The sequence below is a fragment of the Brevibacillus dissolubilis genome (genome assembly GCF_006170445.1).
Taxonomy (GTDB): domain Bacteria; phylum Bacillota; class Bacilli; order Brevibacillales; family Brevibacillaceae; genus Brevibacillus_B; species Brevibacillus_B dissolubilis.
Genome location: NZ_VCNA01000005.1, coordinates 1 through 57,671 on the forward strand (window position 1 = coordinate 1; position 57,671 = coordinate 57,671).

44 protein-coding genes and 1 other annotated feature (1 of these 45 running past the window's edge) are annotated in these 57,671 nt (G+C 50.0%); of the genes, 36 read left to right on the plus strand and 8 right to left on the minus strand.

Going from position 1 to position 57,671, the window contains the following annotated elements; all coding sequences use genetic code 11:
• Positions 1-148: 148 nt before the first annotated feature.
• Complete coding sequence (locus FGI41_RS11075) at positions 149-706, minus strand: CBO0543 family protein (RefSeq protein ID WP_139490212.1); 558 nt, start codon at positions 704-706, stop codon at positions 149-151.
• A 186-nt stretch (positions 707-892) separates the two neighbouring features.
• On the opposite strand from FGI41_RS11075, the gene FGI41_RS11080 reads away from it, so the two are divergent.
• The 12 genes from FGI41_RS11080 (at position 893) to FGI41_RS11135 (ending at position 14,574) form a co-directional block, all read left to right on the plus strand.
• Entirely contained in the window at positions 893-1,405 is a 513-nt protein-coding gene (locus tag FGI41_RS11080) for a CBO0543 family protein (protein WP_139490213.1), read from the plus strand.
• Between the two features lie 90 nt (positions 1,406-1,495).
• Positions 1,496-2,563: a GerMN domain-containing protein gene (locus tag FGI41_RS11085; protein WP_139490214.1), complete on the plus strand. Its 1,068-nt coding sequence runs from the start codon at positions 1,496-1,498 to the stop codon at positions 2,561-2,563.
• Between the two features lie 157 nt (positions 2,564-2,720).
• Positions 2,721-3,518: a ribonuclease PH gene (gene rph, locus FGI41_RS11090; RefSeq protein ID WP_139490215.1), complete on the plus strand. Its 798-nt coding sequence runs from the start codon at positions 2,721-2,723 to the stop codon at positions 3,516-3,518.
• Between the two features lie 15 nt (positions 3,519-3,533).
• Positions 3,534-4,145, plus strand: a complete 612-nt coding sequence (locus FGI41_RS11095) for an XTP/dITP diphosphatase (protein WP_139490216.1) — start codon at positions 3,534-3,536, stop codon at positions 4,143-4,145.
• 4 nt (positions 4,146-4,149) lie between these two features.
• Complete coding sequence (locus tag FGI41_RS11100; protein ID WP_139490217.1) at positions 4,150-4,674, plus strand: metallophosphoesterase family protein; 525 nt, start codon at positions 4,150-4,152, stop codon at positions 4,672-4,674.
• Positions 4,675-4,812: 138 nt separating this feature from the next.
• Positions 4,813-6,093, plus strand: coding sequence for a trigger factor (gene tig, locus FGI41_RS11105; RefSeq protein WP_139490218.1), 1,281 nt, complete (start codon positions 4,813-4,815; stop codon positions 6,091-6,093).
• Positions 6,094-6,204: 111 nt separating this feature from the next.
• On the plus strand, positions 6,205-6,795 hold the full coding sequence (gene clpP / locus FGI41_RS11110; RefSeq protein ID WP_139490219.1) for an ATP-dependent Clp endopeptidase proteolytic subunit ClpP: 591 nt from the start codon (positions 6,205-6,207) through the stop codon (positions 6,793-6,795).
• Positions 6,796-6,819: 24 nt separating this feature from the next.
• Positions 6,820-8,088 carry an ATP-dependent protease ATP-binding subunit ClpX gene (gene clpX / locus FGI41_RS11115; protein WP_139490220.1) on the plus strand — a complete coding sequence of 423 codons (1,269 nt, stop codon included), beginning with the start codon at positions 6,820-6,822 and terminating at the stop codon, positions 8,086-8,088.
• 145 nt (positions 8,089-8,233) lie between these two features.
• The gene (lonB, locus tag FGI41_RS11120) at positions 8,234-9,943 is read left to right on the plus strand and encodes an ATP-dependent protease LonB (protein ID WP_139490221.1); all 1,710 of its coding nucleotides are present in this window, start codon (positions 8,234-8,236) and stop codon (positions 9,941-9,943) included.
• A 189-nt stretch (positions 9,944-10,132) separates the two neighbouring features.
• Complete coding sequence (lon, locus tag FGI41_RS11125; RefSeq protein WP_139490222.1) at positions 10,133-12,469, plus strand: endopeptidase La; 2,337 nt, start codon at positions 10,133-10,135, stop codon at positions 12,467-12,469.
• Positions 12,466-13,182 carry a ribosome biogenesis GTP-binding protein YihA/YsxC gene (gene yihA, locus FGI41_RS11130; RefSeq protein ID WP_139490223.1) on the plus strand — a complete coding sequence of 239 codons (717 nt, stop codon included), beginning with the start codon at positions 12,466-12,468 and terminating at the stop codon, positions 13,180-13,182. Before lon ends, yihA begins: the two co-directional genes overlap by 4 nt.
• A 36-nt stretch (positions 13,183-13,218) precedes the next feature.
• Complete coding sequence (locus FGI41_RS11135) at positions 13,219-14,574, plus strand: protein O-GlcNAcase (protein ID WP_139490224.1); 1,356 nt, start codon at positions 13,219-13,221, stop codon at positions 14,572-14,574.
• A gap of 102 nt (positions 14,575-14,676) precedes the next feature.
• Here FGI41_RS11135 and FGI41_RS11140 read toward each other — a convergent pair whose 3' ends face one another.
• The 4 genes from FGI41_RS11140 to FGI41_RS11155 all read right to left on the minus strand — a co-directional run bounded on the left by FGI41_RS11140 (position 14,677) and on the right by FGI41_RS11155 (position 22,215).
• A complete protein-coding gene (locus FGI41_RS11140) occupies positions 14,677-18,456 on the minus strand; it encodes a LamG-like jellyroll fold domain-containing protein (RefSeq protein WP_139490225.1) in 3,780 nt (1,259 codons plus the stop codon).
• A gap of 166 nt (positions 18,457-18,622) precedes the next feature.
• Positions 18,623-19,549, minus strand: a complete 927-nt coding sequence (locus FGI41_RS11145) for a M23 family metallopeptidase (RefSeq protein WP_139490226.1) — start codon at positions 19,547-19,549, stop codon at positions 18,623-18,625.
• Between the two features lie 18 nt (positions 19,550-19,567).
• The gene (locus FGI41_RS11150) at positions 19,568-20,890 is read right to left on the minus strand and encodes a TolB family protein (RefSeq protein ID WP_139490227.1); all 1,323 of its coding nucleotides are present in this window, start codon (positions 20,888-20,890) and stop codon (positions 19,568-19,570) included.
• A gap of 386 nt (positions 20,891-21,276) precedes the next feature.
• On the minus strand, positions 21,277-22,215 hold the full coding sequence (locus tag FGI41_RS11155) for a DMT family transporter (RefSeq protein WP_368656686.1): 939 nt from the start codon (positions 22,213-22,215) through the stop codon (positions 21,277-21,279).
• A gap of 328 nt (positions 22,216-22,543) precedes the next feature.
• Between FGI41_RS11155 and hemA the strand changes: the two genes are divergently transcribed.
• The 8 genes from hemA (at position 22,544) to hemL (ending at position 31,359) form a co-directional block, all read left to right on the plus strand.
• Positions 22,544-23,914, plus strand: coding sequence for a glutamyl-tRNA reductase (gene hemA, locus FGI41_RS11160; protein WP_139490228.1), 1,371 nt, complete (start codon positions 22,544-22,546; stop codon positions 23,912-23,914).
• A 27-nt stretch (positions 23,915-23,941) separates the two neighbouring features.
• The gene (locus FGI41_RS11165) at positions 23,942-24,760 is read left to right on the plus strand and encodes a cytochrome C assembly family protein (RefSeq protein WP_139490229.1); all 819 of its coding nucleotides are present in this window, start codon (positions 23,942-23,944) and stop codon (positions 24,758-24,760) included.
• 21 nt (positions 24,761-24,781) lie between these two features.
• Positions 24,782-25,435 (plus strand): precorrin-2 dehydrogenase/sirohydrochlorin ferrochelatase family protein, encoded by a 654-nt coding sequence (locus tag FGI41_RS11170; protein WP_139490230.1) that lies wholly within the window; start codon positions 24,782-24,784, stop codon positions 25,433-25,435.
• A 5-nt stretch (positions 25,436-25,440) separates the two neighbouring features.
• Positions 25,441-26,385 (plus strand): hydroxymethylbilane synthase, encoded by a 945-nt coding sequence (gene hemC, locus FGI41_RS11175; protein WP_139490231.1) that lies wholly within the window; start codon positions 25,441-25,443, stop codon positions 26,383-26,385.
• Positions 26,382-27,896, plus strand: a complete 1,515-nt coding sequence (gene cobA / locus FGI41_RS11180) for a uroporphyrinogen-III C-methyltransferase (RefSeq protein WP_139490232.1) — start codon at positions 26,382-26,384, stop codon at positions 27,894-27,896. The genes hemC and cobA overlap by 4 nt, the downstream gene beginning before the upstream one ends.
• 14 nt (positions 27,897-27,910) lie before the next feature.
• Positions 27,911-28,891, plus strand: coding sequence for a porphobilinogen synthase (gene hemB, locus FGI41_RS11185; protein WP_139490233.1), 981 nt, complete (start codon positions 27,911-27,913; stop codon positions 28,889-28,891).
• A gap of 1 nt (position 28,892) precedes the next feature.
• A complete protein-coding gene (gene ahbA, locus FGI41_RS11190; RefSeq protein WP_139490234.1) occupies positions 28,893-29,948 on the plus strand; it encodes a siroheme decarboxylase subunit alpha in 1,056 nt (351 codons plus the stop codon).
• 121 nt (positions 29,949-30,069) lie between these two features.
• Complete coding sequence (hemL, locus tag FGI41_RS11195; RefSeq protein WP_139490235.1) at positions 30,070-31,359, plus strand: glutamate-1-semialdehyde 2,1-aminomutase; 1,290 nt, start codon at positions 30,070-30,072, stop codon at positions 31,357-31,359.
• 182 nt (positions 31,360-31,541) lie between these two features.
• Here hemL and FGI41_RS11200 read toward each other — a convergent pair whose 3' ends face one another.
• Positions 31,542-37,196, minus strand: coding sequence for a discoidin domain-containing protein (locus FGI41_RS11200; protein ID WP_176560234.1), 5,655 nt, complete (start codon positions 37,194-37,196; stop codon positions 31,542-31,544).
• A 188-nt stretch (positions 37,197-37,384) separates the two neighbouring features.
• A complete protein-coding gene (locus tag FGI41_RS11205; RefSeq protein WP_139490237.1) occupies positions 37,385-38,371 on the minus strand; it encodes a zinc-dependent alcohol dehydrogenase family protein in 987 nt (328 codons plus the stop codon).
• A 135-nt stretch (positions 38,372-38,506) separates the two neighbouring features.
• Here FGI41_RS11205 and FGI41_RS11210 point away from each other — a divergent pair, with 135 nt between their 5' ends.
• From FGI41_RS11210 to FGI41_RS11230, 5 genes are all read left to right on the plus strand, one after another.
• The gene (locus FGI41_RS11210) at positions 38,507-39,265 is read left to right on the plus strand and encodes a MerR family transcriptional regulator (RefSeq protein ID WP_139490238.1); all 759 of its coding nucleotides are present in this window, start codon (positions 38,507-38,509) and stop codon (positions 39,263-39,265) included.
• 134 nt (positions 39,266-39,399) lie between these two features.
• Entirely contained in the window at positions 39,400-40,152 is a 753-nt protein-coding gene (locus FGI41_RS11215; RefSeq protein ID WP_139490239.1) for an MOSC domain-containing protein, read from the plus strand.
• 146 nt (positions 40,153-40,298) lie between these two features.
• On the plus strand, positions 40,299-42,047 hold the full coding sequence (locus FGI41_RS11220) for a LysM peptidoglycan-binding domain-containing protein (RefSeq protein ID WP_176560235.1): 1,749 nt from the start codon (positions 40,299-40,301) through the stop codon (positions 42,045-42,047).
• Between the two features lie 30 nt (positions 42,048-42,077).
• The gene (locus tag FGI41_RS11225; RefSeq protein WP_139490241.1) at positions 42,078-43,076 is read left to right on the plus strand and encodes a YutH/CotS family kinase-like spore coat protein; all 999 of its coding nucleotides are present in this window, start codon (positions 42,078-42,080) and stop codon (positions 43,074-43,076) included.
• The gene (locus FGI41_RS11230) at positions 43,073-44,068 is read left to right on the plus strand and encodes a YutH/CotS family kinase-like spore coat protein (protein WP_139490242.1); all 996 of its coding nucleotides are present in this window, start codon (positions 43,073-43,075) and stop codon (positions 44,066-44,068) included. The genes FGI41_RS11225 and FGI41_RS11230 overlap by 4 nt, the downstream gene beginning before the upstream one ends.
• A gap of 72 nt (positions 44,069-44,140) precedes the next feature.
• Here the strand turns inward: FGI41_RS11230 and FGI41_RS11235 are convergent, their stop codons facing one another.
• Positions 44,141-44,326, minus strand: coding sequence for a YszA family small membrane protein (locus FGI41_RS11235; protein WP_139490243.1), 186 nt, complete (start codon positions 44,324-44,326; stop codon positions 44,141-44,143).
• Between the two features lie 440 nt (positions 44,327-44,766).
• Here FGI41_RS11235 and FGI41_RS11240 point away from each other — a divergent pair, with 440 nt between their 5' ends.
• The 11 genes from FGI41_RS11240 (at position 44,767) to FGI41_RS11290 (ending at position 57,542) form a co-directional block, all read left to right on the plus strand.
• Complete coding sequence (locus FGI41_RS11240) at positions 44,767-45,243, plus strand: GrpB family protein (protein WP_368656689.1); 477 nt, start codon at positions 44,767-44,769, stop codon at positions 45,241-45,243.
• Positions 45,244-45,404: 161 nt separating this feature from the next.
• Positions 45,405-46,667: a DNA cytosine methyltransferase gene (locus FGI41_RS11245; RefSeq protein ID WP_139490244.1), complete on the plus strand. Its 1,263-nt coding sequence runs from the start codon at positions 45,405-45,407 to the stop codon at positions 46,665-46,667.
• Between the two features lie 9 nt (positions 46,668-46,676).
• Positions 46,677-48,716 carry a sensor histidine kinase gene (locus FGI41_RS11250; protein ID WP_139490245.1) on the plus strand — a complete coding sequence of 680 codons (2,040 nt, stop codon included), beginning with the start codon at positions 46,677-46,679 and terminating at the stop codon, positions 48,714-48,716.
• A gap of 13 nt (positions 48,717-48,729) precedes the next feature.
• A complete protein-coding gene (locus FGI41_RS11255) occupies positions 48,730-49,392 on the plus strand; it encodes a DNA-binding transcriptional response regulator (protein WP_139490246.1) in 663 nt (220 codons plus the stop codon).
• A gap of 10 nt (positions 49,393-49,402) precedes the next feature.
• Positions 49,403-50,350, plus strand: coding sequence for a hypothetical protein (locus tag FGI41_RS11260; protein ID WP_139490247.1), 948 nt, complete (start codon positions 49,403-49,405; stop codon positions 50,348-50,350).
• Positions 50,351-50,724: 374 nt separating this feature from the next.
• Positions 50,725-51,990 (plus strand): ABC transporter permease, encoded by a 1,266-nt coding sequence (locus FGI41_RS11265; protein WP_139490248.1) that lies wholly within the window; start codon positions 50,725-50,727, stop codon positions 51,988-51,990.
• A 4-nt stretch (positions 51,991-51,994) separates the two neighbouring features.
• Positions 51,995-52,744: an ABC transporter ATP-binding protein gene (locus tag FGI41_RS11270; protein ID WP_139490249.1), complete on the plus strand. Its 750-nt coding sequence runs from the start codon at positions 51,995-51,997 to the stop codon at positions 52,742-52,744.
• A 79-nt stretch (positions 52,745-52,823) separates the two neighbouring features.
• Entirely contained in the window at positions 52,824-53,687 is an 864-nt protein-coding gene (locus FGI41_RS11275; RefSeq protein ID WP_139490250.1) for a YitT family protein, read from the plus strand.
• Between the two features lie 83 nt (positions 53,688-53,770).
• Entirely contained in the window at positions 53,771-55,909 is a 2,139-nt protein-coding gene (locus FGI41_RS11280; RefSeq protein WP_139490251.1) for a PP2C family protein-serine/threonine phosphatase, read from the plus strand.
• Positions 55,881-57,131, plus strand: coding sequence for an ATP-binding protein (locus tag FGI41_RS11285; protein ID WP_176560236.1), 1,251 nt, complete (start codon positions 55,881-55,883; stop codon positions 57,129-57,131). Before FGI41_RS11280 ends, FGI41_RS11285 begins: the two co-directional genes overlap by 29 nt.
• A 108-nt stretch (positions 57,132-57,239) precedes the next feature.
• The gene (locus FGI41_RS11290) at positions 57,240-57,542 is read left to right on the plus strand and encodes an STAS domain-containing protein (protein WP_139490253.1); all 303 of its coding nucleotides are present in this window, start codon (positions 57,240-57,242) and stop codon (positions 57,540-57,542) included.
• A 52-nt stretch (positions 57,543-57,594) separates the two neighbouring features.
• Positions 57,595-57,671: a binding site (T-box leader), on the plus strand; it runs 202 nt beyond the window's last position.

Consider the following 57,671-nt stretch of genomic DNA (forward strand, 5'->3'; position numbering starts at 1 on the left):
CACGTTTAATCGATTCTGGATAGCTTTGAAACTTCTGTCCTTTTACTGCCATAAAAAATGCACCCCCTAAAGTTCATCGGTTAAACCAGGGGGTTTTTCCAATGTCTACTTTAAGGGGTGCACTTCAGTTGTTCCCAGGCGGTCTTTTTCATGCGGCTTTTTTGGAGACTTCATAAATCCGATCGACTAACCAACGGGCAATCGCGTTCGAGCTTAAGTAGAAGAAGAGAGAGTAGACGAGATGCCACTCGTGCAATCGATAAAAATCCAGCCAGATAAACAACGGTTCACCTACGAATGCACTAAACAGACTCATTCCGAGCATCCCGTTGAAATATCCCCGGCCCGTCGGAAAAAAGCTATAGACCAGCATAAACAGGGTGGGAACAAGTGTGAGATCAGCAGGAAGCAGGGGAGGCATCGTCTGAATCAGCTTATCAGGATAGCTCCACCATAATAACTCGGTTCCGATGCTATCCAGTACGATCGCCATCATGGCTAGCAACATCCCATAGATAAGGATTTGAGGCAGTCTTTTTTTATCGACAAGCTTCCACCAGATAAACCATGGGACGATGGCGAGGACGAGCAGCAGCCACCATTTCCAGCTTAAGAATTCGTCGGATATCCAGTGCTGATAAGCGATGTTCTGCAGGATTTCTTTTGTCTGTTGGACCTGTTCATACGACGGATAGCCTTGGTTCATACGAAGCACACCCTTTCCAATTGAACGATTGCTACCTAAACATCAAATATAGGTTTTGCCTTGAAGGTGGGTTTCATGATCTCCTGATTTTTACATATTAGATAGTTGTAAAATGGGCATATTAAAAAAACTAAAGGGGAAAAACAGGTCTCAGGTCTCATACCGTATAAAAAGGGGCTGTTCACCTTGTATGAGGGAATAATCAGTCTGGTCTGGCTGGGGATCACATGGAGGTCAGGAGCGTGGCGCGAATGGAGGAGCTTCTATTCCACCATTCTGTATTACATCATTGGTGATTTGCTGTACAATTTTGTATACTATCAGCACCCATTGTGGACATACGGTTCAAGCATGCCCGTCCCGTCGCATACATGGACCAACCTGTGGTATACCTTTTTTATCGTGCCGCTTCATCTGCTCAATTTTCTTTATTTCTTTCCCAAAAGCAGAGGGAAGGCGATCCTTTATATCCTAGCGTGGGCCTCCTTTTACTTTGCATTGGAGTCTTTGTTCAAGTCACTTGGTTATTTTTATCATGCTCATGGATGGAATGTGGGATGGAGCTTTGCTTTTAATCTGATGCTGTTTTCGATGGTACGTCTGCATTTTGTCAATCCGTTGCTTGCGTGGGGGATTCAAGCCGTGATCATGCTCTTGTTCTGGTCTGTTTTTCCTGTACCGAGAGCGTATATCAAATAGCTCGACCACATTTTTTGGACATCCCAAGCATAAAGTCAAGCCTGGCTCGTATACATAGTACAAAGTGTTAGACGAGGAGGGTATCTTAGGATGAAAAAAATGCAGCAGGTAACCAAATTGACAGCGGTACTCGGATTAAGTGCAATGCTCATGACAGGTTGTGGTCTGTTTGGCCCCGAGCAGGAGACCAGCGCACCGATCGACGCGCCGCCGGGTACGGAGGTAAGCGTGGACGGAATCTCAACTGACCCGAATGCTGCCGCAGGTGATCAGGCCAGCGCAGAAGCAACCCAAGGCTCAGTTGATCGCATGGTCTATCTGCAGGACGCCAACGGTTATGTCGTACCGGTATCCCTGACCCTGCCGAAGTCGGAGGGCGCTGCCAAACAAGTGCTCACCTACATGGTAAAAGGCGGCCCGGTGGAGACTCTGCTCCCAGAAGGCTTTACCCCGATTCTGCCGGAAGGTACCAAGGTGCTTGGCATGACGATCAAGGATGGGACAGCTACCGTAGACTTTTCACCAGAGTTCAAGAAATATGAGGCAAAAGATGAAAAGAAAATCCTCGACGCTGTAACCCGCGCGATGACTGAGTTCACACAAGTCAAAAACGTATCAGTCTGGGTGAATGGTACCCCGCTTACCGAAATGCCAAAAGAGAATACCCCATTGAGTCTGATGAACCGCAACCACGGGATTAACATGGAGCTGGCTGACAATGCGATTCCAGGCCGCACCACTCCGGTGACCGTCTACTTTCAAGGGCAGCTCGATGACAAGCGCAGTTATTTTGTACCTGTCACCCGTCTGATCCCAGAGACCAAGGAGCTGGCCAAAGCGGTCGTCGAAGAACTGATCAAAGGGCCAAAAGAAGGCTCCCCGCTGTTCAGCTCGCTCTTGAATACGACCAAAGTGCTCGGCGTGGAAGAGAAAAACGGAACGCTCGTCGTCAACCTCTCCGAAGATGTGCTGAAGTATGACAGCGGCAAGGAAGCCAATCCAGAAGCGATGGAATCTCTGGTGCTGTCGCTGACTGAGAGCACGGGGCTCAAGCAAGTCCAACTCATGGTAGAGGGTAAACCGCTCACGGCTGCGGGTTCCATGGACTTCTCCAAACCGGTTTCCCGTCCGATGACACTCAATGCCATCCAGTTCTAAACAAGCCCCACGCCCTGTTTGGCGTGGTTTTTCTTTGCAACAGGCGCAAAAGTGGCAGAAGCCGTCCCGCAACTGGTATAATAAGCCGGAGTGCCACAGGGCTTACGTGGGCAACGCTAATCCACATTTGACGAAACAATCACAGGAGGAACATAGCATGAGACCAGATGGACGCGCGCAAGACCAATTGCGCCCCGTTAAAATTACCCGCAATTACATCAAACACGCGGAAGGTTCTTGCTTGATCGAAGTAGGAGACACGAAAGTGATTTGCACCGCTACCTTGGAAGAACGTGTGCCGCCATTCATGCGCGGTGGCGGAAAAGGCTGGATTACCGCTGAGTATTCCATGCTCCCGCGCGCCACAGAGACCCGCAATGCCCGTGAATCTGCCAAAGGCAAAGTAAGCGGCCGCACCATGGAAATCCAACGCCTGATCGGACGCGCGCTCCGTTCCGTGGTCAATCTCGAAGCGATGGGCGAGAAAACGATCTGGCTGGACTGCGATGTCATCCAGGCAGACGGCGGTACCCGCACCGCGTCGATCACAGGTGCTTTTGTCGCGATGGTGGATGCGATGCGCAAGCTGGTCGACAACGGAACATGGAAACAGTTCCCGATCACCGACTACCTCGCCGCTACATCTGTCGGGATCATCGAGGGCAATGCCGTGCTCGACCTCAACTATAAGGAAGATTCCAGCGCGATCGTCGATATGAATATCGTCATGACCGGCGCCGGCAAATATGTCGAGCTGCAGGGTACAGGGGAAGAAGCACCATTCTCTGCTGACCAGCTGCACGAGCTCCTCACCCTGGGCGGCAAAGGCGTCAACAGTCTGATCCAAGCACAAAAAGAAGCACTCGGCGAAGTGGCCCTGTTCCAAGCAGCACAGCCTGAGACCGCAACACCAGAACTGGCAACCGCTTCCGTCAAACCAGAAATCACTACGTAAATGGAGTCAACCATCATGAGTAACGAAACCACAACCAAAAGAGTCGTCCTCGCTACCCGCAACCAAGGCAAGGTGCGCGAATTCAACCGACTGTTCGCTCCGCTCGGCTGGGAGGTAGTCAGCCTCGCCGAATACCCAGATGCACCAGAGGTCGTCGAGGACGGCGACACCTTCGAGGCCAATGCGATCAAGAAGGCCAAAACCATCGCCAATCACTTGGGCATCACCGCCATTGCCGACGATTCCGGCTTGGAAGTAGATGCTCTCCAAGGAGCGCCTGGCGTCTATTCTGCCCGCTATGCGGGTGAGCAGGCGACAGACGAGGACAACTGGCGCAAGCTGCTCGCAGAGCTCAAGGACACCCCACTCGCCCAGCGCACCGCACGCTTCCGCTGCACGCTGGCCTACATCGAGCCGGGAGAGGATTTCACTCCGATCATTGCGACCGGTACATGTGAAGGCGTGATCGCCCACGAGCCGTTCGGCACCAATGGCTTCGGATACGATCCGGTCTTTTTCCTGCCGCAGCGCCTGTGCACGATGGCCCAACTATCCAGCGAAGACAAAAATCAGATCAGCCACCGCGCTCACGCCATGCAAAACCTGCTTGAAAAAATCAGGGGGTAACCGGATGAGCATTCTGATCATGAGCGACACCCACGGCCTCGTTCGCGAGGTCAAACAGGTTGTCGAACGGCACCAAGTCGACATGATTCTGCATTGTGGAGACTTCTGTACCGACAAAAGCAAAGAACCGTTCACCGCGATGAAGCTGGTGCGCGGCAACTGTGATACCGACAGAGATGTGCCCGAGGAGCGGACGACACACCACGGTGCGCTGACCATCTATCAGACCCACGGCCATCTCTACGGCGTCAAAAGCTCTCTGTTGAAGCTTCACTACAGAGGCGAAGAGACGGGAGCCAATGTCGTCATCTTCGGTCACTCGCACTATCCAGTCTGTGCCGAGGAACGCGGCATCCTGTTCCTCAACCCCGGCAGTCTGCAGCTGCCCAGAGGCTTCGAAGTCCCTACATACGCGATCCTGACCGAGACGAAGTCCGACGCGGATTCTGTCGACGTCACAGTGACATTTTACGACCATAACGGACAAGTCAACCCAAAGCGCGGCGGTCAATTTTCACTCCGCCGCTAGGCTTTGGGGTATCTTGATATTTTTATGGTATGTGTTATACTGAAGTGGTTATAATGGCAGGTAAATTGCTCTATTTACATAGGTTCACTGTGTTCTGAAAGCAATGTTCTTGGATTCAATCTAGGAGGGGAAGTTTAAGTGGTAGCAAAATGGGAAAAGTTAGAGAATAACCAAGGTGTGCTGACGGTAGAGGTGGATGCCGCTCAAGTAGACACAGCCTTGGATCAAGCATTTAAAAAGGTTGTTCAAAAAGTTAACGTTCCTGGTTTCCGCAAAGGGAAAATGCCGCGCAAACTGTTTGAAGCGCGTTTTGGTGTAGAATCTCTTTATCAAGAAGCACTTGATATCCTTCTTCCAACTGCTTACGGACAAGCTGTTCAAGAGACTGGCATCGAGCCGGTTGACCGTCCAGAAGTTGACGTAGAAAAAATGGAAAAAGGCCAAAACCTCGTTTTCAAAGCGACCGTTACTGTTAAGCCTGAAGTAAAACTCGGCGACTACAAAGGTCTTGCTATCGAAGAAAAAGACTTCACGGTTGGCGATGAGCAACTCAACGCAGAACTCAAGCGTATGCAAGAGCGTCACGCTGAGCTTGTAGTGGTAGAAGAGGGCGCAGCACAAAACGGTGATATCGTTATTATCGATTTCGAAGGCTTCCAAGACGGCGTTGCGTTCGAAGGCGGTAAAGCAGAGAACTATTCTCTGGAACTCGGTTCCAACACCTTCATCGCAGGCTTCGAAGAGCAACTCGTCGGCCTCGTAAAAGGCGAAGAGAAAGATATCACTGTAACCTTCCCTGAAGAATACCATTCTCCAAGCCTCGCTGGTAAGGAAGCTGTCTTCAAAGTAAAATTGAACGACATCAAGCGCAAAAACCTGCCAGAACTCGATGACGAGTTTGCAAAAGACGTAAGCGAATTCGACACAATCGACGAGCTGAAAGCTGACGTGAAAGCGAAGCTTGAAGAACGTTCCGCTAACGAGAAAGATCAGTACGTTCGTGAACAACTCGTGCTCAAAGCTGGTGACAACGCAGAAGTGGAAATCCCTGCTGTGATGATCGAAAACGAACTCGATACCATGGTTCGTGAATTCGAACAACGTCTCCAAATGCAAGGCATGAGCCTCGACCTGTACTTCCAATTCTCCGGTATGGATGAGAGCGCACTCCGCGATCAAATGCGTACTGATGCTGGCTCCCGCGTGAAAACCGCACTCGTTCTCGATGCGATCGCTCAAGCGGAAGGTATCAAGGTAGAAGAAGAAGATGTCAACGCTGAGCTTGAGAAGCTCGCTGGTATGTACAACCGTCCTGCTGACGAACTTCGTCGTATTTTCGCAGCTCAAGACGGTCTGCGCGGTCTCGTATACGACATCGCTACCCGCAAAACCGTTGATTTCCTCGTTGCAAATCGTTAAGCAACCGCATAAGCTTATGGAAGAGCACAAGGCACGAGCGTATTTCGTGCCTTGTTTTTCCACCAACCACCATCCAATTTTGTACATATTCGGTAGAGGAGGTCAGTCCCTATGCTAATCCCTATGGTCATTGAGCAAACCAGTCGCGGAGAGCGTGCGTACGATATTTACTCTCGTCTTCTCAAAGATCGGATTATCTTTCTGGGTAGCGGCATCGATGATGATGTAGCGAACTTGGTAGTAGCCCAGATGCTTTTCTTGGCTGCGGAAGACCCTGACAAAGACATCAGTCTGTACATAAATTCCCCAGGTGGTTCTGTCACTGCGGGAATGGCTATCTATGATACCATGCAGCACATCAAGCCTGATGTATCCACAATCTGCATCGGGATGGCTGCCAGCATGGGTGCTGTCCTTCTTGCAGCAGGGGCAAAAGGAAAACGCTACGCTCTACCAAACGCAGAAGTGATGATCCATCAGCCGCTCGGCGGTGTGCGTGGTCAGGCGGAGGATATCCGCATCCATGCTGACTGGATTCTCAAAACCAAACGCCAGTTGAATGAGATTCTGGCAGAACGCAGCGGTCAGCCATATGAAGTGGTGGAGCGCGATACCGACCGTGACAACTTCATGTCCGCACAGGAAGCGAAGGAGTACGGTTTGGTGGATGCTGTTATCGACCGTGTAGGTGACCGCAAGTAATCGACCAGATGAGAGGTGAACCCCATGTTTAAATTTAACGATGACAAGGGCCAATTGAAATGCTCTTTCTGCGGTAAATCACAGGAACAAGTGCGTAAGCTTGTAGCTGGTCCTGGAGTTTACATCTGCGACGAATGTATCGAACTTTGCACGGAGATCGTCCAAGAAGAACTCGGTACAGACGACGAAATCGATATGAAAGAAGTACCGAAGCCGCTGGAAATCCGTAAAATCCTCGATGATTATGTCATCGGTCAGGACTTGGCGAAGAAATCCCTGGCGGTTGCGGTCTACAATCACTATAAGCGCATCAACACTAGCTCCAAGATCGAGGACGTGGAACTCTCCAAGTCCAACATCGTGCTCATCGGTCCAACCGGTAGCGGTAAAACGCTTCTGGCGCAGACATTGGCGCGTATCCTGAATGTGCCGTTTGCCATTGCGGATGCGACTTCGCTTACCGAAGCAGGTTATGTTGGTGAAGACGTAGAGAACATCCTGCTCAAGCTGATCCAAGCTGCAGACTACGATGTAGAGAAAGCTGAAAAAGGCATCATCTACATCGACGAGATCGATAAAGTGGCACGCAAATCCGAGAACCCGTCCATCACCCGTGACGTTTCCGGTGAAGGTGTGCAGCAAGCTCTCCTCAAAATCCTCGAAGGTACGGTTGCAAGCGTTCCGCCTCAGGGTGGTCGCAAGCATCCACACCAAGAGTTCATCCAAATCGACACCTCCAACATCCTGTTCATCTGCGGCGGGGCGTTTGACGGTATCGAACAAATCATCAAGCGCCGCATCGGTAAGAAAGTGATCGGCTTTGGTGCGGACATGGTGGAAGGCGCAGTGAAGGGTGACCTCAAACCTGGCGAGTACCTCCGTTATGTACTCCCAGAAGACCTGCTCAAATTCGGTCTGATCCCTGAGTTCGTCGGACGTCTGCCAGTGCATGCGACACTTGAGCCTCTCGATGAAGAGACGCTCGTGCGCATCCTGACTGAGCCGAAGAACGCGCTCATCAAGCAATATCAAAAGCTGCTCAGCCTCGACGGCGTAGAGCTGACATTCGAAGACGGTGCCCTCATGCAGATCGCCAAAGAAGCGATCAAGCGTAACACCGGTGCGCGCGGTCTGCGTGCGATCATCGAACAGATCATGCTCGACATGATGTACGAATTGCCATCCCGTGAAGACGTAGAGAAGTGCGTCATCACGGAAGAAGTGGTTCGTGACAAAGTGAAGCCGCAGCTGACCAACAAGGAAGGCGACGTCATCCGCAGCGAAAGCGCGTAGGATTGACATCTCACGCATTCACACAGATAACCATCTCTCCTGAAAAGGAGAGGTGGTTTTTTTGTTTACTCCCTGCCAGCATCGGTAATACTACACAATATAGTTTTGGGTAGATACCTACAGGTGTGATGGGGAGGGATAGGAAATGAGCGAATATGCAACGTTAATCATCGGCTTACTGGAGTTGATCGTCGGTTTTATCGTTGGTATGTACTTTTGGAATCTGCTCAAAAACCAACGAACGGCCACCGCTTCTGTGGACAAGGAGTCACGCAAAGAGGTGGACCAGCTCCGCAAATTGCGAACCATGGCACTGACGGAGCCCCTGTCTGAGAAGACCAGACCCAGTAAACTCGAAGAGATCGTTGGACAAGAGGATGGTCTGAGGGCTTTGCGGGCTGCTTTGTGCGGTCCCAACCCGCAGCATGTGATTATCTATGGCCCGCCTGGTGTGGGTAAGACAGCAGCAGCTCGCGTTGTTTTGGAGAATGCCAAGCAGAATTCGATGTCACCTTTTACGCAAGAGGCCAAGTTTGTAGAGATAGACGCTACCATCGCCCGTTTTGACGAGCGGGGGATTGCCGATCCGTTGATCGGTTCTGTGCATGACCCGATCTACCAAGGGGCCGGTGCGTTGGGACAGCAGGGAATCCCGCAGCCCAAACCAGGAGCAGTGACCAAAGCACACGGAGGCATCTTGTTCCTCGATGAGATTGGGGAGCTGCACCCTGTACAGATGAACAAGCTGTTAAAAGTATTGGAAGACCGCAAAGTGATGCTCGAGAGTGCTTACTACAGCGAAGAGAACAACCAGATCCCGTCGCACATTCATGAGATTTTTAAATACGGTCTGCCGGCTGACTTCCGTCTGGTCGGAGCGACTACACGTACACCGGAAGAGATACCGCCAGCGCTTCGTTCGCGTTGTCTGGAGATTTTCTTCCGTCCCCTGAAGTCCAAAGAGATCGGCAGTATCGTCGAGACCGCCGTCAAAAAGATGGATATCGACATCGTACCAGAGGCGATCAGCGTGATTCAGCGTTATGCCACCAATGGACGGGAAGCGATCAATACCCTGCAGATTGCCGCAGGGATCAGCATGACAGAAGGACGGATTACAGTCGAAGCCTCTGACGTAGAATGGGTGGTGCACAGCAGCCAGAAATCCCCACGCCACGAGCGTCAGGTACATGAGCAACCACAGGTAGGACTTGTCTCAGGTCTTGCTGTCTATGGCCCGAATATGGGTGCATTGATGGAGATCGAGGTGACAGCTACACTCGCCGCCATGCCGGGCGCTGGACGTGTCACCATGACAGGTCTGGTCGAGGAAGAGGAGCTGGGCAACCGCAGCCGTACCATCCGCCGCAAATCCATGGCCAAAGGCTCGATCGACAACGTCCTGACCGTTCTGCACCGTCTGGGCTCCCAGCCGTATGATTATGATCTGCATATCAATTTTCCTGGCGGTGTACCAGTCGACGGTCCATCTGCCGGTGTGGCGATTGCGACCGCGATCTATTCCGCAATCCATCATAAGCCGATCGACAACCTGCTTGCGATCACTGGGGAGATCAGTATTCACGGTAAAGTCAAGCCAGTCGGTGGTGTCGTCGCCAAGGTAGAGGCAGCCCGTCAAGCGGGAGCGACACGTGTCTTGATTCCACAGGAGAACTGGCAGAGTATCTTTGCCGATATGGAGGGCATCGAGATCATCCCGCTCACCACGATTGATGAAGCATTACGCCTTGCGTTTCTGGATGAAGCCGGGCAGGAAGAATCGGAAGAAACAACCGATCTGTCATTTATTCCGCTTGCGACAGATGGCTTTGCTCCCTCTCCTTTTCAGGTGTAAAACCGTATAGTGAAGGGCTCCCAACTGTCTGATTGCAAGCCGTAAGACACAGGGAGTCCACTTGTTTTGCCATCGTTTTGCCGTATTGGAACAAGAAAGCGCCCGCAAATTAGACATTGACTGTCGTTTACGCTACAATGGAACGAAAACAAGGATACATTTGACAATAGGATTGGGAGGTGCTTGGCCATGAGCGAATCTAATAAAGAGCGTGAAATTCCTTTATTACCGCTGCGTGGATTGCTTGTCTATCCAAGCATGGTGCTGCATCTGGATGTAGGGCGCGAGAAGTCAATCAAAGCGCTGGAACGTGCCATGGTGGACGACAATAAGATCTTACTGGCCACACAAGAAGAGGTACAGATCGAGGAACCGGGAACCGAGCAGATCTATCGTGTCGGTACGGTTGCCCGTGTCAAGCAAATGCTCAAACTGCCCAACGGTACCATCCGTGTGCTGGTTGAGGGATTACAACGTGCCAAGATCGAGGATTACGTACAAGAAGACGACTTTTTCCTCGTGACAATTACATATTTAGAAGAAACCAAAGTGGACGAAAATGAAGTAGAAGCATTGATGCGAACGGTTCTTCAGCATTTTGAACAATACATCAAGCTGTCCAAAAAGGTGTCCCCGGAGACATTCACCTCGGTAAGTGATATCGACGAGCCGGGCCGTCTCGCTGATGTGATCGCTTCCCACCTGCCGCTCAAGATGAAGGATAAGCAAGAGGTGCTCGAAGCCGTCGATGTACTCCAACGTCTGGAAATCCTGCTCAATATCCTCAACAATGAGCGCGAAATCCTGGAGCTGGAGCGCAAAATCAGCACCCGCGTCAAGAAGCAGATGGAAAAAACGCAGAAGGAATACTACCTGCGTGAACAGATGAAAGCCATCCAAAAAGAGCTGGGCGACAAAGAAGGCCGTCAGGGTGAAATCGACGAGCTGCGCAACCAGCTGGAAAAATCGGACGCTCCTGAGCGGATCAAGATCAAGATCGAAAAAGAGATCGACCGTCTGGAAAAAATGCCGGGCAGCTCTGCCGAGAGCGGTGTCATCCGCACCTATATCGACACCCTGCTGGCACTCCCTTGGACGCGTCAGACCGTCGACAACCTCGATATCAGCCACGCTGAGCAAGTGCTGGATGAAGACCACTACGGCTTGGAAAAGCCTAAAGAGCGTATTTTGGAGTATATCGCGGTACAGAAGCTGGTCAACTCCATGCGCGGCCCGATTCTCTGCCTCGTAGGCCCTCCTGGTGTGGGTAAGACCTCTCTGGCCAAATCCATCGCCCGTGCGCTTGGACGTGAATTCGTCCGCATCTCACTTGGTGGCGTGCGTGACGAAGCAGAGATCCGTGGTCACCGCCGTACCTATGTCGGCGCGATGCCAGGCCGCATCATCCAAGGAATGAAAAATGCCGGTACGGTAAATCCAGTCTTCCTGCTCGATGAGATCGACAAGCTGGCTTCCGACTTCCGTGGCGATCCGTCTTCCGCGCTCTTGGAGGTACTCGATCCGAACCAGAACGAGACCTTCAGCGACCACTATATCGAAGAGACCTATGACTTATCCAATGTCATGTTCATCACCACAGCCAACTCTCTGCACACGATCCCAGGCCCGCTCCTCGACCGTATGGAGACCATCTCCATCTCTGGCTACACCGAGGTAGAGAAGCTTCATATCATGCAGGATTACCTGTTGCCAAAGCAGATGGAAGATCACGGCTTGGGTAAGGATAAGCTGCAGGTATCAGAAGATGCCCTGCAGAAGGTGATCCGCCAGTACACCCGTGAAGCAGGCGTGCGCAACCTCAACCGTGAAGCCGCCAACATCTGCCGCAAAGCTGCGAAGATCATCGTCAGCGGCGAAAAGAAAAAGGTCGTCATCACACCAAACACCGTAGAGTCCCTGCTCGGCAAACCACGCTACCGCTATGGTCTGGCTGAGAAGGAAGATCAGGTGGGAGCAGTAACAGGTCTGGCTTGGACCTCTGTCGGCGGTGACACGCTCAACATCGAGGTCAGCGTATTCCCTGGCAAAGGGAAGCTAACCCTGACCGGTCAACTCGGTGACGTGATGAAAGAATCGGCACAGGCGGCATTCAGCTATATCCGTTCCCGTGCCAAAGAACTCAACATCGACCCAGAGTTCAACGATAAGAACGATATCCACATCCATGTGCCAGAAGGTGCCATCCCTAAAGACGGACCATCTGCCGGGATTACCATGGCGACAGCGCTCGTCTCCGCGCTTACAGGTGTGCCTGTACGAAGAGATGTCGGGATGACCGGTGAGATCACCCTGCGCGGCCGTGTACTGCCAATCGGCGGTCTCAAGGAGAAGAGCCTTGCCGCTCACCGTGCCGGACTGACCACTGTCATTTTGCCAGCCGAGAACGAAAAGGATCTCGAGGACATCCCAGAAAGCGTCCGCCAAGAAATAACCTTCCATCCGGTCGAGCATCTGGATGAAGTATTAAAAATTGCATTAGCGAAAGAGACTGTGAAAAGCAAATGAAAATTAACTCAGCAGAATTTATCATAAGTGCAGTAGGACCTGATCAATATCCAAAGACCGGCCTGCCAGAGATTGCTCTGGTAGGTCGCTCCAATGTAGGGAAGTCATCCCTCATCAACCGGATGCTTCAGCGTAAGGCGCTGGCTCGTACCTCACAGAGACCGGGCAAGACGCAGACGCTCAACTATTTTTTGGTCAACAAAGACATGTATTTCGTGGACTTCCCAGGCTACGGGTATGCGAAGGTGGCCAAATCGATCAAATCCCAATGGGGCAAAATGATCGACACTTACCTCACGTCCCGTAAAGAGCTTAAATTCGTCGTTCAGCTGGTCGATATCCGTCATGCGCCGAGCAAAGACGATATCGCGATGTATGACTGGTGCAAAGCGATCGGGCTGCCGACCATCATTGTGGCGACCAAAGGCGACAAAATCGCCCGAGGTAAATACCAGCAGCACCTCAAAATCATCCGTCAGGCGCTGAATTTCCGTCCGGAGGATACCATGATCGTCTTTTCATCTGAGACCGGAGTGGGTAAAGATGAACTGTGGGGCGAAATCCTGCGCCGTCTGAAAATGGCGGACGAAGTGGAGCAAGCGGACGTGGAGCTTGCTCGGGCAGATGTAACAGAACAAGTGGTAGACCGTCCTGATGCTAACGAAAATGAAGTGGAAGCAGAGTCGCCTGCTGCAAGTGCAGAGAGAGGGTAGCGGGAGGATTCCTCTTTTTTGCAGGGAGGAAGAGAGATGAAACGGACAGAGCCTTTTGCGATACGTGGAGTAATCGAGGGATTTTATGGCAAGCCATGGAGTCACGAGGAACGTCTGGATATGCTGGACTTCATGGGACGCCACGGCTTCAATGCGTATTTTTATTCTCCAAAAGATGATCCATATCTACGCGACAATTGGCAAGCACCGCATCCAGCTGATCAATTGGCGCACATCGATGCACTGATCCAGCAGGCCAAGGCGTGCGGGCTGCATTTTTACTATTGCCTAAGCCCTGGGGTCAGCATGGAATACGCCAATGAAGCCCATGTGGATTTGGTGGTGCAGAAGTTCAAGTTCATGTACCTGCGCGGGGTTCGTCATTTCACTCTGTTGTTTGACGATATCCCGCAACAATTGATGCACGAAAAAGACCGGAACCGCTTTGAACACGTGGCAGACGCCCATGCGCAGACCGTCGTGCAGGTGTGGGAGTTGTTGCAGAGCTTCGGCGGGGTGGAGCGGTTCGTCGTCTGTCCTACCGTGTATAACGGAATCGGGCGCGAGCCTTACATCAGTTATCTTGGCGCAAACATTCCGAAAGATATCGCGATTTTCTGGACGGGACGCTTCGTCTGTTCGCCGCACCTGACCGACGGGGATGCGATCCGTTTTGCCGAATACACAGGACACCAACCGCTTTATTGGGATAACTATCCGGTCAACGATCTGGCGATGATCCACGAGCTGCACCTAGGGCCGCTGATGCACCGTGATCCACAGCTTTACCTGCACTCTCACGGCTATGTCTGTAACGCGATGGAGCATGTGGAAAGCTCCAAGATCCCGCTGATCACCATTGCAGACTATCTCAATGACCCAGAAGGCTATGACCCGGACAAATCCTACCGCAGAGCGATTGAAGAAGTGGTGGGCTACGAGGATGCGGAGCCGTTCATGCTGTTTGCTGACAATGTGCGAAGCTCCTTCCTCAATGATCTGGAGTCGCCCAATCTGATGGATGTCCTGCATGATTTCCGCTTTCAGTTCCTGCACGGACAACAGGAAGTGGCTGTGGCTCTGCTCCGGGAGACCTTCGAGGAGATGGAAGAGAGTGCCACCTATCTCTTGACCCGGATGAAAAACCACAAGCTTGCCCGCGAGACACATGCCTGGATCAAGAAGTACAGCTATTGGGCCAAGGTGGGGCAGGCGGCGACCAAGCTGATCGATGCCGGCCGGAAGGGGCGGATGATCAGCGCGGGGATGCAGCTGGTGAAGCTAAAGCACTGGCTGAGAAAAGCAGACCGCATGCCAGAGCGAGTCTGTGGCAGCGTGATGAAGCTGTTTGCCGAAGCGGTGCTCTTGGAAGTGAAGAAGCAGCGGATTTAAGTCTATCTAAGTCTAAGTAATAAAAAACCATGCCAGCCTCCGAATAGGGAGGAAGGGCATGGTTTTTTTTTGGTTTGTCAGAATGTTACGGTGTAGGGGTGTTTACGGATGTTCTGCCGGACTGCTGGCGGCATCGGTATCATCTGTTGCAACGCCTGCCGGGGATGTCACAGGTACGACAGATAAAGGGACATAAACAGTCAGCCCTGCGTAGCTGATTTGGATGATGGTGTTGCCTTCACTGACTCCAGTCAGCAAGCCGTTGGCGCCAACTGTCGCGATCAGGCTGTCATCGCTTGTGTAGACTGCCTGACTGGTCGCATCTTCGGTCGTCCCATCCTGCATGGTGGCGTTTACGGTCAATTGCTGCGTACCGTATACCTCCAGCGTGATGGAAGATGGTTCGGCGGTCAGGAATTCAACAGTTGGTTCGGGTTCAGAGACGGCGATGTCTATGGATTCTCTCACACTTTCCCCAAACTGGTTTTTGGCATAGACAGAATACGTGTACGCGTTGCCAAGACTTACAGTGGAATCGGTGAAGCTGGTATCTGTTCCTTCATAGATAACCTGCCCATCGCGGTAGACTGCATAGCTGTCCGCCTTGGAATGCGGTGTCCATGTCAGGGTAGCAGCAGTTGGTGTCACTTCGGCTGCCTGTGGATTCAAGCCAGAAGCGGCAAAGTTATATCCGGTGGCTTGATTTTGATAGGAGGTATTGTCATAGGCGGTCTGGGTAGAGAGCTCACTTAGTTTCCAGTTGCCAATCAATCCGTTTTCGTTCCCGCTTAATCCGTGTACGAGGTCGGTCATGATCTGGCTTTCGGTGCGTGCGCCTCTCCAGACACGTACATCAGCCAGCCAGCCTTTGAAGTCGTAGTCTGGTCGGTTCACATCCGAGAAGTTTCCGATGACGATCCCTTTGGTCACTGTACGGTTGCTCATAACCGGATTGATATAATGTTGGAGCTGTTGTTTTTGACCATTGACGTAGAGTTCCAGGCGGTCTGCTCCAAGTTGTCCGTTGGTAAACACAGCCGCTACGTGCGCCCAATCATCAAACGTTTTGTTAACAGGAATCCCAAGTAGATTATTTTCACCTGTATTAAATCCGAAGTAGCCATTTACAAACTCAAGGTCATAATAGCCATTCCAGCTAAATGGCATGGCTTTGTTTTTTCGATCCTTCCATTTGACCCAGAACTCTACGGTTGTCTGTGCATTGGCGGTTAGATCGCTGGAGAGGTTATCAGCCAGAAGCTTGTCATCCTCCCCGTCAAAATAGAGTGAGTCTCCATGAGGCGGCTCCTTTGGAATCACCGGGTCTTTAAAATCGATCTCAAACATGTTGGAGGAGACCGCTGTGGTGGCACCGGTGATTTTGGCAGGATCGACCGTCACATAGGCGTTCTTCACGTCATTGCTGTTGGTATGGTATACAGCTTGGCCTGTGAAGGAGACCGTAAACTCCTGATTGCTGATGCGTGTTACCTGATAGCCGATACCTTCTGGAAGGTTATGCACGGTGACACCTGTGCCAAGATCATCGGCGAAGGATGCATTGGTGAGACGGACGTTTTGGACTGTGGTGATGCTGCCATCGTTGGCGTCTGCTTCAGGTACGGTCAAAAGAGAAGTCTGCAGGATCGGAGACAGCTTGGTTTTGATGAATTCGACCTCACCCAGACGGATGGTATTCGTGTTGTTGCCGCCCGGACCTGTGAAGACAACCTTATAGGCTTTGTACGTGACAGGCTGGTCGAGCATGAATTCTTTTTTCACACCAAGTTTCCAGTCAGAAGCGGTCTGATTGCCGCCAATCGCTTGCCAGGAGCTTGGGGTGGCTGGTTCATTGGAGCCGTACAGTTGCCAGGAGGCAGGGGCTTCCTTGGTGGTCGCAGGCATGGAGACATCGGAAAACGGGGTCATCGTGTATTTGAAGATCGTTTCCTGTGCAGGGAAAGTATATTGGAACCAGATGGAGCCCGGTTTGGTACTGTCGTACGTGAACATCAAGCCGGACGAAATGACATCATCAAAAATCTTGTAAAAGAGACCACTGTTCGGGGAAGCAGAAGCGGTTCCAGACGGTGTGGTATCGCCCGTCATTTTCGGCACCAGATCGGCATCCTTTACGGAGAATTTGAAAGGTTTGGTCGTCAGGTCAGAAGTGAGATTGGTGTAATTGATTCCGATGATTTTGTTTTTGTTAACCGTAACAGAGGCATCGTCGATGATGGAACTGCCCACATTGGCTGCATTTCCGGTAAAAGAGATACGTAGGGAACGGTTATCGTTCTCCAGTTTGGCATTGGATACTAAGCCTTCTGGCAGATTGTTGACGATCACATCCGCATTGGTGATATCAGAGGCAAATGTACCACTGGTCAGTGTAATGACTTGGGTTTCGGTGACACTGCCGTTATTGGCATGGGTTTCGTTGATCACTTCAGCGCTGTGCTGAAGGCGGGGATTGAACGCCCCGATCAACTCGACTTCCCCCAGACGGATGGTATTGGTGTTGTTGCCGCCTGGACCTGTAAAGACAACTTTATAAGCTTGATATGTGACAGGTTCATCGAGCATGAATTCTTTTTTCACACCAAAGGTCCAGTCGGAAGCAGTCACATTCCCTCCGATCGCCTGCCAGGAGTTAGGGTTGGCTGGATCATTGGAGCCATACAGTTGCCAGGAGGTAGGAGCTTCCTTAGCAGTTAAAGGCATGGAAGACTCGGTGTATGGGGTAAAGGAGTATTTAAAAATCGTCTCCTGTGCAGGGAACGTATACTGGAACCAAATGGAGCCCGGTTTGGTTTGGTCGTAAGTGAACATCAAGCCGGACGAGATACTGTCATCAAAGATCTTGTAAAAGAGACCGCCGGAAGCGGAAGCAGTGCCAATCGGCTCGGTATCATTCGTCATTTTGGGCACCAAATCATTATCGGTTACAGAGAAGGTAAACGGTTTGCTCGTCAAATCAGAAGGAACCGCAGCAGAAGCGAGTCCGATGATTTTGCTCTGAGGGATGGTGATGGTAGCATGATTGATTACAGAACTCCCTACAAAAGAGGCATTCTTGGTAAAAGCAAGCTTCAATTTGTTGGTACTCCCAGTTGGGACTGTGACAGTGGTCTCCAAGCCCTCCGGCAGATTATTGACGATTACGTCCGAACTGGTCATTCCTGTCACAAAGCTGCCGCTCGACAGCGTGATCGTCTGGGTCTCGGTGACACTGCCGTTATTGGCATGGGCTTCATTGATCGTGTCGGCACTGAGCAGAAGCTGTGGATGGTAGGGTCCGATCAGCTCTACTTCACCAAGACGAATGAGTTTGCTAGTGCTGTTGTAAGCGTTAGGACCAGTGAAGATAACCTTGAAGGCTTGATAGGTGACAGGTTGGGCGAGGACAAATTCTTTCTTTTTCCCATATTCCCAATTGGATGCGGTCATGGTGCCGCCAATTTTTTCCCAAGCACTCTCATCGGCAGGATTGTTGGAGCCATATAACTGCCAAGAGGAAGGGCCTTCCTTGGCGGTCAGAGGAGCGGAAGCATCGGTATAAGGAGTAAAGGAATACTTATAGATCGTCTCTTGTGCAGGGAAGGCATACTTGAACCAAGCTGCTTCCGGTTTGGTGCTGTCGTAGGTAAACGATGTGCCTGTTCCAGTTTTGTCATCAAATAAGTAGTACGAAATCCCGCTGGAAGAAGAAGCAGTCCCAATCGGAGTCGTGTAGTTCGTCATTTTCGGAACCAGGTCGATGAATGAAGCTTCTTCCGCATGGGCTGTCTCTACATCCCCATAAGGAGCAGGCCCGAAAATTGCTGATGCAACCAGCAGGACAGTCAGAAAAGAAGCAAGCCATTTTCTGATGGATAGCATGATGAAAATCCCTCCTAATTCTTTTTATGAATATGTCTATAATTCTCTCAAATCTTACCATGTCGAATTGAGAATAAAAAGAGGATGGTTCGACAATTTATGAAAGAGAAAAAGGCCGCCGAGTGTGTCCGGCAGCCTTTGGAGCCATTGCTCTTTTGCTGTTCGCTTATTGCACGGTATTGGTGAAGAAATCATACTTGTACGCCGTTGCATTCGGATCATAGTCCGGTTGGTAGTACTTCGGTGGGTGGAAGCCCCAGTACATCGAGATGACGCCTTTGACAGAGGAGCGATTCGCACGTGCTGTCCACTCGATGATGGTACCCGCTGGATAACGGCCAGTCATATTGACGGTGAACTGGTGACCGTTCTTAGTTGCAGTCGTGGCTGTCCATGCAGAAGTACCCTGCTTGCGGTGGAAGATCACTACGTCGCCTGAGTTGATCGACTCTTCCCCTGCGGAGTCATGTGCATAGGCATAGACGCTTGCGGTGTTGCTGTTAAATGTGGAATAAGAGATGAAGTCGAGGTCTTTCCCGTTATCCCAGCCTGTTACGTGACGGTAGTACGGCTCGTTGCGAATCCATACGTCGGACACGCCGTCTGTACCGGTATCTCTGCGCAGACCGAAGTGCAGGTGAGCCGGGTACACGCCGTTTTCGCTTCCGGAACGGGCAACCAGCTGTCCTTTGGTTACAGCACCGCTGGATACGACGATCGAGGAGAGGTGGTCGTATTTGACGAAGACGTTGTCATTTTTGATACCGTCGCCGTTGATATCATAGTACAGGAACATTTCGTAAGCACTTGGGCTTGCTGAAGTAACCCAGCCGTTCCATTGGGCGTAGACGTTGGTTCCGTAAGCCGCGCCAAGGTCGGTACCATTGTGCGGATTGGTTCCGTTGACGTTACGCGGCTGATTGAATTTGGAGGTGACTATCAGCACGGAGGCAAGTGGATTCCCGAGCTGTGTGGTGCCAGCACCGGTGGAGGTGTTACCGAACACAACGGAGTAATCGGCTGCCCCTACAGATGTAATCCCCGCGACAACGGTTAAAGCAAGCGCCATGAATGAGGACCAAAACTTTTTCATCTTGTCCGCTCCTTCCTATTATTCTTCGTCGACTGACATCAAGAGGGTTTGCGATGTCAGGTCTTTGAGATTTTCGACAGGCACAACCAGCTTGTCGTCTGCCCATTTCACATTGTCAGAGAGAACGTGGTTTTTCGGCAGATCGAGTACTTTGCTTTGTTTTTGGGCGAGGTCGTAGGTCAGTACCTTCAGCGCCAATTCCTTGTCGGTCAGATCGGTTACGATGCGTTGGTTGTCAGCAGAGAAGTCGAAGGTGTAGGAGCGGAGCGTGTTATTCTCATCGCCTTGGAAGACGAGGCTCTTCTCTTTGCTTGTGAGGTCGAGCGCGTATACCTTGATCGCTTCATGGCTTCCTTGGGTGTAGAGAATGGTCTTGTGATCGTCACTTTGGCCGGCATACTCGAAGTCTTCCACCAGTGTAGCAGCTTCCTTGGTAGCAGGATCGATGGCAGCCAGTGCTGTGCCTTCGTCTGGAGTAGCCATGTTCTCATAGGTCTGGACGAGCACCTGACCATCCTTGGACCACCCGACCAGCTTGAACATGCTGTGGCCGGACGATTCGTAAATTTTGGTCTCTTCGCCGGATTTCAGATCATAGACGAACAGGGAGATGTGGGCTGGGGAATTCTCCACTTGGTCACGGTTGGTGATGTAAGCGATGCTCTTCCCGTCAGCAGACCAGACAGGTACGCTTGCCCAGCGGATTTCTACGTGGGAGTGGTCTTCGCCAGGAGTCGCATCGGCATTATGCTTTTGCTCCAGCTCGTTCAGATGTCCACGGAGTTCCGTGTATTGGCTAAGATCACCGATTGGGGTGACATCTTGTGTTTTTGCGTTAAAGAGGTAAAGCACATAGTTATGTTCAAAGACGAACAGGTCTTTCTGTTTTGGATTGGGAATCAGCAATGGGTAAGCAGTAGCCTTGTCTTGCACGTATGTAGTCCCACTGTCTGTCTCAACCGAGTACAGGTCAAAGCTGAACGCTTGCGTATGCTCAGAGCCTTTTACCTTGATGACCTTGTGTTTGAGTGATTTGTTCTGTTTCTCGCCGTCTTTCAGAGAGAGTGCATCGATGCCGAGGATGGCGTCGGTTTTTACTTTGTCCCCGGCTAATTCAGGCTGCGTGTCGAGCATAGCAGCAAAATGATTCATCTGCTTCTGGGTTGGTTTGGTCATGAGAATGGTTTCGCCGTTCGCATCAGCGACAACGGTGACGGGTTGATCCGCGATCACTTTGCCATACGCCTGCGAAGAAGCGCCTTGCTGCCAGACCACGCCAAGAACGGCACTGGTGGCAAGCAGTGACCCAGTCAGAGCCAAAAACGTTTTCTTAGAAAACACAGCAATCCCTCCTAAAAGAATAATTGAGATGGAATATACTGCTAATATAATAGAAAAAATAACATTTTGTCAATTGTGCCTATTTTTGATACTTTGTTTATACGAAAACTATCAACTGGTTAGGGGAATGAACTATATAATCACCGAGTATCTTCCTATTAATAATAGTAATGTGATATGTGTTCATAGAAAAGCATAGAGGAATGGCGGGTCTGTCACGCAACCGTTTGCATGAATCTGCCGATCCGTCTCAGCAGAAGACCTGAACCGATGACCCCGAAAACGTTTTTGTCCCTTGCTATGCTTGAACAAAAAAGTACCTCCTGCTTTTTGGCTGGAGGTACTTTTTACCCATTTTTGTCAGATTGGTGTGAATGTAGGTCAGGTCACGTCAACTTGTCTTCCGGGCTGACCTGGGTTTTGCGCAGGGCTTTGAACCAAGCGGCCACAGGCAATTCGGCGAAAATCATGCCGGAGAAGATCAGGACACATCCTAAGATCTGGCGGATGGTCAGAATTTCATTGGCCCAGAGATAACCGGTCAGAGCAGCAAACACAGGCTCCAGCGCAAAAATCAGTGCCACATGACTCGGTGATGTGTTCTTCTGAAAAGTAGTCTGCGCCAGAAAAGCAAGCGAGGTAGCCGGAATCGAGCAGATGAACAGCGCCCACGCCACATTAGGGCTGGTCAGAACCCCGATGTCAAAGGCCAGCTGCCACTCTTCAAAAAAGAACGAATAGAGGGAGCTGAGCACCGCCACTGTGCTAATCTGCACGATGACCAACGGGAGCGATGCGAACCTCGGAGCGTATTTGCCAGTCAGGACGATCTGCAGGGCAAAACAAAGAGCACAGCCAAACACCAAAATATCGCCTAAGTTAAGCGCGAGCGAGTCACCCAATGTCAACAGATACAGACCGCCTACTGCTGCACCGACACCGACGAGCACAGGCCAGCTGATTTTATCTTTTAATATGAAGAAAGCCGTCAGCGGAACCAGCACGACGGCCAGTCCGGTGATGAATCCTGCCTTGGAGGATGTGGTGTACATCAGCCCTACCGTCTGAAATGCATACCCGCCGAACAGCCACAGTCCAAGGAACGCACCAGCCCCAACGAGCGGGAGGGTGAAGCGGGCCTCACTGTTTTTGCGGTAAAACAGCCACCAGACACCGACTAAGAAGGCAGCGGCAATGGCGAACCGGACCGCGTTGAACGAGTTGGGCGGCAGGGTAGCGATGGCATTCTGCACCACGACAAAGGTAGCTCCCCAGATGAAGACCACCAAGAGCAGGATCAGGTCAGCCATAAATGCTTTTTTCAACAATTGTTTCTCCCCATTTCACAGTATGATGTCTCTTTTTAAGTAAATGTGTGGATGGTTGGTTCCATACCTGTTGTTACTTCTTTCATGAAGCGGGCAATTCCTTTTCCGAAAGTTTGTTTCTTTTTTTAGTGATTATCGTCACACTTCTTGCGTTTTGTTTATGATAAACTAGGGAACAGTAGGAAGAATACCTGACAAATTTCGTCATCATTCTTTTTGAATCAACCTTAATAAATCGTTCACATTTTAAAATGCGCGTTCACGGACATAATGTTATAATAATAGTTGTTTTTAAAGAACGAACATAGAATCTGGGAGGAAGGTTATGGAACTACTAGTACTTGGGCTCAATTATAAAACTGCACCTGTCGAAATTCGCGAAAAGTTTACATTCAGCGACGACAGCACACCGCGGGCTCTGCATCTCCTCTCCCAGACCAAGAGCATTGTCGAGTGTGTCATTTTGGGTACATGCAACCGCACCGAGATTTATGTCGTGTGTGACCAGTTGCATACAGGCCGTTTTTATACACGTAATTTCTTGGCTGAGTGGTTCGGAGTGGACAAGGATGTATTCTCCGAGCATCTATATATCAAAGAAAACGAAGAGATGATCAACCACCTCTTCACCGTCACCTGTGGACTTGATTCCATGGTCGTGGGGGAGACACAGATTCTGGGGCAGGTGCGCAATGCATTCCTGCAGGCACAGCAGTACGAGACGACAGGAACCGTATTTAACACCCTGTTCCGTCAGGCTGTCACCTTGGCGAAGCGCGCACACACCGAGACTTCTATCGGTCAGAATGCGGTGTCTGTCAGCTATGCGGCGATTGAGCTGGGCAAAAAGATCTTCGGCTCCTTCGCAGGAAAAAACGTGCTGATCCTGGGCGCTGGTAAAATGAGCGAACTGACTGCCAAGCACCTGCATGCCAATGGAGCGGCACACGTACAGGTAGCCAACCGTACGCTGGAGCGCGCCCGAACGCTTGCGGACAAGTTCCAGGGAAGCGCCTGTACCATGGAGCAATTGCCAGAGGCGTTGCTCCGTGCGGACATCGTCATCAGCTCTACTGGTGCCGAAGGATATGTGATCAACAAAGAACAGCTCAAGCCAATCATGAAACAGCGCAAGAACCGTCCGATCTTCATGATCGACATCGCGGTTCCGCGTGACTTGGACCCGGCGTTGCATGATCTGGAAAACGTGTATCTGTATGACATCGATGATCTGGAGGGAATCGTGCAGAGCAACGTGGCGGAGCGCTCCAAAGAAGCAGAGCGCATCGAAGTCATGATTGCCGAAGAGATCGTTGCTTTTACGCAATGGTTCCAGACGCTTGGAGTCGTACCGATGATCGCCGCCCTGCGCGAAAAAGCGATGGGCATCCACAGCGACGCGATGAACAAGATCGAAAACAAGCTGCCTAACCTAAGCGACCGCGAGCTACACGTGATCCGCAAGCATACGCGCGGAATCATCAACCAGCTCTTGCATGATCCGATCGTCCGCCTCAAGGAGCTTGCGGCTCAAAAGAGCGGCAGTGAGGTGCTTGAGATCTTTTCAACGATTTTTGCACTGGAAGACATCCTAGAGCGTGAGCAAAAAGAACAAGAGTGGATGGCAGCCAAACAAAAGGCGAAGGAACAGAGCCAACAGGCTGGACTGGCCACCCGCGAGCAGACGATTCGTTAATCACATAGAGACAAAGGGGAGAGGAACATGGCGGACATGAGATGGGTCTATGATTTGACGATCTTTCTCTACGCAGCGAGCGTTCTCTTCTACTTCAACGACTTTTTGCAAAGCAACCCAAAGGCCAATCGACTGGCTTTCGGGTTGCTGTCTTGCGTTTGGGTCATGCAAACGGTGTTTTTCGTCTCTCAAGCGCTGGAGAAGTCTTATTTGCCAATAGTCACGATGTTTGAGACGCTCTTTTTGTATTCATGGGTGTTAGTCACGCTTTCACTTGTGATTAACTATTTTTTTCGCATTGATTTATTGGTGTTTTTTGCCAATGTAATCGGGTTCGCTGTGTTGACCCTGTCGATGTTTCTCTCAGACGGTTCGCCGGTCGGACCGCATGCGACCATCTCTGATATGGTGTTCATCCATATTACGATTGCCATCTTCAGCTATGGGGCTTTTGCAATGTCGATGATTCTGTCCGGGATGTATCTCCTGGCTCAGAAGATGCTGAAGGAAAAGCGCTGGACACCGCTTCTGCGGCGCCTGCCGAGCTTGGATAAGATGGAACTTTTTGCGTACCGGGCCAATATGCTCGGGGTGCCGCTGCTTCTGCTTGCGGTGATTCTCGGAGCGATCTGGGCGCATCTGGTTCTGCCCAACAGCTTCTGGTGGGACACCAAGGTATGGACGTCTCTGTTGGTAGTGGCGCTCTATTCCTTTTCATTCTATAAACAGAGCACAGATGCATGGCATGGACGTAGAGTGGCCTGGTGGAACATCCTGTCCTTTGCCATTTTGATGCTCAATTTTTTATTGGCAGACCCTTACTCCCAATTCCACAAGTGGTCGTAGTCAGAAAGTGAGGAGAAACAAGTGCCGAGTCATTACCCGATCATGCTTGAACTCACGGGACGCGCTTGCCTGGTCGTAGGTGGAGGAGAGGTAGCGACGCGAAAGATCGAATCGCTCTTGCACGCGGGGGCTTATGTGACCGTCATCACACCAGAGGCACAGCCAGCCGTAATACAATGGGCGCAGGAAGGTGTCATCAAGCTGATCCAAGAGCCTTATACCAATCAGGATGTGAGCGATTACACCCTGGTGGTGGCGGCAACCAACATACCTGAGGTCAATTTGACCGTCTATGAGGCGGTCAAGGCGGTAGGGGGCTGGATTAATATCGTGGATCGTCCGGACTTGTGCAATTTTATCGTGCCGTCGACGATTCAGCGCGGCAAGCTGGTGATCTCTGTCTCTACATCAGGGGCGAGTCCGAGCTTGGCCCGCAAGCTTAGAAAGCAGTTAGAAGAGCAGTTCGACGAGGCTTATGAGAGCTACGTTGACTTTCTCGCTGAGATCCGCAGGCAAGTGCTCACCGATGTTGTACAACCAGAGGTGCGCAGACGGATTTTTCGCAAATTATTAGACGATACTTACGTACATGCGACAGAAGAAGAACGCTACCAGATGGCAGCGGCCCTGATCGCCGGATACCAGTCCGGAGACGGGGAGCAAGGGAGGCAATAAGCAGGATGAAACAGTGGAAAGTTGGTTCACGCAGAAGTATGTTGGCGCTCACACAGACCAACCAGGTGATTGATCAGTTGAAAGAATTGGACCCAAACGCTAGCTTTGAAGTTCACGAGATTGTGACCAAGGGTGACCGTATCGTAGACGTGACGCTCTCCAAGGTGGGCGGAAAAGGTCTGTTCGTCAAAGAAATCGAGCAATCCCTGCTTGATAAAGAAACCGATTTGGCGGTACATAGCTTAAAAGATATGCCGTCCGAACTTCCAGAAGGGCTGACGATCGGGGCGATCCCAAAGCGCGTCGATCCGCGTGATGTGCTGATCAGCAAAGACGGCAAGACGTTGGATGAATTGCCAGAGGGCGCTATCGTCGGTACAAGCAGTCTGCGCCGCAGTGCACAGCTCTTGGCTTACCGTCCAGACCTCAAGATCGAGGCGATCCGCGGTAATATCGATACGCGTATCCGCCGACTGAAGGAAGACAACTTCGATGCGATCATCCTCGCTGCCGCAGGACTTGAGCGCGTGAAGTGGAATGGTACGATCACGCAATTTTTACCGGTGGAGATCAGTTTGCCAGCAGTAGGTCAAGGTGCGCTCTCGATCGAGTGCCGTGAAGACGATGAAGAGATGATGGCCTTGCTCTCTCGCTATGACCATCTGCCGACACGTCTTGCGGTGACGGCTGAGCGTGCGTTCCTCGCCAAAATGCAAGGAAGCTGCCAAGTGCCAATCGGTGCGTATGCAACCGTAGAAGAAGCCTCTGATGCGGCGAACCCAACCATCACGATCACCGGTATGGTAGGCTCTCCAGACGGCTTACAGATGTTTAAAGAAACGCTCACAGGCACAGATCCTGTCGCACTGGGCGAACAGCTCGGGCAGATGTTGCTCGACCAAGGGGCCAATGAGGTACTGGCAAAGGTATTGGAGGAGAATCAGCAATGAACAAAGGGAAGGTATTTTTAGTAGGGGCAGGTCCGGGAGACCCGAAGCTCATCACGCTGCGCGGCTTGGAAACGATCAAGATGGCAGACTGCATCGTCTATGACCGTCTGGCCAGTCCGCGTCTGCTGCAACACGCGAAGCCGGATGTAGAATTGATCTACTGCGGCAAGCTGCCTGACCGTCACACGCTGACACAGGAAGAGATCAACCAGGTGCTGGTGGACAAGGCGCTCGAAGGCAAGACCGTGTGCCGTCTCAAAGGGGGAGACCCGTCCATCTTCGGCCGTGTCGGTGAAGAAGCAGAAGAGCTGGTCAAGCATGACATCCAGTTCGAGATCGTACCGGGCATCACATCCGGGATTGCCGCTCCTGCCTATGCAGGGATTCCGGTGACCCACCGTGATTTCAACTCTTCCTTGGCGATCGTGACCGGTCATGAGCGTCCTGAGAAGACCGAGTCCAGCATCAACTGGGAGAAGCTGGCGACTGCGGTTGGTACGATCATCTTTTACATGGGCGTGGGCAATCTGGCCTTCATCCGTGACCAGCTGATCCAAAATGGCCGCGATCCGAAAACTCCTGTCGCCCTGATCCGCTGGGGTACGATGGTTGAGCAGGAGACTCTTGTGGGTACACTGGAAGATATCGTGGAAAAACGCGAAGCATCCGGTCTGACCAACCCGGCGATCATCGTCGTGGGCGAAGTGGTCAGCCTGCGTGAGAAGCTGCAATGGTTCGAGAAAAAACCACTGTTCGGCAAACGCGTACTCGTCACCCGTGCCCGCAGTCAGGCAAGCGAGCTCTCTGAGCGTATCGCTGAGCTGGGCGGGGAGCCGTACGAGTTCCCGCTCGTCCGCATGGAGACACCGCGTGAGCTCGCGGCACTCGATACAGCCCTGCAACAGCTTTCCCTCTATGACTGGGTGATGTTCACCAGCCCTAACGGCGTGAAGTTCTTCTTCAAACGCCTCCGCGAGCTGGGTGTCGATATCCGTACCATGCGCGGCAAGCTGGCAGCAGTCGGTCCAAAAACCGCTGCCGCTCTCGAAGAAAAGGGTCTCACCGTAAACGTGCTGCCGGGTGAATTCCGTGCAGAATGTCTCCTCGAGAGCGTCCGTGACGAGCTGAAAGCCGGCGAACGCGTCCTGTTGCCACGCGCAGACATCGCCCGTGAAACCCTTCCTCGCGAACTGCAAACTCTCGGTTTGGACGTGACGGAAGTCGATACGTATGATACGGTTATAGATGCGCAGAATGTGGACGAAACCATTGCTCTGTTCGAAGACAAAATGATTCATATGATCACGTTCACCAGCTCATCCACCGTGAAAAACTTCGTACAGGCGATCCAAGGCCAAGGCCGCGACCTCGCCACATTGCTAGACGGCGTACAGGTTGCCTGCATCGGACCGATCACGGCAGATACAGCCAGAGAGCTTGGTTTGACCGTACACATCCTCGCCAAAGATGCGACCATCCAGGGCTTAGTAGACGCTCTGACAGTGGAATAGGGAGGAAGTCAAGCATGTACACACCATTTGACCGTCATCGCCGCCTGCGCAGCAGTGCCGCGATGCGCAATCTCGTACGTGAGAATTATATCCGCAAAGAAGATTTGATCTACCCGCTGTTTTTTGTAGAGGGTTCCAATAAAAAAGAAGAGATTCCATCCATGCCGGGCGTCTATCATTTCTCGCTCGACCGCTTCGCAGAAGAACTGGATGAGATCGTCGCGCTCGGCATCGAGTCCCTGCTTGTGTTTGGTGTGCCGAATGAAAAAGACGAATGCGGCTCCCAAGCCTATGCCGAGAATGGCATCGTGCAGCAAGGGATTCGTTTTATCAAAGAAAGATACCCGCAGCTGGTCGTCATCGCCGATACCTGCCTGTGCCAATACACCAGCCACGGTCACTGCGGCGTCCTGCATGAGGGTGAATTGGTCAACGATGAATCACTCGCTCTCTTGGGTCAGACCGCAGTCTCTCAAGCCCGCGCAGGTGCTGATATCATCGCACCATCCAACATGATGGACGGCTTCGTCATCGCGATCCGTCATGCCCTGGATGAGGCAGGCTTCCATAACGTGCCGATCATGTCCTATGCGGTCAAATATGCTTCTGCTTACTACGGCCCGTTCCGCGATGCAGCGCACTCCGCTCCACAGTTCGGTGACCGCAAAACCTATCAGATGGACCCGTCCAATGCCCGCGAAGGTCTGCGTGAAGCCGCTTCCGACGTGGAAGAAGGCGCGGACTTCCTGATGGTCAAGCCGGCGCTTGCTTACATGGATATGATTACCCGCCTGCGCGAGAATTTTGACCAACCGATCGTTGCCTACAACGTCAGTGCGGAATACTCCATGGTCAAAGCGGCTGCTGCCAACGGCTGGCTCAACGAAAAAGAAATCGTGATGGAAACCATGGTAGGCTTCAAGCGTGCCGGGGCCGACCTGATCATTACCTATCATGCTAAAGATGTAGCCAAATGGCTCAATGGAGGGAACTAAGATGTCAGTAGATTTGCTGGATGCTCTCGATAAGGAGATTTTGGACGCGGTACAAAAGGATATTCCACTCGTAGCCGAACCGTTCAAAGTGATTGCTGAACAAATCGGCACCACCGAGGAAGAAGTACTTACCCGCCTCGAAAAAATGAAAGGCGAAGCGATCCGCCAAATCTCCGCGATCTTCGATACCAAAGCGCTCGGCTACAAATCCAGCCTCGTTGCTGCCCGTATCACGCCTGAGAAGCTGGACGAGATGGCGATCAAGATTTTTAACAGCCACCCAGGGATCACCCACAACTACAAGCGCAACCACGATTTCAACCTGTGGTTCACCATCGCTGTACCTCCGAACAGCCGTTTTGGCTTGGAAAAAACCGTAGAGATGCTGGGCGAAATGGCAGATGTGGAATCCATCCGCATCCTGCCGACCCTCAAGCTCTTCAAAATCGGCGTACAGCTCGACGTGAAAAACGAGAGCGGTGCCAATGAAAAAGCAGCACCTAACTACACCGAAGAAATGCGCAATGCAGCGATGACCCACGGTGTAACCGATGAAGACATCAAAGTCATCCTCGAACTGCAAAAAGACGTAAACATCACCTCCCGTCCGTTCGACGCATGGGCAGCCAATGTCGGCATGAGCACCGAAGAGTTCCTCAGCTACGCGAAGAAATTCGTAGAAAAAGGCCAAATGCGCCGTTTCTCTGCGGTTCTCAACCACCGCAAAGCAGGATTCCGCGCCAACGGTATGGGTGTATGGGCCGTGTCGGAAGATAAGGTCGAAGAGATCGGTCAACAGATGGGTGCGTTCCGCGCAGTCAGCCACTGCTACCTGCGTCCGACCTATCCAGACTGGAAATACAACATCTTCACTATGGTACATGGCCGTGATATGGAAGAGTGCGAGTCTATCCTCCAAGCGATCGAGGACGAGACTGGCATCACCGACCGCATCACGCTCTACTCCACCAAGGAATACAAAAAGACCCGTGTCTCCTACTTCACTCCAGAAATCTATGAGTGGGAAAAAGAGACCGCTGAGAAGCTGGGTCTGTAATCACGCGAATTACCGGAATCAAGCAGAGGCACTACGCCACAGCTAATCGTAATGCACAAAAAGCGCTTGTTTGACTTTACCCTCAAACAGGCGCATTTTTCCGATATGAGGTGAACATACAATGAGTCGCAATAACGACACATCGGTCAAACTGTTCCAAGAAGCCAAAGAATATATCCCGGGCGGCGTCAACAGTCCGGTCCGTGCGTTCAAGAGCGTAGGGGGCAACCCACTGTTCATGGCAAAAGGCGCAGGCTCCAAAGTAACAGACGTAGATGGACATACATATCTCGATTACATCGGCTCCTGGGGTCCACTGATCCTCGGGCATGCCCATCCAAAAGTACTCGCAGCGATCACTGAAGTCGCTGCACTTGGCACCAGCTTCGGTGCACCAACCGAGCGCGAGACCGAAATGGCAAAGCTCGTCTGTGATATCGTACCGTCTGTCGAGATGGTACGCATGGTCAACTCCGGTACAGAGGCGACGATGAGCGCACTCCGACTGGCACGCGGCTACACCAAGCGCGACAAAATCATGAAATTCGAAGGCTGCTACCACGGTCATGCTGACAGCCTTTTGATCAAAGCAGGCTCCGGTGTGGCGACTCTCGCACTGCCGGACAGCCCAGGGGTACCTACCAACACCGCAGCCAATACGATCACGGTTCCTTACAACGATATCGACAGCGTGCGTCTCGCTTTTGAAAAATATGGCGACGATCTCGCAGCGGTCATCGTCGAGCCAGTTGCGGGCAACATGGGTGTCGTGCCACCGCAGCCGGGCTTCTTGGAAGAACTGCGTGAAATCACGGCGAAAAACGGAACACTGCTGATCTTCGACGAGGTAATGACTGGCTTCCGCGTCGCACTTGGCGGCGCACAACAGCGCTATGGCATCACACCAGACTTGACCACGATGGGAAAAGTCATCGGTGGCGGTCTGCCAGTCGGTGCATACGGCGGTAAACGTGAGATCATGGAGCACGTCGCTCCAGCAGGCGCGATCTACCAGGCAGGTACGCTCTCCGGCAACCCGCTTGCAATGGCAGCTGGGATCGTTACCCTCACCGAACTGAGCCAGCCGGGGGTCTATGAGCAGCTCGAAGCCCGCTCTGCCCGTCTCGCAGAAGGTCTCGCGGCCAATGCGACCAAGCTCGGCATCCCGCACACGATCAACCGTGTCGGCTCGATGGTCTGTCTGTTCTTCACCGATACACCTGTCGTGAACTATGAGACGGCAAAAACCTCTGACCTCGACAAGTTCAACCGTTACTTCCACAACCTGCTCCAAGAAGGCGTGATGATCCCACCGTCCCAGTTCGAGGGCATGTTCGTCTCAACGGTGCATAGTGATGAAGATATTGAGTTTACGATTGAGGCGAGCTACAGAGCGATGCAGGCGCTGTAGGGACTGCAAATACTGTAGGTGCTATAGATACGATAGATACCTGTACGGTAGATGCGGCTAGGTTCGACTTTCCGCAGACATATTCATCGACGCAGGAAAACACAAAAAAAGCAGAGCCGACATGCGCTCTGCTTTTTTGCATTTCAATACTATCTCAGGTAGGAACTCACTACGTAGCCCACTTAGAATCTTAGGCGAAACCTCATCTTAGGGGTGATGACCGACTGGGTCGGCACCATCGTAGTGGATGAAATGGTGACAGGAATCCACACGGTCTGTCCTTGGTAATAGACGGTGATCGAGCTGGTACCTTCTTGGATGGCTGTAAGTTGTCCAGCCCCATCAACGGTGACCACATCCGTATCTTCAGATGCATAGCTTGTCTCTGCCGTCACATCTTCCGACGAACCGTCTGAGTACACAGCCGTGACTTGGAGCTGATGGGACGAATAGACGTCCAGCGTGACAGAAGAGTCAGTGGTGAGGAATTCCACGTACGGCTCCGTTGGTGGAACAGACGGTGGAGGTGGTGTGACACCTGATGTTGATGAGGTGACCGTGACCGGAACACTGGTGGTTTGGCCTTCATAGTTGATCGTGATGGTCGCTGTACCTTCGCTGACAGCGTTCACGACAGCATTGCTGTCCAAGGTGGCGGTGTCGGTCTGATCGATGGTGTAGGTGGCTTGCTTGGTGACATCTTGTATTGTGCCGTCTGAGAGCTTAGCGGTGACGATCAACTGCTGGGAACCGTAGACATCCACGGTGACACTGCCCGGTTCAGCCGTGATGAACTCTACCATCTGCTCAGTGGCTGGGGTGGTTACGGTGATGGTGTGAGGCTGGCTTTCTCCGTATGTATCTTTGGCAGATACGGAGTAGGTGTACGCTGTGTTTGGAGTCAGTTCTGTATCGCTGAAGGAGCGGTAGGTTGCCTCTGTCACTGTCTGCCCGTTACGAGAGATGAGGTAGCTGGTAGCAGGTAACAACTCGTCCCATGTGATCGTGACACTGGTTGGCTTGATTTCGGTGGCTTGCAGATTCATGTTTGGATTGGTGAAGCCAGATCCTGCGGCATGATTTTTAGCAGGGGTAGTGTCATAAGCGGTCTTGGTTGTCAGAGAATCTAGTTTCCAAGATCCGACCAGACCGTTCTCATTTCCACTCACATTGCGGTTCATGTTGGCGATAATCTGGCTTTGCGTGCGGGCATGGTTCCAGATGCGGACGTCTGCCATTTTACCACGGAAGCTGTAGAGATCGCCGCCATAGTAGTGGCCGATGCGGACGGTACTGGTGGCGGCACGTGCGCTGGTGGTGACGTAAGCTGTCTGATGGGCCAGATTCTGCTTTTGACCGTTGAGATACAGTTCCACGGTGCTTGGGCTTGGCGTCCCGTTGGTAAACACCGCTGCGACATGTGTCCATTTGTTGGCCATGCCCGTGGATGAAGTGCCGATCAGGTTGGCCTGACCTGTGTTAAAACCAAAATATCCATTGATAAACTCAAGATCGTAGTGGGTATTCCAGCTAAACGGCATGATGTTGGCTTTCCCATCCCAATAGATCCAGAATTCGACGGTGTTTTTACCGCCTGTTGCGAGGTTGACCGGGACGTTTTGGGCGATCAGCTTGTCGTTAACGCCGTCGAAGGCGAGGGATCTTTGGTGTGGTGGTTGTGCTGTGAAGACAGGGTTGTTGAAGTCAAAGGCAAAGAGATCAGATGTGACTGGCTCTGTAAATGTTCCCGTGGATCTGACCAGCTTGGCCGGATCGACGGTGACGGAGGCATTGGCCACATCATCCACGTTGGTGTGGTCGACTGCTCGTCCGGTGAAGTGGATCACAATCTCGGTGTCGCTTACGCGAGTCACCTGGTATCCAAGTCCGGCAGGCAGGTTGTTGATGGTGACACCTGTGCTGAGATCATCGGCGTACTTGGCATTGGTGAGGTAGACACTTTGGGTGACGGTGATACTGCCGTCGTTGGCGCTGGATTCTGGGATGATAGTCAGGGACGGTTTTAGGATCGGAAGTGTATCGGCGCTGATGAGTTCCATTTCAGCGAGGGCGATGTAGTTATAGCCGCTATAGTTGGAGGAACCTGTGAAGCGCAGTCGGTAGTTTTGATAATAACCAGGGGTATCAATCGCAAACTCTGCTTTGGCACCCGACTTCCAGACCGTGTAATTATCTACGGTGTCAATGACAGCCCAGTTGATGTTGTCGTTGGTTCCAAGCAATTGCCAAGAGACAGGGGCGTAGACCATGTTGCCAGAGTGAGGAGTCAGAGAATATTTCTCGATCTTTTTACGGAACGGCAATGCATACTCGAGCCAGCTTCCCTCTGTGCTGTCGACTCTTGACGTGAACCAGTGCGTGTTGATGTTATTGTCAAAGACGAGGTACTCACTGCCTGCATAACCGTTAAGCGGTTTATTCGCTTTTACTGTACCGGATGGATTGGTGTTGCTGACCATGGTTGGCGTCGCGTCAGCGTCGAGGACAGAGAACATAAAGTTCGGTGAGACCAGATTGGTAATGACGCTTGGAGCACCACCGATACCCACGATTTTGTCATAGTTGACCGTGATGGTGGACAAAGTGTCTTTGGAGCTGCCAAACGGTTTGGCATTACCTGGGAAGGAGACAACCATTTGACGGTCATTCACACGTTCGACAAAGGTCTGCAAACCAGAAGGCAGGTTATTTACGGTGACACCGGTAAACGCGTCTGTCGTAAACGTGCCACTGGTGAGCGTGACTCTCTGTTTCTGTGTGACGCTGCCATCATTGGCATAGGTTTCGCTGATCAACGGCTCGCTGATCAACAGCCGCGGCTGGAATGGACCGATCAGCTCTGCTTCGGCAAGAGCAATCAGATTAGAGCCGCTGTAATTAGAGGAACCTGTAAAACGGATACGGTATTTTTGGTAAGAGCCGGGCTTGTCTACCGCAAACTCTTTTTTGAGTCGGCTGGACCAGTCGGTGACAGTAACGGGGCCATCGACCAATGTCCAATTGATGTTGTCATTGGTACCAAGCAATTCCCACGTGGCAGGGGCATACACATAATTGCTGTCGGCTGGTGGGGTGAAGGTGTACTTCACGATCTGCTCATCGACAGGGAATTCATAATCCAGCCAGCTTCCCTCCGTGTTATCAATCCGGGTCGTAAACCAATACGTGTTGGGATTATCGTCAAATACCGTGTATTCAGCATTCGCATAGCCAGAATAGGAGGCATTGGCTTTGACCCTGCCAATCGGGGCTGTATTACCGACCATGGCCGGAACCAAGTCAGCGTCCAATGCGGAGAAGATAAAGCCCGGGGTGGTCAGATTGGTCGTGATGCTTGGTGCTGTACCAATCCCTTTGATTTTAGCAGCAGCGACCGTGACTGTGGACAGATTATCTTTGGAATTGCCGACGGCTGCTGCTTTTCCGGTAAAAGTAAGCGTTAATTTACGGTCGGATGTGCGGGTGACGAAGGTCTCCAAACCTTCCGGCAAATTATTCACGGTGACACCTGTGCGCATATCCGCATCAAATGTGCCGCTGGTCAGGATCACCGTTTGTGTCTGCTTCACGGTGCCGTCATTGGAGTAGGTTTCGCTGACCACGGGGTCGGTGATTAACAGACGTGGTTGAAACGGACCGATAAGTTCCACTTCAGCGACACCGATATAGTTGTATCCGTTATAGTTGGAAGAGCCGGTAAAACGGATACGGTACTTTTGATAAGAACCGGGACGATCCACCTGAAATTCCTTTTTAATGCCGGGAGACCAGTTGGTGGCTTGGACAGGACCATCTATCAATGTCCAATTCGTACCATCATTGGTACCTTGCAGCTCCCAAGAGGCAGGGGCATAGACGGCATTGCTGTCAGCAGGAGGAGTGATCGAGTACTTCAGGATTTTTTCCGTGGCAGGGAACTGATAGTCCAGCCAGCTTCCTTCTGTGTTATCGACACGCGAGGTATACCAAGAGGTGTTCGGATTATCGTCAAACACGGCGTATTCATAGTTTGCATAGCCGTTATAGGAAGCATTGGCTTTGGCGATTCCGATCGGCAGGGTATTGCTAGTCATGGTTGGGGTCAAATCTGCATCCAGAACGGAGAACGTAAAGGATGGGGTGATCAGATTGGTTGTGACACCAGGCCCTGTACCAATCCGCTTGATTTTGTCAGAGGTAACCGTGACCGTGGCCGTGCTGTCTTTGGAACTGCCCACCGATGTGGCATTGCCCAAAAAGGTGAGAAGCAGTTTGCGGTCGTTCTGGCGCTCAACGGAGGTTGTTAATCCAGCGGGCAGGTTATTGACGGTGACACCTGCACTCACATCCGTCGAAAACGTACCACTGGTGAGGGTAACGGTCTGTTTCCGGGAGACCGTTCCATTGTTGGCAAAGGTCTCGCTGATCAGCGGCTCGTTGATTAACAGACGCGGCTGGAATGGGCCGATGAACTCTGCTTCGGCGAGAGCGATGGAAGTACTCCCGTTGTAATTGGAAGAGTGGGTAAAGCGTATACGATATTTTTTATAAGAGCCGGGGGTGTCTACAGTAAATTCTTTTTTGGTACCGGGCGACCACGCAGTAGCTTGTACAGGACCGTCAATGCGGTTCCACGTGGTACCATCTTGGGTTGCAAGGAGTTCCCAAGAGGCAGGAGCATAGACATAGTTGCCGTCACCAGGGGGAGTGATGGAATATTTCTCTACGATTTCATCGACAGGAAATTCGTAGTCCAGCCAGCTTCCCTCTGAGGTATCGATTCTTGTGGTGTACCAATAGGAGTTGACATTATCGTCAAATACGGTAAACTCATCGCCTACATATTCACCTAGAGGAGTATTCGACTTCGCTGATCCGATCGGCAACGTATTGGAAGTCATAGGGGGGATTAGATCAGCATCCAAAGCGGAAATGATAAAGGCTGGAGAGGTGACATTGCTTGTGGCGACGGCTGTGCCGTATCCAATGATTTTGGTAGCGGGGACTGTGATGGAAGAGGTATAGTCAGTGGAGGTGCCCACGGCTTGGGCCTGACCGGTGAAGGAGACGAGCAGTTTGCGGTTATTGACACGCTCGATGTAGGGTTGTAATCCGACGGGAACATTATGTACGATGACTGCTGGACTCACATCCGTCGAAAACGTACCACTGGTGAGGGTGACGGTCTGCTTCTGGGTCACACTTCCGTTATTGGCGAAGGTCTCGCTGATCAACGGTTCTGAGATCAACAGACGTGGTTGGAAGGAACCGATGAACTCTACTTCGGAAAGGCCGATAAAGTTGTTTCCGTTATAGTTGGAAGAGCCGGTAAAGCGTAAGCGGTAGGTTTGATAAGAGCCGGGGCGGTCTACGACAAACTCCTTCCTGACCCCTGGAGACCAACCAGAGGCGTTGACAGGACCGTCGATCACCGTCCAATTCTGGCCGTCATTGGAAGCGAGCAGCTCCCAAGAGACAGGTGCATACATAACATTGCTGCTCTCATTCGGGGGAGCAATCGTGTACTTTTGTACCTGCTCGTCGATGGGAAATTGATATTGCAGCCAACTCCCGACGCTGCTGTCAATCCTAGTCGTGTACCAAGACGTCGAAAGGGAATCATCAAACAACGTATACTCAGCGCCTACATAGCCGGAATACTGAGTATTGGATTTGATTGTTCCGATTGGTGCGGTATTACTGGACATGACTGGAACCAAATCGACAATATTCTCGGCTGCCACAGCGTCAGTGGCACCCCAAAAAGGAATCGGGGTAAAAGTCCCGCTTCCTGCGAGGATGACCGCTAAGCAAGCAGCCAAAACTCTTCTAAACATGACCATATTACTATCCTCCCTTAAAATAAAATAGTACAACAAGCCTGATTATAATCTGTACAATGTGGATTATTCAAGAAATTTATCAAAATTTTTACAATATTCAACATTAACATACTTAACATTCATAAGATTTTGATGAAGTAAGACACCTGCTGTCGAATTGGCAGCAGGTGTTTTTAGTAGGTCTAGCTGGTTAGAAAAATCTTCCCCTTGTTAACCGAGTCCTCTGCCGCACAAACCGCCTGTTGTACATCCACCAAGTCGTATTTGATGGCGGACCCGCGAAACTGTAAGGCTTGCTTTTGCAGGAAGGACAGCAGGAGCTGGAAGGTGTCTTGCCAGGTCTGCACGGACACCTGTTGATTCCAATGCCTGAGATGAAACAGCTTGACATTCACATGGGTCTGCTGGGATACGTGCGCCCAATTGACCGGAATCCCAGACAAAAGACCAATCGTCACGAGCACTCCGTTGGGTCGGACACAAAAAGCCAGCCGTGCCCCATCTTCCCCACCGATGGAATCGATCGCAGCAGTTGCTCCAAGTCCATGGGTCAGCTCCATGACGGTCGCATGCAGGGGAGTCTCCGAAGTGTTAATGACGTAGGAAGCACCGAGCGCAAGCAGTTCTTCGGTGTGTTGATGACTTCGCGTAACAGCGATCAGCTGAAACCCAATCAGGCGGGATAACTGGGCAAAAATCCGTCCGATCGCCGAACCGCAAGCATTGACGAGTAAGATGTCACCAGCTCGTAACCGTAGTACATCCGTGCACGTAATCCATGCCGTGACTGGATTAATGTATAATTGGGCGGCGGTATCATCATCAATAGAATGCGGGATGGGAACGGCAAAATCCGCTTGGGTCGTGACATACTCTTGCCAAGTGCCTTCCCCCCGAAGTGGAAGAACGCGTTGGCCTAGAAGCTCCGAGGATACGAGTGAGCCTACTGCTTCCACGACACCAACCCCTTCATATCCAGGGATCGTCGGCAGGGAAATCCGATGGGCATAGGCTCCGGTGATTGGGATGAGATCAGATGGATTGATCGGTCGGGTCGTCATGCGTACGAGCACTTCGCCACGACCGGGGGGTTTGATTTCTTTTTCCTCCACTTGTAACACATCTTGTGGTCTGCCGAACTGATGGAATCGAATACATTTCGCTCGCAAATTAGGAAATCTCCTTTTTATATGAAATCTTATCGGTATGTTCTGTGTGCATGCAACTGAAAAAAATTTTTCGACCTACCCATTGACCCTCACGTCGCGTGACCCCTTACCCTACGTTTAGGAGGTGATTTGCACATGGCTTATACGGTCAAAGAATTAGCCCAACTCTCCGGTGTCAGCGTCCGTACTCTGCACTACTACGACGAGATCGGCCTGCTCCATCCCGCGTATTACGGGGACAACGGCTACCGCTACTATGAGGAGGAGCAGCTGTTCACGCTTCAGCAGATTTTGTTTTTCCGCGAACTTGATTTTTCACTAAGCGATATACAGGAGCTTCTCACCAGCGATATGTTCAACCAGCTGGAAGCCTTGCAGTCACATAAAAAGCTGCTCGCCACGCAAGTCTCCCGCCTGCAGAAGCTGATGAGCACCATCGACAAGACCATCGATCATCTGAGAGGGGAATCTACGATGCAACATGACGAAATGTACCAAGGCTTCGACCCGAAGAAGCAAGCGCAATACGAACAGGAACTAAAAGAGCGCTACGGCAAAGAAGCCAGCGATCTGATCGAAGAAAGCAACCGCAACATTAAGAGCTGGAACAAACCAGACTGGGATGAGGTCAAAGCCTTTGCCGAAGAGATCAACAAGGAGCTTACAGCCTTGATTGGCGGGCACAGCCCAGAGACCCCAGAGGTGCAGCGGGTGATTCAGAAGCATTTTGACTGGGTAAAGCGGTTCTATACACCGACAAAGGAGGTCTACAGTGGTCTTGGCCAGCTCTATGTGGATCACCCGGATTTCCGCAAGCTGTATGACGCGCATCATCCACAGCTGGCTGAATTCCTGCGGGATGCGATGGCGTATTATGCAGAAAATCAGCTTTGATTCGCACTGGATAACGGCTTAGATCATCCACCCTCCCTTGTCGAAAAGTAAAGATTGGTAGAAATGGATGAGAGCGATATCATAGAGATAAAGAAGAGAGAAAACAGCTCGGTTCCAACAGGGAGGATAAGAGGATGAGACGAGTAGGAACATTGGTACGGATTAACCGTTTTCCAGTCAAGTCAATGCGGGGGGAGAGACTGTACGAGGCCAAGATTGAGTCATACGGGATGTATGGAGACAGAAGTCATGCCCTTGTGGATGAGGGACGCGAGGGCAAATGGCTGACGGCGAGAGAAGCGCCACAGCTCTTGGGATACCAGGCAGAGTTCGTCGGGGAGACGGCAGATGGGGGATTCCCAGAGTTGGATGTGACTTTTCCGACTACAGGGGAGCGCTACCGCTGGGGCAGTGAGCAGCTGACGGCGGCATTGAGTAAGCGATTGAACCGTTCGATCGGGCTGCGTACCCATACACGGGAGGAGGAGCTTTTGGCTGTGGATGAAGCGCCGATTCATCTGATCACGGATGCATCTGTGGACAGATTGGAGGAGCTATGGGGCCAACCGCTTGATCCGCGCCGGTTTCGGGCGAACTTCTGGGTAAAGCTGGATGAGCCGGACGCGTTTGCGGAGCATGATTGGCTTAGCCACGAGCTGCAGATCGGTGATGTGGTGCTTGCGGTCAACAAACCTTGTCCCCGCTGTATGATGATCGGGCTTGATCCGGATGACCAGAAGTCTGACAAGACACTGCTGCAGACGCTCTTATATGAAAGGGACAAAAATTTTGGGGTCTACTGCTGGGTGGCCCAGCCAGGCGAGGTCAAAGAAGGGGATATCGTCTACTTGAGAGAACAGACAGCGGCAAGCCAGGCGAGTAGATAGAGTATAGGAACAACAGGGATCATAGAAGCAAAAGACAGGCAGATTGGGATGCCTGTCTTTTTCCGTTTCTCATGGAATGGTCTAAACCATCCTCTCTGTCCATATGATATAGAGAAATGCTTTTGTACCCGAAAGGAGGAGCACGTGTGTCCGTTCAAGATGAGATGCTGTCATTTCCAATTAGAGAAACGATTTTCCTCTCTTCAGATAAACCGGGAATAGAGGAGATTAAAGAGTTGGAGCTGTTACCGATTGTCAACCTCATGGAGACTCCCCATGATGTCCAGATCACCGGCAGTCTTCAGCTTACAGCCACATACGCGCCGAAAAAGGATGCTTCCCAAGAGACTGGGAATGGCTCGGATACCTTGGTTTCGGCTATGAAGTTTTCTCCGTTTGAGTTCAACCAAGGCGGCAGCCCAGAGAGAGAAGAAGGAGTCTCCTATGACAGTGGGGACGTGGAGCTGCTTCACCGCATCCCGCTCAACATTTCGCTCCCGATTGAAAAAGTCAGAAACGCGGAAAATGTCTACGGCATTATCGACAGCCTGGACTTTGAGCTGAAAAGTGCCAATCATCTGCTGGTCATCGCCGACCTGAAAATCGGTGGCGTCCAACTCAACAACCAGCCACAGCAAAAGGTGGAGGAGCCGCAGGAATCGTGGGAATTCGTCCATGTCGCCAATCAGGATAACCACCTGTTGCAGGATGACTCCATCGAGGAGCTGGAACGCAAGCTGGCCGCCCTGGAGCAAGAGGTAGACCGCTACGAGCAACAGCAGGAGCCGGGCTTCCACTTACCGCCAGTGCCAAAGCTCCCGCAGGCACCTTCTCCCTTCTCCGGCTATCCGTTTGCCCAGCAGTCACATCGTCAGGAGCAGGAGGATCCGTACAACAACCCGTTGTTGAATTTCCCGTATGCACCGAGTCAAAAGCAGTTTCCGTCAAGCAATCCACCGTTTGAGCTGGCCCGCCAGCAGGGTGAACAGGATTATACGGATTATCGGGCAGCTTCTTTTGACCTACAGCCGCAGTATGGTGATCTGTCACCATCGAACCAGCAGATCCCGTATGCAGATGCAGCCCGCTATATGAATCAAAAGCAGGAGAATGTGGAGGAGCCTCTGGCGACAGGAGCTTACAAGCCGCAAACGGAAGCTTATCAACCGCAGACAGAAGCGTATCAGACACAACCAGAGGCCTTTAAGCCAGTGGAGGCACGGGAAACGGAACTCGCGGAAGAGGCGAGCCAAGCTGTGGCCAACCAGGCTGAATTGGTCCGTGGGGAGTCCCATGTTCATTTTTCACCTGATTTTGAATCCTCCAACATCATCGATTTCCAGTCCGCATATGACAGCCGTCAGAGTGAGGATACCCATGAGTCCCATGTAGATGAGTCCCATGCACATGGAGCCGTCGTGAGAGAAGGCATCGATGTGGAAGGTCTCGATATCACGGTGGAGACACATGCCGAAGCGGAGTTGCCAGCAGCACCAACACCAGCGCCTGCACCGGAAAAAGAAAAGATGAAGGTAGCGATCAGCAGCAAAGGGGTCAGTGAGAAGCAAGAGGCGCTCAATATCACCAGCCTGCTGACGAACACCCGTCCCACACAGGGGCAGAGGAGTGAGCGCGGAGAGGGGCAGGAATCAATCGGGCATCGTGATTCCAGTGACGGCTACCGTTCGTCAACAGATGCCGTAAGCGGCCTGACCTCATTCGTCCGGGATAACAGCGAGCGGTTCAGCAAGCTTCGCATGTGCATCATCCAGCGGGAAGAGACCCTGGAGCTGATCGCCCAACGCTACGACCTGCCGATTTCCCGCATCAGAGAGGTGAACAATCTGTCTTCTGAACAAATCAAAGAGGGGCAAGTATTATACATTCCCCGCTAAAAAATTCCCCAATCAAAGGGGGTAGCGAAGATGACACGAGAACATATGGATTTAACACCGATTTGTCAACGGTATAAGGCGCGGGTGATCCGCATCATTCCCCAAGAGGATTATTATCTGGTGGAGACCAACCGTGGACCCAAGGAGCTGCGGGTCTGGCCGCGCGTCGATGTGATGCGCTGGTCGTATGCATGGCGTGAGCAGATGGCACGGCAGGGCTTCCGCAATGTAGAGCGGTTCATCCGTACGCGGGATGCCAAACCTTACGTGGTATCAGGGAAAAAAGGCTACACCATGACCGATCATCTGCGCAAGGTGGGGCCTTATACGCCAGGGATGGAGCATGCCCATTACGCCGGGCAGATGATTGCCAAAATGCATCAGGCGCAAAGCTCACAAAGCTTTCCGGTCGCAAGCGATCTTCTGAAGCGGGAGCAATCGCTTGCGGTCGAGGAAGCGAAGCGGGCGCGGCATGTCTTTGAACATATCAGTGAGACCCCGTTAAAAGGGGAGCAGCGCCATTTTATCGCCAGCATGTTCCCGCCGTTATTGGAGCGGATGGAGCGGAGTGCGGAATTGATCAGCACCACACTGATTCCAGAGGAGTATCTGGCTGTGTCGCACCGGGAGATGGGCCGGGAAAACTGGGGGCTGGTGGAGGATCAACTCTTCCTGCGCGGCTTCTACCGACCGACCCTGTCGATTCAGCATCGGGATACGGCTACGTTATTGCGTCAGATTTATATGGATACGCAGAACCTGTCCAGTGTGGATGCGTTCCTCGACGGCTATGAGGAAAACAAGCCGCTCTCCTATGATGAATACCGTCTGCTGCTGGCCTTCATGGCTTATCCACAGGAAGTATGGAGGCAGATCGAAAATATCGTCCATCCGATCACGCTCACAGGCGAGGCACAGGATGAATCGGCGCTCGTGCAGGTCGAACAGGCGATTCGCCGTCAACAGCTCATCGATGAACTGCTCCAGCACATCGCGCAGCGTGCTGAGCGCGGGAGACGATTGTCATGAGTCGCTTTGATGAAATCTATCCCGTTCTCCACGAGTATGATATGTATGCTCAGTCTATTGATGTGATCAAGGGTCCTAATGTGTATAAAGCGATCACCCCGTATGGCTCGTACGTCTGCAAACGGTCGTCGGCCTCGATTGGACGCATCCTGTTCGTCGGCGGGGTGCTTCGCCACCTGCAACAACGCGGCTGGGAAGGCGCGGTTCCGTTGATGTACACCAAATACGATGAGCCGTATGTACAGCGGGGTGAATCGGTTTTTACCCTGACGCCGTATCGGCCTGCTGTCCCCGTCGAGGAGTCACAGGTGTCAGCATGGGCCGCCGCCACCGCCGTCCGTCTTGCGGAGCTGCATCATCTGACGCAAAATTATCGCTTTGATGATCCCCGTCAGGTAGAGCCGCTCGTCGATTCACTTCTTGCACGCTGGGAATCATGGCTGACACAGCTGGAGCTGTATAAGGCGACAGCGGTGGACCGCCAGTACCCGTCGCCGTTTGACGTGGTGTTTTTGGCCAACTATGATTTCATCTGGGATACGGCCAAACAAGCGGTCAACGAGCTGCGTGAATGGCGCCGGCGTCATGAGACCCATGCTCATTTTCGTCTGTCGTTGATTCATGGCTTCCCTCATCCTGCCCATACGCTGCTTGATCCGGAAGGCAATGCCCGACTGCTTAATTTTGATCGTGCTGTATTCGATTCTCCGGTGCGCGATCTGACGATGTTCTACCGGACTTATTTCCAGATGGCCGGTGATGATGAAGTCGCTTCGGAAGTCTATCGGGAGTATGCCAATGTGTTCCCGCTCAGACCGGATGAGATTGAGCTGTTGAGCTGCTTCTTGCAGTATCCCGAGCGGATCATGCGGGATGTGGAGAGCTATTACGAACAAAAACGCAACTGGAATGAGCTGACCGCCGTCAAGCGCTTAGAAAAAGATATAGACCGGCTGATGCGCCTAAACCGCTGGGTCAACCGGGCCTTTTAGATGGGACGCCTCTTTTTTTGGAGGCGATTTTTCTTTTTTCAGGTGTTTTTGTTTCGTGTTTTGACTCTGCTGTCATACCCATTCCATGTGAATCGCAATATACGTTAAGGCAAACACTCCGAGCACGATCACATCAAAGGTGGTGGGTAAGAACATCGTACGGATAAACTGGAAGATGATCAGCGGAAGCAAAACAGCCTTGCAACCCAGCTTGAAGCTTACGTAGGTAGGGTTGTACTTAAAACGTTTCCAGCTCATCGTCATCACCTCATCATAATATATGCATAGGAGGTTGTCTGAGGAAGTCCTTTTTGGGTGGTGGGAGAGCAGGGGACTTTCAAGCAGCTTGCCTTGTTGAATCCCCTTCGTAAGAAGGGGGGAGCTGTCCGCTGCGGAAGAAGCAAAAGTGAGGCCGGAGCAAAAAGGGTTCGAAGAAGCAAAATCGAACGGAGGGGTTTGCTCCTAGGCGGATTCGAGGATGCTGATTCACTTTTGCTTCTTCCTTCGCTAAGCTGGGGATTCAAAGAGGCGCGCTGCTTGAAAGTCCCCTGCTCTCCACCAGCCAAAGTGGACTTCCTCTGTTGGATGAAGGAGGGAAGGAAAAGAAAATGCATACAGTTTTTTGGATCGTGAATCAGGGGGGAGATATATGAGGAAGGTCGAGGTCGTTCCTTATCAGGCGGTGTGGACGGATCTATTTGAAAAAGAAGCGGATCAATTACGGCAAAATCTTCGGTGACGAACTAGTCGCCATTCATCATATCGGCAGCACGTCTATACAGGGGATGCTGGCCAAGCCAATCATAGACATCATGCCCGTCGTCCGAGATATTGCCAAGATGGATTGTTTTACCGATGACATGGCGAAGGTCGGTTACATAGCCAAAGGAGAGAACGGGATAGCAAGGCGCCGTTATTTTCAAAAAGGCGGGGATCACCGTACGCATCATGTTCATGTGTTTCAAGAGAATGATCCAAACATCATCGAACATCTGGCGTTCCGCGATTACCTGCGGATGCATCCGGATTGGGTCAGAAAATATGGGGAACTAAAAGCAGAGTTGGCACAACAATTTCCCTACGATATCGCGTCCTACATAGATGGAAAAGATGAATGGATTCAGCAGAGGAAGCAGGAAGCGCTTCGGTGGTGTGGGATTAAAATTAATAATTAGGGTTTTCAATGTATGAAGGTGTTAGTATAGAGAAATCTTGAAAAAAACTCAAAATGACTTTTGGGTAATCTTGCTAATAAATACAGGTTGAATTATATCTGTTCAGCTAAGCGGTACTATGTTATCCTGGTTTTAGTAACCAAGGATAACAGGTGATATTAATGGACGATCAAAGTAAAAAATATACGGTACTAGACCTTTTTTGTGGGGCTGGAGGTATGTCAGAAGGCTTTCTTCAAGCGGGCTTTCGAGTTCCTTTTGCGTGTGATTTTAGTAAAGAGGCTGCCGAGACATACCAACATAGACATGATCAATTAGGTTGTAAGGTTGAATTTTATCAAGGTGATATCTCTAATCTTACCGCAAAAAAGAAAATTATTGACTTTATAAGTGGGGTTTCTATTGATGTAGTTGTAGGAGGACCTCCGTGTCAAGGATTTAGTCTATCGGGGAAAAGAGACGAGAATGATCCCAGAAATACGTTATTTATGGAATTTCTAAAAATAGTAAAGATAGTTAAACCCAAATATTTTGTTATGGAAAATGTCGAGGGAATACTTTCGTATAGGTTCAAAAAAATAAGATCTCTCTCGGGGGAAGTTTATGAAAATATTCTTGTTCCAAGTATCATTGAGCAAGAGGCAAATAAAATGGGGTACAGAGTTCAATACAAATTATTAAATGCTAAAGACTATGGTGTCCCACAGAATAGACCACGTGTAATCTTTATTGGAAGTAAAATCCATAAAAAAGGGAAAACATTTAAAGATGCTGTACCAAAGCCGAATTTCCCAGAAAAGCAAAAAAAAATGGTTACTGTTGAAGAAGCAATATCTGATCTTAGTTATTTACGCAATGGTCAAACTTCCGATCAATATCATGATAAGTATAAGCCAACTACCTATCAATTAATGTTAAGGGAGGGACTTACACCAAACATTAATGGTGTAACCGTCAGGGCAACCAAATTAACTAATCATGAAGCTTCTAAGCACTTCGAAAAAACTATTAAGAGGTTTGAAAAACTTCGACCGGGTGAATCTATCAGGGAGATGTTAAATCGTCTTGATCCACTTGAATACGAATATTACTACACAAAAAAATATCGATGCTCAAGATTAGAAAAAAATAACGTTTCACCTACTGTTTTAACACTTCCCGATGATATAGTTCATTATGATATTAAGAATTCGAGAATTTTAACGGTTAGAGAATTTGCGAGATTGCAATCATTTGACGATAGTTTTCAGTTTTTAGGTAAAAGGACGACTGGAGGTGACAGAAGGAAATTTGAGACACCACAATATACACAGGTAGGAAATGCAGTCCCTCCTCTTTTTTCAAGAGCAATAGCTGAAGAAATTATGAAATGTCTAATAGAATTTACTACCAACAGTGAAAGACCAAAACTATTAGTAATGTAGGTGGTTATTATGGGTAATCTCTTGCGATTTAAGGCATCAACAAATGTTAAGAGTTTAATTGGAAAAGATTTGGTGACAGATGAGATTACTGCTGTGTTTGAATTGGTGAAAAATTCATATGATGCTGATGCAAGAGAGGTAACAATTGAATTTTACGGTTTAAAAGAAGGAAATGGAAAGATAATTATTAGTGATAACGGAACGGGTATGGATCTATATGACATAGAAAATAAGTGGATGGTCATCGGTACTGAGAGTAAAAAAGGCAAGGAATACTCAGATATTTTCCGGAGACCCCTTAATGGAGATAAGGGGATAGGAAGATTTTCGGTTGACCGTTTAGGAAGAAAACTTTCCTTGTCTGCTGTTAAGACTAATTCAGATATAAATATCTTAATGAATTTTGATTGGGAGATTTTTGAAAAAAATTATTCTAGTATCGATGAGGTAAATATTCCATATAGAACCGAATTGATTGATGGGCAGGAAGAAATACAGGGTGTTTCTTTAGAAATCAGTGATCTCAGGGACGTTTGGGATAAAGCGAATATATCGAAATTAATAACAAGTTTACGTCATTTTAAATCACCGTTTGAGATTGACGATAACTTTTCAATATGGGTCTACGCACCAGATTATTTCGAAGAATGGATTGAAATTAAATCATATAAGTTAGAGGATATTAGCAATCTTTGGGTACAGGTTGAAATTCCAAGAGATAACCCTACAGAAATTAATATTGTTGTTAATAGAGATGGTATTGAATATGAGGAAACATATCCTAATATTTATGAATTTGGACCTATATTTTCAAAAGTATATTTCTTTGATACCCCGTCTAAGATTAGGTTTAAAAGTAGAATGGGTATTCGAGTTAAAGATTTTGGGAATATTCGTTTGTATAGGGATGATTTTAGAATACATCCTTATGGTGAAGAATTTAACGACTGGCTTGAATTAGACCGACGCAAAGTTCAAGGAACTTCTAGATTTTTTGGTACCCGTGATTTAATAGGTTTTGTACAGATTACAAAAAAACATAATAAAAAAATAGAAGTACTTACTAATAGGCAGGGATTAATAGAAAATTCATATTATCAGCAATTGAAAGAGCTTTTGTTGGACTATGCAATAAAAACACTTGAAAAGTATTTCTTTAAAAAAAGTAAAAACGAATTATTTGTCGAATCAAGAAAGAATGTAGAAGAAGCTGTCAGAGAATTGAAAAGAGTTGCTAAAGAAATACAAAAAAAATCTCCTGATACAGCAAAAATGTTACGGCAGTTGTCAGATGTTGTACAGAAAAGTCAAGCTGAACAAGCAGCTTTTGTAAAAAATCAAGAAGAAGTTTTGAATGTTTACAAAAGGGTTGCGAATAAAGAAGTTTTACTTCATAAAATAATTCATGAGGCATTGATCAGAATTCAAAAAGTGAAAACAGTCTCTTCATCGGGTAAAAGAAAAATTAGAAATTATAATAATAATGAGCCTTTTGATGATTTTCTGGAGTTGATTACTCGGGATTTTGGAAAAATTGATAAGCTTACCGAGGATGCTAAAGACTATTTAAAGAGTGCGCGAGATCATCTTATGAGGGAAAGAAATCGTGAAATAATAAATTTAAAGAATTTTACTTTGCAAGTGTTGAGTGGTTTTGAGGAGGAGTTTCAACAGCATAGTATCTCTGCGAATTTAGAAGCTTCATCTGATTTAATTTATAAAATTGACAGGGAAGACTTCAAAACAATTATTAATAATTTTATCAATAATTCTATCAAGTCACTTAAAAGTTCGGACGGGACGGACAAAGAAATTAAAATCAGAATCACTGAAAATCAAAGATTTATTGTTTTTATTTTCGGAGATAATGGTATGGGAGTCCCTGAACATATTCGAGACAGGATATTTGACCCCTTTTTCTCAACCACTGGTGGATTTGGGATGGGATTATCGATTATTGATGAGATAGTCAAGGAATACCAAGGAGAATTCAATCTATCAAGAAATTATACATCTGGTGCAGAATTTCAAATCAAATTAAGAAAGTAGGATAATAATGCTTTTGAGAAAAGTCTTAATTGTTGATGATAATAAAGATACACCCGATACAATAGAAGAGTACTTAGCTATATATAAGGAATTGCAAGAAAGAGAGCAACTACCATATACTTTAGAATTCATTTGGGAGGAAACTATTGAAAGTGCTCTTGAACGTTTCGATAAAAAAATAGAGGTAATAGATGTTGCATTAATTGATTATGACTTTTCTTATGATACAAAAGGTAAAAAAGGTGTTTATCTTGTAAAAAAAATACGTGATCATATAAATCAAAGATGCAAAATAGTTTTTAACACAATGCACGGAATATCCTTTTTAAACAAAAGTGAACTTGTTGACTTAATAAATAATGACGTGTTTCGATTCATTTCAAAAAGTGGTGAAACATTTGACCTAAAATACCAAGAGGTAGGGGATAAGGCGGATCAACTTATTGTCGAAGCAATAATTGAGGCATTAGATTCCTATGATCCAGTTAGTAATGCACTTGAGAGATATTTGGTAAATTATTTTGACGTAATGAGAGATGTGAAGATTGATATAAATGGAAAAGAATATTCCATCCAAGAGATAATTGATGCGATAAGATTATGTAAAGAGCCAGGTAATACCTTTGTTGCCAACTTGCTAGAAATGACAGTAATGGATTTTCTGGAAATTAAATGAGGTGTAATAAGTGCAAATAATTCATTTCAATCCAAATGATTCTGGTCTTAGATTTTTACAGGGATCACGGATGTATTTTAAAGAATCCTTCAACGATCAGGGTCAAAGTATATATAGGGCTTTACCAGATGCGAATGACTTTGTAGGGTTACTAAATTCTAGAATTAGTTACCCTGACGTGGTATTAATAACTGCTCATGGCACAGATGATGCTATCTTAGGTGTACGGCAAGGAAAATTGATAAAAGCAATGAGACTTCATCAAACAAGGCTTTTTAAAAATAATTTTGTGTTAGCAGTATCTTGTTTAACAGCTAAGGAATTTGGTAAGAAAGCTATAGAAGAGGCAGCTCAAGTTTATATTGGTTTTGATGACTATATACAAAGTGATTTTAAATTTGGTAGTAGTCTAAACCAAAAATTTAATGATATCTTGGAAAAAATATTCAAAAAAATATATCAATTGTCACTTAATAGAGCTTTTAGTTCATTCATTAAAAAGAGCCTTACAGCTCGAGAATTGACTATGCTCATAGAATTAAATTTTAAAAAATTAGTTAGAGAGCTTCAAAGGATGGATATCAAAAACATTAGAACCGTATATAGTGTTCAACTTACTGAGAAATTAGAGGATGAGTTAAGAGCTGTTATTAAATTGCAATTTATTGCTAAATACAACACGTTGCAAAAAAAAATTTCATTGCTGGGTGATCCATATTATGTACCTTGGTATTATATCAACTATTTAAACAAAGAAGAGCTTCAAGTTTTATTAGAAAAAATAAATAATATGGATGAAAAAAATAATTATTATAAGTACTTTGTGGAATTATTAGTATATATGAAATTAAATGATCAAGTAGGTTATTTGGGTACGTATGAAAAGTTTGAAAAGGAACTTTGTCGTGAAGATCTAGTTTTTGAAGTTCCTTTTAATTTACCTAAAGATATTGCATAAAATTAGGTTTCTAAATGTTAGTTAACTAGTGGCTTGACTAGTTAACTTTTTTATTATGGTGATCAAGCTTATTTCATAAGTAACGAGTAGGTTCGAGCCTATTAGAAGCGATTTATACAAAATGCAAGGCGAATCGATTGGAAGTCGCCTGCTCTCTCGCACCCACTATGAGTAACCAGCATCTTTTTGGCAACACTATAAAAAACCATCCAGACCCCCATTCTAAAAAAAGGAGGCCGCCTGCCATGATCAGCATCCCACAAGCGATTCATCACATCATGTGGTTCCTCGTGTTTGGTTCTTTGTTCATCGGCCTGCTGCGCATCGTGATGCGGCGGGAATAGTCAGTCAAGCGGGAGGGGGAGAAAAGTCCGATGCGAAATACGGCAACCATAGCCTGGCGCAATCTCAAGCGAAAGCCTGCGCGCACGGTGCTTCTGATGGGAAGCGCGGCGATCACGGCTTTTTTGCTGTTTGCGAGCTATTTTTTCCTGCATTCCATGGAGCGGAGTGTCCAAGCCTCAGGTGAGCGGCTTGGGGCGGATCTGTATGTCGTGCCAAAAGGATACGGCGGGCAAGCAGGGGAGATGACGATCTCGGGTACGGCTACGAGGTTCTACATGAGTGAACACATGCTGGAGCCGATCAGCCGCATCCCCGAAGTGGAGCATATCGCCCCACAGCTCTACCTGCAGACCGTCAACACAGTCTGTTGCAAGGTTGAGGGAGAGTTTCCGATCGTGGCATTCGACCCGAACCGTGATTTCACCCTACAGGCGTGGACGACGCTGAAGAAAGGTGAGTTCGCTCCTAATGAACTTCTGATCGGGTCTGAAGCTGGCGGCAAAAACTATCTGTACCACTACGACTACTCGACCATCCAAGAAAAAGTAGTCTTGTTCAACCACACGTTTTTGGTGCGTAATCTGCTGTTTCCAACAGGGATGGGGACAGATAAAACGATCTTCATGCACCTCGACACCGCCCGCCGACTGATCCGGGGAGAGCGGCTTGTGGAGATGCAGAGTGAGGAGCAGAAGCACGGTACCGTGAACGCTGTTGGAGTAGAGACCCCGATCCCCGATGACGCCATCTCGATTCTACTCATCAAAGCCAAACCCGGCACAACCGAATTCGTCAAGCGCCAGATCGAGCGTCTCCAGCTTCCAGTCGACGTGGTAAAAGGGACAGGGCTTCGCGACAGCCTCAAGACCCAGCTGTTCCCCGTCAAAATCCTGAGCTATGCCATCATCACCATGATGATTCTGATGAGCGGATTGCAGGCGGCGACGATGTTTTCAGCGATTATCAGCGAGCGGCGCAAGGAGATCGGGATGCTGCGGGCGATGGGTGCGAGCAGATGGACCGCGAGCCAGCTTTTACTGACCGAAGCGGGATTGGCCGGGCTGATCGGGGGAATGGTCGGGGTCACTCTCAGCTACGCCGGACTATACGACAACCGCGTGCTGATCATGCAATTGATGAAGCTGCCCTTGCTGTTTCCAGATCTGCTGACAGGCTTGTGGCTGGGGCTGATCATCATCTTGCTCACAGTGATGATTGCGGTCGTGGCAGCGTGGCTGCCGATCCGGAGTGCATTGCGGATAGAGCCATACGAAGCGATACGGGAAGGAGAATAGCAGTATGAGCGAGACGATGATCCAGATGCAGAACATCTCGAAGCGCTACACGCTAAGCTTTGAGGTACACCGCCACGCCTTGGAAGATGTGACCATCTCCATCCATAGGGGAGAATTCGTCGCCGTCACAGGCCCGTCCGGCAGTGGCAAGTCGACGTTTCTCGCGATTGCCGGACTGATCGACACCCCGACTTCAGGGGAATTGACTCTGGCGGGCCGATCGATGACACAGGCGGATGAGGATGAGCGGACGGCTTTTCGCGCCAGCACTTGTGGTTTTGTGTTTCAGTTTCCCAGCCTGATTCCGACGATGACCGTCCGGGAGAACATCCTGCTCCCCACGATGCTGCAAGCTCAGAACAGACCGAAGCGTTGGCGTAAGGAAAAAGGTGCAGCCGACAGTGGCTCATTCTCTCGGACCGCTGGGCAGGCCATCTCACCAGACGACCGCGCCGATCAGCTCCTTGACCGCGTCGGTCTCTTAGACAAGCAGCACGACCTTCCCTACCGTCTGAGCGGTGGTGAACAACGCCGGGTGGCACTTGCCCGTGCGCTGATTCACCACCCTCCGCTGTTGTTGGCGGATGAACCGACAGGAGCGCTTGACCCGGAGAATGCGGCACTGATCATGCGCCTGTTTCATGAGCTGAACCGCGATGGAACAACGATTGTGATGGTTACGCACGACATGGAAATCGCCGGACAGACAGAGCGGATGATTTCTCTAAAAAACGGTTTGTGTATCAGGGATTAGACCTCAATACAATAAATAGGTATAATATATAGATGAGTTTATATGTGTGTTGAAAAAACCATAGAGGGGAGAGGTATCCATGCCAGAACATCAAAAGATGACGAAATGGAAAATCTTGAAGCGAGGGGTATTCATCACCATCGGGGCCATATTGATGGCGGTAGGTCTGGAAATCTTTTTAGTTCCAAACCACATTATTGACGGGGGGATCACAGGGATCTCTATCATCTTCTCACACTTGACCGGGTGGGGATTGGGTCTGTTCCTGTTCGTGCTCAACCTGCCATTCCTGATCTTGGGGTACAAGCAAATCGGGAAGACGTTCGCGATCTCGACTTTATACGGGGTCACGGTCATGTCGATTGGTACGGTGCTATTGCATCCGGTACCGGGTATTACTTCTGATCCGCTGCTGGCTGCCATTTACGGCGGTCTGAGTCTGGGGATCGGGGTTGGATTGGTCATCCGTTATGGCGGCTCGCTTGACGGTACAGAGATTGTAGCAATCCTGTTCAGCAAAAAGACACCGTTCTCTGTCGGCGAAGTTGTCATGTTTTTCAATATTTTCATTCTAAGCAGTGCAGGGTTTGTATTCGGGTGGGACCGTGCGATGTATTCGTTGATGGCCTACTATATCGCCTTTAAAGTAATCGACTTGGTGCTCGAAGGCTTTGACGAATCCAAATCAGTCTGGATCATCAGTGACATGTCCAAAGAGATCGGAGACGCACTCAACGCCCGTCTGGGACGCGGGGTTACCTATCTCAACGGGGAAGGCGGATACTCGGGTGATTCCAAACAAGTTATTTTTACAGTCATTACCCGTCTGGAAGAAGCCAAGGTGAAAAGCATCGTCGAAGATATGGACCCAACCGCTTTTCTTGCGATTGGAAACATCCACGACGTAAAAGGCGGCCGCTTCAAAAAACGCGATATTCACTAAAGTTGTCATTTGTTGGTTTCGTTACTGGTTTAGCAGGGAAAAGAATGATGTAAGCAACTTTTGGGTAAAAGGAGGTCACAGGGGTGGTCTCACAGGCGATTTTATATGTGTGCGCATTGATCCTGTCGCTCTATCTGCTTCTGACGTCACGACATCTTGTGACCTTTAAACGTTGGTATGACTTTACCTTTTTGCAGGCATTAGCCTTTTTCTTCTGGGGCTTGGGCCATCTGTTTGGGATGAGTGCAAGTCCCGTTTACCAGATATGTTCAGATGTGATTGCATACTTTTATTACCTGTTTTTCTTCTTCTCGATCCGTTCGTTTCCGCTATTGCCGCATCTGTATTACAACTCATGGAAGACCTGGGTGGATATGGCTGCGATCACCGTTCTGTATCTCACCAATGCGGTGACAACCTGGCTCGTCCCATCTTCAGCGGCGTGGCTTGATATGTACACTCATTTGGCATTGGATGTAATCTTGGCTTCCTGTGTGATCGGGCTGTTGCTCGGCACCGGGTTCAAGCGGATTTTCTCACAAGAGGCGGGTTCGATTGTCGCACTGCTTTGCTTCTTGGGGGCGGAGCTTGGATTGCATTATTTGCCGATGCCGGTGGGGGTCACGTTGTTTCTGGTCGCGTTAGGCATCGTGCTTCGTGGTCATCATTACACAGGCAAGCTGGCCAGATTGGGCAATGTGAACACCGAATACTCGTTTTTTTATGAAAAATTGGAATTCAACCTGCGCGATGAAAAAGTGGTCATCAGTCTGCTGTTTCTGGCCGTACTCTACACGTCCATAACATCGTATCCGTCTACGCTGTACCTTGTGGGGAACAGTCTTTTGCTCTCGCTGTGGCTGATCCGCTGGTATTTGACCAACAAGCTGAACCGTCGGATGATCAAGCAGATTTTTGAGATGTCGAGCAATCTGGAAAAAAGCTTTGAGGAGAACCTGGAGCAGCTGACTGTCAAAAACGAGGCGATGAGTCATCTTTTGACGCTCAAGCAGACCTACGAAAAGCTGCTGCGAAAAAGCAACGAGCAAAGCATGCGGGAGATCACCTATGAGAATGTCTACCAGATGATTGAGGAAATCACAGGTGTCTGGTACTCCTCGATGGAGGGTGTTACCTTCCTGCGCGTGTCGTTCGAATGTGAGCATCACCGTCCGCGTTATGAGGTCATCCGTGGGAATCACCAGACCCGCATTCAGGAAAAAGACCTGATCAGCGTCCGTCTTGTCGTCGATGAAAACGGCAACTGCGAAGACAGAAAAAGACCGAAATACGTCCGGGTGCAGGCAGTACCTGGGCCGGATGTGAATGAACAGGAGCAGACCGCTTTTCTCAATCTGCTGGCGATTCATGCCCGTGGGCTGATGCAGCGTTGTATTCAGCTGCAAAAGTCGCTCGATCTGCATTTGATGGAGCAGGAGATGCAGGTAGCCTCCCAGATTCAATTCAGCCTCATTCCAAAAGAACGTCTGGTCCTGCCACAAGTTGAGGCGAAAGCGGTATATATTCCGGCTACCTATGTAGGCGGTGACTATGTAGATTATGTGGTGATCAATGAGCGGTACAGCTGCTATCTGGTGGCGGACATCTCCGGGCATGGGTTGCCGGCGAGCCTTCTGACGACCGGAATCCGGAATTCATTCCGGGCGATGATCCAGACCTGTCATGAGCCGCATATGATTTTGGAGCGGTTGAACCGTCTGCTGTATGAAGACTTGTCACGCACGCGTTCCTTTGTCACGATGTTTATCGCGGTGGTGGATCATGAGCGTGGAGTAATCCGCACGAGCCGGGCCGGCCATCCGCATCCGCTGTATTTATCCGGTAGCAGACAGCAGGTGATGATTACCAGTGGCGGTATCGGGCTGGGCTTGCTTGAAGATGCGGTTTATCGGTATGATGAGCATAAGATCCAAGAAGATTTTCTGTTGGTGATCTATACGGATGGACTCACCGATCTGGGCCGTGGCCAGCAAGAGATGGATGCGGGGCAATGGTTGAGCCTTTTTGGCAGTATCAGCCGTACCCAGCTTTTGGGGCAAGGGACGGACGCGATTGATAATATCGAACAGATCGTCGTGCAGACCACCAAGCAAAAACAGCAGGATGATGATATCTCGTTATTGATTTTAAATATTAAACAGCCAAATCCCCTGATGAAGGGAGGTAATGCGGATGCAGTTATGCCAACAGTGTCCGAGTGACTCTTCCTGCCAAATCTGTTTGGAGGGGCTTGGGGCGGGGAATGCGGGGAAGAAAGTGATTCCGCCCCGCCCAATTCACTTGGTTCATTTAGCAAGCGACACACGTTATAAAGCGGAGCTTCGCGCAATCAGCCGGATCGCGGTCGGAGTTTATGGTCTGGAGCAGTGGCAGGCTGGACGCTACGAGGTGGAGCTTGCTTCTGATTTTCGGATTATTGGAAGCGCGATCATTCCGTACCGCGATTCCCCCTATTTGGTGCTCGATATTGAAAAAGTACTGCGCAAAGAAGAAGTCATGCAGCGCCTGCTGGTCGATGAATTCCATCTCTGGCATCTGTCCCATGAGCTGGAGCCATCCGCTGTCCTGACCGATCATGCGGCGTCGGATGAAGGACGGCAGCAGCTGATCAGAGAGCAGCTGGACAAGTTGGCGGTTCTGCAGAATTTTCAAGAACTGCGGATGTTCATCGCAGACGGTGACAAGCTTCGCCTGCTCGGGAACAGCACGCAGCCCGAAGACCACCTGAAGCGGGGTCTCTGGAAGCTGGTTGCCAAAGCGCGCCTGACCAGACAAAACGTGCGTGAATCCCTGTTCTCAAAAGAGATGGATCAGGTCTTTGACACCCATGTACTGCCCCTGCCTGATGAGACCTGCGGAATTGCGGTGTTGAACATCACCAATGCGATTGCCGCCGAACGCAAGCGGCAGCAGGCGGAGTGGGAGATGTACCGCAATGTCCTCTGCATCGTAACCAAAGGCAAGCTGATACTGTTGCAGGATGCTGATCTGTATGATTTTATCCGTCAAAGCGAAATGCTGCTGCGCTATGAGATCAAATCGCCTGCAGATTTACAGGGGATGCGCAGACAGATGACAGAGGCGCTTGTGGCATGCGATCTGGGAAGCCGCAAGCCATTGCACTGTGTCGTGGCGATTAATGAAGCAGCGACCAATGTGATCAAGTATGCGGAAGGCGGTAAAGTGGAGCTGTACCATTCCCAAGCCGACCAGATCCTCAGAATCGTCGTCTCTGATGAGGGCGAAGGGATCCTTCTGCATGATCTCCCTAAAGCTACCCTGATCCGTGGGTACTCCACTGTTGATACACTCGGGGCGGGTTTTCATGTCATGCTAGAGTACTCCGACCGCATCCTCGTCAACAGCTCTCCACAAGGTACCAAAATTGTGCTCGAATGGCATCATGTTAAAATAGGCAGCTAAAACAGGTTTCAATCTAGGTCGAAAGAGGAAAAGGGAGTATAACTACCTGAAATGACAACAACATCTTGGCTATATAGAGTAGACTTAGATGAGAGGAGTAGACAACTGATGCAATACCAGGTAAAAGAGCATGAGAAGCAAGCCACGATCTACTTGGAAGGCGAATTGGATATGACCGTCGGCAGCGAACTCGGCAACCTGATCCGACAAGTCGGGGAGCGTCATGAGACGATCATCCTTGATTTTGACGGCGTCACTTTTATCGATTCTTCTGGGATCGGCAGCCTGTTTTATGCCACCAAAGATTTGCTTGCCTTGGGAAAAGCCATCTCCATCACCAATGTAAAAGAAGACATCCGCGATATTCTGGAGGTACTCGGCTTTGCTGAGGCCCTCGGTTTGGAGATTTGACGCGACCCATCGGATTGGTTATAATATCGTACAGAATGCATAAGCACATAGGTTACATACGATGAGTGGGAAGAGTAGATCCGAGATGTCTTGTCAGAGAGGGAGAACAACTGCTGCGAGTTCTCTAAG

Coding starts and splice junctions, on each gene's coding strand:
- FGI41_RS11075 (WP_139490212.1), bottom strand. CDS start 706: ATGAACCAAGGCTATCCGTCGTATGAACAGGTCCAACAGACAAAAGAA.
- FGI41_RS11085 (WP_139490214.1), top strand. CDS start 1,496: ATGAAAAAAATGCAGCAGGTAACCAAATTGACAGCGGTACTCGGATTA.
- rph (WP_139490215.1), top strand. CDS start 2,721: ATGAGACCAGATGGACGCGCGCAAGACCAATTGCGCCCCGTTAAAATT.
- FGI41_RS11095 (WP_139490216.1), top strand. CDS start 3,534: ATGAGTAACGAAACCACAACCAAAAGAGTCGTCCTCGCTACCCGCAAC.
- FGI41_RS11100 (WP_139490217.1), top strand. CDS start 4,150: ATGAGCATTCTGATCATGAGCGACACCCACGGCCTCGTTCGCGAGGTC.
- clpP (WP_139490219.1), top strand. CDS start 6,205: ATGCTAATCCCTATGGTCATTGAGCAAACCAGTCGCGGAGAGCGTGCG.
- clpX (WP_139490220.1), top strand. CDS start 6,820: ATGTTTAAATTTAACGATGACAAGGGCCAATTGAAATGCTCTTTCTGC.
- lonB (WP_139490221.1), top strand. CDS start 8,234: ATGAGCGAATATGCAACGTTAATCATCGGCTTACTGGAGTTGATCGTC.
- lon (WP_139490222.1), top strand. CDS start 10,133: ATGAGCGAATCTAATAAAGAGCGTGAAATTCCTTTATTACCGCTGCGT.
- yihA (WP_139490223.1), top strand. CDS start 12,466: ATGAAAATTAACTCAGCAGAATTTATCATAAGTGCAGTAGGACCTGAT.
- FGI41_RS11135 (WP_139490224.1), top strand. CDS start 13,219: ATGAAACGGACAGAGCCTTTTGCGATACGTGGAGTAATCGAGGGATTT.
- FGI41_RS11140 (WP_139490225.1), bottom strand. CDS start 18,456: ATGCTATCCATCAGAAAATGGCTTGCTTCTTTTCTGACTGTCCTGCTG.
- FGI41_RS11145 (WP_139490226.1), bottom strand. CDS start 19,549: ATGAAAAAGTTTTGGTCCTCATTCATGGCGCTTGCTTTAACCGTTGTC.
- hemA (WP_139490228.1), top strand. CDS start 22,544: ATGGAACTACTAGTACTTGGGCTCAATTATAAAACTGCACCTGTCGAA.
- FGI41_RS11165 (WP_139490229.1), top strand. CDS start 23,942: ATGGCGGACATGAGATGGGTCTATGATTTGACGATCTTTCTCTACGCA.
- hemC (WP_139490231.1), top strand. CDS start 25,441: ATGAAACAGTGGAAAGTTGGTTCACGCAGAAGTATGTTGGCGCTCACA.
- cobA (WP_139490232.1), top strand. CDS start 26,382: ATGAACAAAGGGAAGGTATTTTTAGTAGGGGCAGGTCCGGGAGACCCG.
- hemB (WP_139490233.1), top strand. CDS start 27,911: ATGTACACACCATTTGACCGTCATCGCCGCCTGCGCAGCAGTGCCGCG.
- ahbA (WP_139490234.1), top strand. CDS start 28,893: ATGTCAGTAGATTTGCTGGATGCTCTCGATAAGGAGATTTTGGACGCG.
- hemL (WP_139490235.1), top strand. CDS start 30,070: ATGAGTCGCAATAACGACACATCGGTCAAACTGTTCCAAGAAGCCAAA.
- FGI41_RS11200 (WP_176560234.1), bottom strand. CDS start 37,196: ATGTTTAGAAGAGTTTTGGCTGCTTGCTTAGCGGTCATCCTCGCAGGA.
- FGI41_RS11210 (WP_139490238.1), top strand. CDS start 38,507: ATGGCTTATACGGTCAAAGAATTAGCCCAACTCTCCGGTGTCAGCGTC.
- FGI41_RS11215 (WP_139490239.1), top strand. CDS start 39,400: ATGAGACGAGTAGGAACATTGGTACGGATTAACCGTTTTCCAGTCAAG.
- FGI41_RS11225 (WP_139490241.1), top strand. CDS start 42,078: ATGACACGAGAACATATGGATTTAACACCGATTTGTCAACGGTATAAG.
- FGI41_RS11230 (WP_139490242.1), top strand. CDS start 43,073: ATGAGTCGCTTTGATGAAATCTATCCCGTTCTCCACGAGTATGATATG.
- FGI41_RS11235 (WP_139490243.1), bottom strand. CDS start 44,326: ATGAGCTGGAAACGTTTTAAGTACAACCCTACCTACGTAAGCTTCAAG.
- FGI41_RS11245 (WP_139490244.1), top strand. CDS start 45,405: ATGGACGATCAAAGTAAAAAATATACGGTACTAGACCTTTTTTGTGGG.
- FGI41_RS11250 (WP_139490245.1), top strand. CDS start 46,677: ATGGGTAATCTCTTGCGATTTAAGGCATCAACAAATGTTAAGAGTTTA.
- FGI41_RS11265 (WP_139490248.1), top strand. CDS start 50,725: ATGCGAAATACGGCAACCATAGCCTGGCGCAATCTCAAGCGAAAGCCT.
- FGI41_RS11270 (WP_139490249.1), top strand. CDS start 51,995: ATGAGCGAGACGATGATCCAGATGCAGAACATCTCGAAGCGCTACACG.
- FGI41_RS11275 (WP_139490250.1), top strand. CDS start 52,824: ATGCCAGAACATCAAAAGATGACGAAATGGAAAATCTTGAAGCGAGGG.
- FGI41_RS11285 (WP_176560236.1), top strand. CDS start 55,881: ATGCAGTTATGCCAACAGTGTCCGAGTGACTCTTCCTGCCAAATCTGT.
- FGI41_RS11290 (WP_139490253.1), top strand. CDS start 57,240: ATGCAATACCAGGTAAAAGAGCATGAGAAGCAAGCCACGATCTACTTG.